Origin of the sequence: Kitasatospora misakiensis, from assembly GCF_042656005.1 — a bacterium.
Classification (GTDB): domain Bacteria; phylum Actinomycetota; class Actinomycetes; order Streptomycetales; family Streptomycetaceae; genus Kitasatospora; species Kitasatospora misakiensis.
In genome coordinates this window covers 57,672-102,357 of record NZ_JBHSOF010000029.1, presented here as the reverse complement: position 1 = coordinate 102,357, position 44,686 = coordinate 57,672, and the positions used below count along the sequence as shown (strand labels likewise).

The window sequence follows — 44,686 nt, the reverse complement described above, 5'->3', positions numbered from 1 at the left end:
GCGACGGACCGGGCGCTCCGCCGGGGCGCCGGCTCGGCCAGGGCCGGCGCGGCCGACGGCGCGGTGGCCGTGGCCGGGGGCGGCGCGACCGGCAGGGCGAGGGTGGGCGCGGACTCCCGGTCCCGCCCAGCGACCACCGGCGTCACCATCGTCGGATCGGCCTCGTCGGTCTGCCGGACCGGTTCAGCTGCCGCCCCTGCCGCCGCGCCGCCCGGTACCGGCATCCTCGGCGCCCTGGCCCGGGCGGAGTCGACCGGCAGGGCCGCCCGGGGGGCGGGCTGCTCGACCACCCGGTCGGCGAGTTCGTGCAGCAGGATGCCGTGGCGGTAGGCGAGTTCACCGATCTCGGTCCGGCCGATGCCGGACACCGCGAGCTCGGCTCCGCCGTCCCGGCGGACCTGCGCGCCCTGGCCGGCCAGCAGATCGGCGAGCCGGGCCATCTGGGGCCCCCGCACCGCGACCTCCGGGCTGAGCCGGGTGCGCCGGAAGTCCGTCACCGACTGGTCCGCCGCCATCCGGCCCTGGTCCAGCGTGACCACCCGGTCGGCGACCCGCGCGGCCTCCTGCGGGGTGCGGGTGGTGACCAGGACCGTGCCGCCGCCGGCGGCGAAGGAGCGCAGGAAGGCGTGGAACCACTCCACGTTGCGCGGCGAGAGGTCCTCGGTCGGCGCGTCCAGGAGCAGTGTGCCGGGGTCCCCGAGCAGTGCGGCCGCGAGGGCGAGCCGCCGGTGCATGCCGGGCGAGAAGGTCCGCAGGCGCTGGTCGGCGACGGCCGCCAGCCGGGTCTGCTCCAGGAGCTCCTCGGCCCGCCGGGTGGGTGCCCCGACAACGGCGGCGAGCATCCTGAGGTGCCCCCGCGCCTTCCGGCCGGGGTGTCCGGCGAGGTCCGGCGCCCCGGGGGTGTCGCCCGGTCCGGACAGCACCACGCCGACCTCGCGCTCCGGTCGGCGCAGCCGGCGATAGGTGCGGCCGTCGAAGAGGGTGACGCCCCGGCCGCGCTCCAGTTCCAGCATCAGCCGCAGCGCGGTCGACTTGCCCGCCCCCTCGGGGCCGAGCAGGGCCGTCACCGCGCCCGGGCGGGCCTCGAAGGTCAGATCCAGCACCGCCGGTGGACCTCCCCCGCGATGGACCTTGGTCAGTCCGGTGATCTGGATCATCGCTGGCTGCTCCCATACCCTCGGCCGACCTGGTCCGCGGGGCGACGGGTCGCGCCCGCACGGTTCCGCGCCAGCACATTAGGTGTCCGCACCGGAGATTCCGGGCATTACGGGAGCGCCACGGGCCCACCGCCCGCACACCTCACCCGATCAGGGGACAATCCGATCCTGCGACCGAGACGCGCGGGCCGAACCGGGCCGCCGGAGGAGAGGGCGAACCGGCGGCTCAGGACTCCCCGACTCAGGACTCCGCGGCTCAGGACTCCGGGCGCAGCATCGGCGGGTTGAGCACGTTGGCGCCGCCGGAGGTGAACAGCTGGGCGGGACGGCCGCCCTGACGGGTCGTCGTGCCGCCGGAGGGCAGCAGGAAGCCCGGGGTGCCGGTCACCTTGCGGTGGAAGTTCCGCGGATCGAGCACCACGCCCCAGACCGCCTCGTAGACGCGGCGCAGCTCGCCGACGGTGAACTCGGTCGCGCAGAACGCCGTCGCCAGCGAGGAGTACTCGATCTTGGACCGGGCGCGCTCCACTCCCTCCGCGAGGATCAGCCCGTGGTCGAAGGCGAGCGGGACGCCGTCGATCTGGCTCGGGCCGAGGAGTTCGGTGACCGGGGCCCAGCGGGCGCCGCTGGCGTCGCCGCCGGCGCGCGGGGTCGGCAGGTCGGGCGCGAGCACCAGGTACGCGACGCTGACCACCCGCATCCGGGGGTCGCGCTGGGGGTGGCCGTAGGTGGCGAGCTGCTCCAGGTGGGCGCCGGCGGCGCCGGGCCCGGCCGCGTCATGGCCGGGGGCGGAGTGGGCCCGCAGGCCGGTCTCCTCGGCCAGCTCCCGCGAGGCCGCCTCGGCGAGCCCCTCGTCGGGGCGGACGAAGCCGCCCGGGAGCGCCCAGTAGCCCTGGTAGGGCGGCTCGCCCCGGCGGACCAGCAGGGCACAGAGCTCGTGCTCGCGCACCGTCAGCACGACCAGGTCGACCGTGACTGCGAACGGGGGGAAGGCCGACGGGTCATAACGCGACATGGCGACGATCATAGTCGTCTCTCTGACGATAAGCACAGGCCCGCGTACGGACCGTGCCGACGCGGTCCCGACCGGCCGGCCGCCGCGCGCGGACCGGTGCGGTCCGGACCGCGCGCGGGCAGCGGAGGCGGCGTCAGCGGGCCACCAACTGGAGCTCGGCGGACGCCTCCTCGACCATCGCCACACCGATCCGGCTGACCCGCACCGAGAAGGGCTCGCCGGCGACCCGCAGACCGGTCAGCTCCAGCTCCCCGAGCGGCGCGGTGCTGGCGGGGCGGACCAGCACCCGCCCGCCGGGGACGTCCGGCCGGACCCCGGCGAGCGCGAACACCGCGTGCGCGGCCCCGGCGGCCGAGACCGCCGCCGGCCGACAGGCCCCCGGGTGCGGGACCGGCGGGCAGCCGGGGGTCCACTGCTCCCCCGCGTACATCTCGGGCAGCCGCCCCTCGAAGTGGGCCGCCGCCGCGAGCAGCCCCTCCAGCAGGGCCCCGGCCTCGTTCTCGTGCCCGGCGTCGGCGAGCCCGGCGATCGCGAGCGCGGTCTCGTGGACGCGCACCGCGCCGCTGCGGTGGCCCAGCGGGTTGAACCGGGGGGACTTGGCGCTGAGTGTGCGCAGCCCCCAGCCGCTGTCCAGTTCGGGCGCGGTCAGCCGCTGGGCGAGCAGCCTGGTCTGCTCACGGTCCAGCAGGGTCTCGTGCCGGCCGCCGTCGGCGGAGAGACCGGGGTCGAGGAGGTGGACCAGCGAGGCGGCCACGGCGGGCAACGGCTGCCCGCCCGGCGCGAGTCCGGCGGCCGGGCGCCCGCCGGACAGGTCGTCCACCCAGAACCGCTCCCGGAACCGGCCGCGCAGGTCCGCCGCCCAGCTCCGCCACTCCTCGGCCCCGGGCCGGCCGAAGGCCGCCAGGAGGTCGGCGCCGTGCAGGGCCGCCCGGTGCGCCTGGGCCTGGACCTCGGCCCTGGCCGGCACCGGATGGGCCGCCCGCTCCTCGACCGGACGGCTCAGATCGGTGACGAAGCCGTCCACCAGGCCGTCGCGCAGCGCGCCGAGCGCGCGCTCGGCGGCCGGGAGGAGCTCGACGACCTCCGCCCGGGGCAGGCCCCACCGCCAGGCCTCGGCCAGCACGGTGACGAACAGCAGGGTCGCCTCGGTGGCGGTGCAGATGGGTGGCAGCTCGGGGCCGCCGTGCCGCAGCGCTCCGGGCAGCAGCCCCTCGGTGCGGCGGCCGCCCGGGCCGGGCCCGGTGGCGGACTGCTGACGGCGGGCCAGGGCGCGCAGCGTGCCGGCGGTGAGCCGGGTGCCGAGCGGCAGGGTCAGCCGGGCCGCCCAGAGCGCGTCGGCCGGGGCGAGGCCGAACCGCCAGGGTGCGCCGGACGCGAGGTAGAGGTCGGTGGGCCGGTCGGGGTCGGCGAACAGCAGGCCGCCGAGGGCGTCCAGCGAGCGGGACACCACCAGCGCGACGCGCGGATCGTCGCAGCGCACCTCGGGCTCGGCCCAGGGCAGCGGGACACCGGTGCCGCGGCCGCCCGGCGGGCGCGGGGCCGGCACCGTGCTCTCCAACTCGGCCCGGAGCTCGACCGACCAGCGCGTGCCCGGCTGGACCTCCAGGTCCCAGCGGAGCACACCGGCCCCGGCCAGGACGGCGTGCGGCGAGGGCTGGGCGCTGACCGTGGCGCTGTGCGTCGGCCCCGCCCAGCGCAGCCCGGCGGACTGCACCTGACCCGGCAGGTCCGGGGGCCGGTGACCGGCGGCGATCTCGCCGACCGGGCCGAGGTCGGTGGCGAGCGCGATCTCCAGTGGCAGCCGGGCCGGGCGGCTGCCGGCGTTGCGGACCGTGACGGTCTCGACGCCGTCGGCGTGGCGCACCCGTTCGACGATGAGCGCCGGATCCGGGTCGAGGTCCCCGGGGAGTCGCACGGCGCCCACGAAGCGGGCCCGGGCCGCCGTGGTCAGGGTGCCCTGGAGCGGGACCGGCTCGATCCCGCCGAGTCGCACCTCCATCCGGGCCACCACCCGGACGCCGGAGCGGTAGAAACCGTGCAGGCCGTGGCCGCGCAGCTGGCCGTCGTGGCCCGAGGCGGCCATCGCCGGCGCGTTCACGCAGAGCACCGCGTGGTGGCCCGCGGCCGGCTGCGGGCGCGGCGGCGCGGACCGGGCCGGACCGCCGGGGCCGACCGGATGGCCCTGTTCCGACCGGCCGGCCGGTCTCGGTGCGCCGACCACACTCTCGGCCGGTGCGGCCTGTGGTGGCCTCATCGCGGTCACCGGACTCTCCTCCCCTCGGCGGTCCGGTGGCCGGTCAGGCCGATGGGCCGCGAGCATGTTCGATCGCGTGCTGGTTCCGGACCGGCGGAAACCCCGCCGGTCTGTGCCGTGTCTGGCCGTACCCGGTGCCGGGCCGTGCCAAGCGGTGCCGGGTACCGAGTCGGTACCCGCCCCGCGCCGTTCGTCCCCCGACGTCGTCGCACCCGGGCGTCGCCGTGCCCTCCGGTGCCCGTTCGGGTCCCGGGGGTCCGACCGCACCGTCCCGTCGCGGCGGGCCCGCGCCCGTCCCCCGCGGGCGGGCGACCGTCGGACGGTGGCCCGTTCCGCGCCCCGTCCGACGGCGCCGTCATCGGTGCCGGGGTCGGGCCCCGGTCCGTCCCGTCCCGTCCCGGGGCGGTGACGCGCGGGCGCAGCGCCCCCGGGGTGAACGCCGGAGACCGGCCACAGGTCACGCCCGCCGAGGTTTCCCACCCGGTGCGTCGCGGCCGCCCGCTGCCGCCGGGGCTGTCGACGACGCTGTCGATCCGTGGTTCCGGGCCGGCCGCACGGGCCGCCAGGGGCGGTCGCGGGTGGCTGCCGCCGGGGCGGCCCCGGGCCGCGGCCAGGATACGGTGCGGGGGTCGCGGCCCCACCACCGGCAACCCCGGCCCGGACCGGCGCGACCGCTGTGACCAGCAGAGACCGAGGAGTTGTATGTCGACCGCCAGCCGGCTGCCCGGGATTGCCTTCACCGACCACGTCTTCCAGGTACCGCTCGACCACGCTGCCCCGGAGGGCGAGCAGATCGAGGTGTACGCCCGCGAGGTGGTGGCCTCGGGCCGCGCCGAGGACACCGACCTGCCGTGGCTGCTGTTCCTGCAGGGCGGCCCCGGTGGCAAGGCCGGCCGGCCGCTCGGCCGGGACGGCTGGCTGGAGCGCGCGCTCGACGACTACCGGGTGCTCCTGCTCGACCAGCGCGGCACCGGGCGGTCCACACCCGCCACCCGGCAGACGCTGGCCCGGCGGGGCGGCGCCAAGGAGCAGGCGGACCACCTGGCGCACTTCCGGGCCGACTCGATCGTGCGGGACGCCGAACTGATCCGCCGCCGGCTGCTCGGCGAGGACCACCGCTGGAGCGTGCTCGGCCAGAGCTTCGGCGGTTTCTGCACCCTCACCTACCTCTCGATCGCTCCCGAGGGACTGGACCGGGCCGTCATCACCGGCGGCCTGGCCGGCCTGCGCAGCTCCGCCGACGACGTCTACCGGGCCGCCTACCCGCGGGTCGTCCGCAAGAACGAGGGCCACTACGCGCGGTTCCCGCAGGACGTCGAGGCGGTGCGCCGGATCGCCGCCCACCTCGTGGAGAGCCCCGCCCCCCTGCCCGACGGCGGGCTGCTCACCGTCGAGGCGTTCCAGGGCCTCGGGATGCTGCTCGGCGGCGGCAGCGGCTCCGGAACCCTCCACTACCTGCTGGAGGAGGCCTGGGTAGAGGGCGTGGCCGGCCCCGAGCTCTCCGACACCTTCCTCGCCGGAGCCCAGGCGCAGCTCTCCTTCGCGTCCGGTCCGCTCTACGCCGTCCTGCACGAGTCGATCTACGGCCAGCGCTCGGTGGACCCCGCCGGCACCGCCTGGTCCGCCGAGCGCGTGCGCGCGGAGTTCCCGGAGTTCGACGCCCGCGCCGCGCTGGACTCGGGCGCGCCCGTGCTTCTCACCGGGGAGATGATCTACCCCTGGCTGTTCGACACCGACCCGGCGCTGCGCCCGCTGAAGGAGACCGCGGAGCTGCTCGCCGCCCGCGCCGACTGGCCGGACCTGTACGACCCGGCGAAACTCGCCGCCAACGAGGTGCCGGTCTTCGCGGCGATCTACCACGACGACATGTACGTCGACACCGCCGATTCGCTGGAGACCGCGCGGGCCGTGCGGGGGCTGCGGACCTGGATCACCAACGAGTGGGAGCACGACGGCCTGCGGGTCAGCGGCGGCAAGGTGCTCGACCGCCTGATCGCGATGGCGCGCGGCGAGGCGTAGCGCGCCCGCGCCCCGGCCCGCCGGGCGGCACCACCCGGGCCGGTACCGCCCCGGCCGCCCCGGCGGGCGGTCGGGGTAACGGCCCGGAGGGCCGACTGCGGGGCGGTGCCGGACGCGCCCGGCGGACCCGGCCGGGCCGGCACGGAGGTCAGCGGGCACGGTGCCGCCCCCGCTCCGCCCCACGCACACCCCGGCACCGGCCCTGGCGGACGCCGGGCGGGGAGACCGCCGTCCGGGGCGCCGGACGGCAGGCCCGCGTCCGGCAGAGGCCGCCCCGTCGCTCCGGGAGGCGACACCCCGCGACGCGCCCGGCGCCCTCCGCCGGACCGGTGCCGCCCCGGGAGGCGGACAGCGCGCACCGTCGCGGCGCCGCTGGGGCCGCTTCACCGCCGGCCTGCCCGGCGGCACCGCGTTCGCCATTGCTCCGCCCGCCACCGTCCCGCTCGGCCGGGGGTCCCTCCGGGGGATCGGGCCGCTCCGCGGTCTCGGACGCGGGCTCCGGCGCGGCCTCCGAGAGCGGCGGACTGTCCGCCGGGCGACCGCGCCGCCGTCGTCCTCGGCGGGCCTTCGCCGGGGCCGGCCCGCCCGCCCCGGCATCGCCGGACCCGGGCTCCGCCGGCCCTCCACCGGCCGGGTCCGGGGCGGGGTCGGGCCCGGGCGCCGGGTCGAGGTCCGGGGGCAGCCCGGGGTCGGGAGCCGGTCCCTCGCCCTGCTCCTCGGCCGTCCCCTCGGCCGTCCCCTCGGCCTCCGCCCGCTCGCGCTCGGTGCGGCTGCTGCGCTCCGCCTCCACGCTCGCCAGCAGCGTCTCCGGCGCGAAGCCGCCGTTCATCGACTCGTAGAGCAGCTGCGCGAGCAGGTAGGAGGGGTTGCGGCGGAGCGTGTGGCCGAGCACCACCCGCGCCGTGGCGGTGTCCCCCGCGACCCACGCGACCCAGGCCAGCAGGGTGAGGGGCGGCGCGGCGCAGCTCTCGTAGGGCGCGACGCAGCGGGTGGCCAGGAAGGTCCAGAGCCGCCGGGTGGGCGCGAGCTCGTCCGGTCGGGCGTACTCGGCGGCGCGGTCCCGGAGGACCCGGTCCTGGAGCGCCAGCAGCAGCCGGGCCGCCCGGTCGTCATCGAGCGAGGTGGCCCCGGCCATGAACTCGGCCACGGCCGCGTCGAGCAGGCGGGTGCTCTCCCCCCGGTCGAGCGACAGCCGCCGCCCCGGGTCGGGGCCGGTCCCGGGGGCGGCCGCGGCCCGGGCGAGTGCGGCTCGCGCGGACTCCGCCCCGGGCGGGCCGACCGGGGCCAGCCCGGCCAGGATCTCCTTGCGGCTGCCGCGCGGCGCCAGACCGGCGACGGTCGCCGCGACCGCCACCGGGCCGGGCCCGGGCACGCGGTTGATCGGGTGCCCGGCCGGATCGCAGCAGCCCTCCCGGGTGCAGAGGAAGGACCACCAGCGGCCCGCCGAGACGCAGAGCGACTCCTTGACCCGCACGCCGCGGCTCTCGAAGGCCTTTCGCAGACGCTCCGCGAGCGGCCGCAACCCCTCCGCCACCGGCGGACCGGGCTCCCGGCCGAGCGCCTCCGCGGCCGGGTCCTGACAGAGGTAGAGCAGGACCTGGACCGGGCGCCGCTCCTGCCGCTCGGAGAGCCGGACGAGCAGCGCGGCCGTCTCCTCTGCGGCGGCCGGCCACTCCTCGGCCGACTCGGGGATGTCCAGCCGGATCACCCCGCCCTGGTGCAGGTCGGGCGGCTGGAGCCCGACGGCGACGATGCTGTCGTCGGGGAAGAAGCCGAGCAGGTAGGGCAGCGCCTCGGCCATGTCGGCCGGGCCCCGCATGGTGATCGGACGGCCCCCGGGGCCCTCGCCGAAGGGAAGCGCGATGCGTTCGTTCGTCATGGCCCGAAGGCTGTACCAATTTTTCGGAGCCCCGGAAAACTTCCTCCGAATCTGTGGATAAACCCGGCCTGTGAATAACTCCTCCCTCGTTCGGCGTAGCGTCGAGTCACTCTCCCGAGGGAAATGTGACGCCCGTTCAGCAGAAGAACGGATGAAATACCTCCGGGCTTCGCCCTCTCCTCACCCACCGCCGTTCGCCCCTTGTCGGTCGCTCGGGGTTACATGGACGCCATGGAGCAGCCGAACACCCACACCACCGCCACCACCGCCGACCGCGCCGAGGTCCGGGCGCGGGCCGAGGCCGTCCTGCGCGAGCTGGCCGGACCCGGCGCGACCCTCCGCGAGGACCAGTGGACGGCCATCGAGGCCCTGGTCGTCGACCACCGCCGGGCCCTGGTGGTGCAGCGCACCGGCTGGGGCAAGTCCGCCGTCTACTTCATCGCCACCGCCCTGCTGCGGGCCCGCGGCGCCGGTCCGACGGTGATCGTCTCGCCGCTGCTCGCCCTGATGCGCAACCAGGTGGACTCGGCTGCCCGGGCCGGCATCCACGCCCGCACCATCAACTCCGCCAACACCGACGAGTGGGACGCCGTCCAGGCCGAGGTCGCGGCCGGGGCCGTGGACGTCCTGCTGGTCAGCCCCGAGCGGCTGAACAACCCGGACTTCCGCGACCACGTGCTCCCCAAGCTCGCCGCCTCCACCGGCCTGCTGGTGGTCGACGAGGCCCACTGCATCTCCGACTGGGGCCACGACTTCCGCCCCGACTACCGCCGGCTGCGCACCATGCTCGCCGACCTCACCCCCGGCGTCCCGGTGCTGGCCACCACCGCCACGGCCAACGCCCGGGTCACCGCCGACGTCGCCGAGCAGCTCGGCACGGGCGCCGGCGACGAGCACGCGCTGGTGCTGCGCGGCCCGCTCGACCGCGAGAGCCTCACCCTCGGCGTGCTCACCCTGCCCGACCCGGCGCACCGGCTGGCCTGGCTCGCCGACCACCTCGACCGGCTGCCCGGCTCCGGCATCGTCTACACCCTCACGGTCGCCGCCGCCGACGAGGTGACGGCCTTCCTGCGCGAGCGCGGCTTCCCGGTGGCCTCCTACTCCGGCCGCACCGAGGACGCCGAGCGCCGCACCGCCGAGGCCGACCTGCTGGCCAACCGGGTCAAGGCGCTGGTCGCCACCTCCGCCCTCGGCATGGGCTTCGACAAGCCCGACCTCGGCTTCGTGGTCCACCTCGGCTCCCCCAGCTCCCCGATCGCCTACTACCAGCAGGTCGGCCGGGCCGGGCGCGGGGTCGACCGGGCGGAGGTGCTGCTGCTGCCCGGCCGCGAGGACGAGGCGATCTGGCGCTACTTCGCCTCGCTCGCCTTCCCGCCCGAGGAGCAGGTGCGCCGGACCATCGACGCGCTCGCCGAGGCCGGCCGGCCGCTCTCCACCGCCGCGCTGGAGCCCCGGGTGGACCTCCGCCGCGCCCGGCTGGAGACCATGCTCAAGGTGCTCGACGTGGACGGCGCCGTCCGCCGGGTCAAGGGCGGCTGGACGGCCACCGGCCAGAGCTGGGAGTACGACGCCGCCCGCTACGCCAAGGTCGCGGCCTCCCGGGAGGCCGAGCAGCGGGCGATGCGCGAGTACGCGGCGGCCACCGGCTGCCGGATGGAGTTCCTGCGCCGCCAGCTGGACGACGAGCAGGCGGTGCCCTGCGGCCGGTGCGACAACTGCGCCGGGCCGCTGCACGGACCGGAGGTCTCGGCGGAGGCCCTGGAGGCGGCCCGGGCCGCCCTCGGCCGGCCCGGCGTCGGCTTCGAACCGCGCCGGCTCTGGCCCACCGGCATGGACGCCCTGGGCGTCCCGCTGAAGGGCCGCATCCCGGCGGGCGAGCAGGCCGAGACGGGCCGGGCGCTCGGCCGCCTCTCCGACATCGGCTGGGGCAACCGCCTGCGGTCCCTGCTCGCCGACCAGGCCCCGGACGGACCGGTCCCCGGCGAGGCGGTGGACGCGCTGGTCACCGTGCTGGCCGACTGGGCACGCGGGCCGGGCGGCTGGGCCGGCCCGGCGGCGGCCGACGGCACCCGGCTGGACCGGCCGGTCGGCGTGGTCACCATGGCCTCCTCGACCAGGCCCCAGCTGGTCGGCAGCCTCGGCGCCCGGATCGCCGAGGTCGGGCGCCTGCCGCTGCTCGGCCGGATCGAGTACGCGACCGGGCAGCCGCCGCACGGGTCGCGCAGCAACAGCGCCCAGCGGCTGAACGCGCTGGCGGGCGCGCTCACCCTGTCGCCGGAGCTGGAGTCGGCGCTGGCCGCCGCCGGCGGACCGGTGCTGCTGGTGGACGACCTGGTCGACTCCGGCTGGACGGTCACCGTGGCCGCCCGGCTGCTGCGCCGGGCCGGGGCGAGCGCGGTGCTGCCGCTCGTACTGGCGGTGCAGGGCTGACGAGGAAGCGAGGCTGACGAAGGAGCGGACCGGCCGAGGGCGCGGGGCCGACGGTGACGAGAAACGGCGTCATCGGGGCCCGCAGCGGCTCCGGGACCGGCGGGATCCGCCGGACGGACCAACGGGAGATCGTCGCGGGAAGGGAGGAACGGAGGTGTCCGAGATGCTTCGGAGCGCCCTGCGGTGCGGCCGGATCATGGGCCGGGGGCGTACGAGCCGGTTTCGCGCGACCGTGGAATATATCCGGCAGAACGTTGGCTTTCGGGCGGCGTTCATCATTTCATCATTGCCGCTTCGCCCCTTCTGCCCTGAGAATTGGACAGTACCCGGAGCCCAGTCCCATGGACCGTGCCTTCGGCGTACGCATGCACCCGCGCGCCCGTGGGTCGGGAAGGAGGATCGTGATCAACGGCATCGACCGAGGTCAGTATCCCCTCGCCCGGAGTTCGTCGCCCAGACGGGTGCTCGATCTGGAGGCCTGGACGGCCTCGGGGATCCCGCTGCTCCGCGATCCTCGCGAGTTCGTGCTGGAGCTGCACCAGCGGCACCTGCCGCAGCCGGGCACGGTCGTGGTCGCCGTCCTGGACCCCGAACATCGGGTGACCGCCTCGGCCTCCTTCACGCCCTGGCCGCACGACACGGACGGCTGGCAGCACCGGAACGCGATCCTCGCCCACCTGCGCCAGGTCACCCCGCACGACCTGCGCCTGCCCAACCCGACCCGGACCGCCGTGCTGGTGCGCTGCCGCGAGGGTGCGGCCGGCTGGACGGAGCAGGACGGCGCGTGGATGTGGGCCCTGCGGGACGCCGCGACGCTGCACGGGCTGCGCTGCGGGGCGTACGTCGCCCTAACCCCGACCGGCTGGCAGATCCTCGGGGACGGACGGAGCGGCCGCAATCCGCACGCGGGTTCGTGGGCGGAGGGGCCGGTCCACACCGTGACGGAGCTGCCTCCGCGCACGGCGCTGGAGAGTGCGCGCGGCCAGCGCTCCCTGCGGCAGGCGCCCGAGCGCCCGCAGCGGTCGCACCAGGGCGAGCGCCCGTGGACGCCCGCCCGCGTCACGGCGATCGAACCGGTCCGGCGCACCGGCACCCGCTGACCCGACGGCCACCCGTCCGCGGTCCGTGACGGCTCGACGCAGGGCCGACGCAGGTCCGACGACGGTCCCGCACGCCCCGCGACCGGTCGACCCGCCGTTGACCGACCGCGCACCCCACCGGCGGCCCTGACACCGGCGCCGACACCGACATGAACGCGGGCACGACGAGGCCCGGCACCCCTTGGGAGTACCGGGCCGGGCGGTCGACGGATCACGGGCCCACGCGGACCCGAGGAGCCCGCGGGTCGCGGGCGGCGTCCACGGGTCTCAGGCGGGCAGCCTGCGCGGGGCCGGTGCGCCTGCGGCGGCGAGCGGCGTGCCGGTGGCGGACGGGTCGGTGCCGCCGCAGACCACCAGCAGCGTCTCCGCGTGCCGCAGCGCCTTGGCGTACGCCGCCGCGGCGCGGTCGGCCGGGCCGCCGTTGACGACCAGCACGACCACCGGCCGGCGGACCGGACGGGTCAGCTCGGCGTCGGCGTAGAAGACGTCGCCGCCCTCGGCGAGCTGCGCCCAGTAGCGCTCCTCGCCGAAGGAGAGTTCGTGCTGCTGCCACGGGTGCGCCGCGCCGACGGTCAGCACCAGGACGGCGCCGGGCTCGCGGCCGGCGTCCAGCAGTTGGTCGACGGTCTCGTCGGCACGGTCCAGCGCCTCCGCCTCGACGGCGGGGACGTGCCGCACCTCGACCGACGCCGGGCGGGGCGCGGGTCGCGGCGGACCGGGCTTGGGGGTCGGGTTCGGCCGCGGCGACGGCCCCGGGCGGTCCGCACGGGCGGTCGTCGAACGCGGCTGCGCCGGGCGCGGCGCGGGGCGGGGGCCCGGCACCTGGACCGGCGCGCTGCCGGCGGCCGACGGTACGGCAGTGGTCGCGCCGCCGGTGGCTGGCGCGCGGCGGGCTTGTGCGTCCGACTCGCGGGGGCTGGGAACGCCGGGGCCCGGGAGGCTCTCGCTGATCTCCGGCTCCTCGGGGAAGACAGGCATACCCGGATATCTATCAAATGCCGGTCGGACGCGCACCAGCGCCCCACCCATCGGACACCACGACCCGCACGGTCCGCGGGCGAAGCTTCCCGACGTATCGTCAGAAACCGAGCGCGAGCTGCTCCCCGGCCGACTCCGCGGCGGCCGTCCCGCCGGGGCCGGGCACCACCCGAATCCGCTTCAGGTGGCGCCACTTGGGCAGCCCGTCCAGATAGGCCCAGGAGAGGCGGTGGTGTTCGGTCGGCCCGAGCTCCTCCAGCGCGGCCCGGTGGACCGGGGAGGGGTAGCCGGCGTTGTCGGCGAAGCCGTACTCGGGGTGCGCCTCGCCGAGTTCGGCCATCATGCCGTCGCGGTGGACCTTGGCGAGCACGGAGGCGGCGGACACGCAGATGCACGACTGGTCGCCCTTGATCACCGTGCGCACCCGCCAAGGCCCGCCCAGGTAGTCGTGCTTGCCGTCGAGGATCACCGCGTCCGGCTCCACCGGCAGCGCCTCCAGCGCGCGGACGGCGGCCAGTCGCAGCGCGGCCGTCATCCCGAGCTCGTCGCACTCCGCGGCGGAGGCGTGACCGAGCGCGTACGCGGTGACCCAGTCGGCGAGCACGGGCGCGAGCGCCTCGCGGCGGAGTTCGGTGAGCAGCTTGGAGTCGGTCAGCCCCTCCGGGGGCCGGCGCAGGCCGGTGACGGCCGCACCGACGGTGACCGGCCCGGCCCAGGCGCCGCGTCCGACCTCGTCGAGGCCGACCACGATCTTGGCGCCGGCCCGGCGGAGCGAGCGCTCGACGGAGTGCGTCGGCGGGACGATGGGCATGTTGGAGATCCGTTCAGCTGGTCGAACTCCAGCCTAAGCCACCCCTCCGCACCCCCGGTCCGGACCGTCGCGCCCTCCAGTCCCGCTCACGTCCGGATCAACGGGATCAGGACCTCGTCGACCAGTTGGTCCACGAAGTCGGGACCGACCTGCCCCCCGCCGACCTTCACCCGGTACAGCAGCATCGCCGGGACGACGTCGGCGACCAGCGGGGTGGCCGCGTCCGGCCGGACGTCGCCGCGCTCGGCGCCCCGGCGGAGGATGTCCAGGATCACGCCCTTGGTCGGCTCGATCATCCGCTGCGCGATGAAGTCCTTGAACAGCTCCGCCTGTTCGTGGTCCAGCTCGGCCATCACCGCGCTCAGGGCGCCGCCCGCCCGGGAGCGGGTGACGGAGGCGAAACTCTCGACGAGGTAGTGGAGTTCCTCACGGGCGGACCCGAAGTCCGGGGTGTCCGTAGGGCGTGGCAGAGTGGAGTCCAGGGCGTCGATGACCAGTTCCACCTTGGACGTCCACCGCCGGTACAGCGCGGCCTTCCCGGTCCGCGCGGCGCCGGCGACCCCTTCCATCGTCAGCCGCGCGAACCCGCCGGAGGTGAGCTGATCGAGCGTCGCTTCGAAGATCGCCGCCTCCAGCTCCCGCCCGCGCCGCCGCGCCGGTCGGGCCAGGGCCTCGGCCACGGTCTGGACGGGGCAGGAGCCCCGCGCGGTCTCGGGCGCCCGTTCCGCCTCCGGCCGGGGGGTCTTCCGGTCGGCGGAGCGGTCCGCCGCCTGGCGCCGCACCAACTGATCCATCGTCACCAATCCTAAGGAACGCTTGCGTTCACTATCTCGTCGACGATATCGTCCACAGTAGTGAACGATACCGTTCCTTCATAGCCCGCGGGACGCCGTCGGGCCACGCCGGACCCAGGGGTCCGCAGCATACGAAGCAGTAGCCAGCAGGGGGCATCAACTTGGCTATCTCCGACACACTCAGCAAGAACTCTCCGACACAGGGCGGGCGCAGCCCGAACAAGGGCATCACCCTCGCCGTCATCGCGGCCACGCAGCTGATGGTGGTGCTCGACGCCACCATCGTGAACATCGCCCTGCCGCAGATCAGGGACGCGCTGGACTTCTCCACCACCAACCTCTCGTGGGTGATCAACGCCTACACGCTGACCTTCGGCGGCCTGCTGCTGCTCGGCGGGCGCGCGGGCGACATCCTCGGCCGGCGCCGGGTCTTCATCGCCGGCACGCTGCTGTTCGGGCTGGCCTCGCTGCTCGGCGGCTTCGCGCAGGACGGCGGCATGCTGCTGGCCGCCCGCGCGCTCCAGGGCATCGGCGGCGCGATCTGCTCGCCGACGGCCTTCGCCCTGATCGCGACCAACTTCGAGGAAGGGCCCGAACGCAACCGGGCCTTCGGCGTGTTCTCCGCGGTGGCCGGTTCGGGCGCCGCGATCGGCCTGCTGGCCGGCGGCGTGCTCACCGAGTACCTCGACTGGCGCTGGGTCTTCTTCGTCAACGTGCCGATCGCCGTCCTGATCGCCTTCGCCGCGCCGCGCTACATCGCCGAGTCGGAGCGCCACCCGGGCAAGTTCGACCTGCCGGGCGCACTCACCTCGACGCTCGGCCTGGTCGGCCTGGTCTACGGCTTCATCCGCGCCGCCTCCGACGGCTGGACCGACGCGGTGACGCTCGGCTCCTTCGCCGTCGGCGTCATCCTGATCGCCGCGTTCGTGGTCATCGAGACCCGCACCGCGCAGCCGATCACCCCGCTGAAGCTGTTCGCGAACCGGAACCGCACCGGCGGTCTGGTGATGATGCTCTGCCTGGCCGCCGCCATGTTCGGCATCTTCTTCTACATCACGCTCTTCGTGCAGGGCCCGCTGGACTACAGCCCGCTCAAGGCCGGCTTCGCCTTCCTGCCGATCAGTGCGTCGATCATCGTGGCCGCCCAGCTGGCCTCCAGCCTGCAGATCAAGTACGGCCCGAAGCCGTTCATGGCGGGCGGCGCGCTGCTCGTCACCATCGGGCTCAGCTGGCTGACCTTCATGAACGCGGACAGCGGCTACGTGGACGGTGTCCTCGGCCCCACGGTGGTCTTCGGTTTCGGCATGGGCCTGGTCTTCGTGCCGGTGATGCTGCTCTCCGTCGCGGGCGTCTCCGGCGAGGAGACCGGCGCCGCCTCCGGCCTGCTGAACTCCATGCAGCAGATCGGCGGTTCGCTCGGCCTGTCGATCCTGACCACGGTGTTCGCGCACTACGCGATCGCCGAGTCCAAGGTCCAGCTGCCCGGCTTCATGGCCACGGCCACGCCGGAGCAGAAGGCCTGGCTGGCGGAGAAGCAGGAGTTCCCCAAGGGCACCGGCGCGGCCAACGAGGTGCTCGCGCAGGGCATCTCGCACGGCTTCATCGTGGGTGCCGTGATGGCGGGCATCGCCTTCGTGATCGGCATCGTCGTCATCAAGGCGAAGGCCTCCGACCTGCCGTCGGACGCCGCCGGTGTCGCCATGCACTGACCCGGTCGACTGCGGCCTGGGGAGACATACCGGAAACGCGTGGGGCCGGTCGGGAGCAGCACGCTCCCGACCGGCCCCGCGCGTTCCTGGCCCACACCCATGGCCGCCCCCGGCCCCCCGGGGGCTCAGCCCTCGAAGGCGTAGTCGCGGCGCATGCCCACCCGGTCGCAGGCCTTCTCCCCGTCCGAGAGATGGCCGGGGACCGGCCGCTCGGCGAGGATCGCGCGGGCCCGCGACTCCGACAGGCTGGTGGCGTACCAGGGCAGGGGGCCGTCCGCCCGGAGGCCGTACGCGACCACGCTCAGCGCGCACGTCCGGTAGTCGCCGGGCAGCCGGTCCAGCGCCGGGACGGCGTCCGCCGAGAGGCCCCGGACGTTGCGCAGGTCGATCTGGCCGGTCCGCTCGAAGCGGGCCACGTTCTGCTCGGCGACCATCGCGTCCGGCCCCATCAGTCCGTAGACCGCGGCGGCGGCCGCCGCGCTGAGCACCGCCGCGCGCGGCAGCCAACCGGCCGACGGGGTCAGGCCCGCCACGATCAGCAGCACGAAGACGACGCCCAACCAGATCTCGACCGCCAGCACCCAGAGCCGGAGGGTGGTCAGGCCGGAGGCGTCCACGTAGAACCACATCCGCCCGAGCGCCGCGGCCACCACCACCAGGGTGAGCAGGCAGAGCGCGCCGAGCAGCAGCCGCGCCAGCCGACGGTCGGCCTCCGTGCCGCGCGGGGCCCAGCGCTTGGCGACCGCGACGACCACCAGGGTCAGCACGGTGACCACGAGCAGCTGCCAGAAGCCCTGCCGGGCGTACTCGGAGCGGCTCATCCCGGTGCGCTCCAGGATCGCCTCGGCGCCGCCGAGCACCACCACCGCCTGGATCACCACGAAGGCGCCGAACATCAGGTTCAGCGCGGCCAGCGGCAGCGCCCACTCCAGCCGGCCCCGGGCGCGCCCCGGCCGGACCGGGGTGCGGTCCCAGCGGCGCGGGCCCGCGGCGATGTGGGCGAAGCCCAGCGCGGTCGCCAGGCCGAGCACGAACAGGGCCGCCCGGGCGGGGATCTCGCCGAGGTCCAGGCTGGGGGCGAGGCTCCCCAGGACGTCGGCCATGGCCGCGTCGGCGCTGGCGAACAGCGCGCCGAAGACGGTCAGCAGCACCGCCGCCACCGCGATTCCCTTGAGCACCGCCACCACCCGGCCGCGGCCCACCCCGCGCCGGCCGCGCAGGCTCCCGCCGGCCCAGACCAGGCCGGGCACGAGCTGCCAGAGCAGGCCCGGCAGCGCGAGCAGCACGCCGCTCCAACGCCGGCCGCCGTGCAGCGCCAGGGAGGCCAGGCCGACGGCCCAGACGATGCTCAGCAGCCCCGGCCAGCCCGCCTCGTACAGGGCCGGAACGGCGAGCAGGGCGAGCGCGAGGGCGCTCCACAGCACGGTCCAGACGCGCGGCCGACGGCCGGCGGCCCGGGCGGCGATCCCGGCGCCGGTGGTGACGACCGCGGCGCAGAGCAGCAGGTTGACGCCGAGTCCGCCGACCAGCAGCCAGGAGCTGAGCAGACCGGCGAGCAGGGCCACCAGCACCGTCCGGCCGGTGGCCGGGGCCTTCCGCACCGGATCGCTGGGCCGCAGCCACTGGAACGGCTGCGGCGCGGGGGTACCGGGGACCCGGTACGGGTCGGGACCGGCGGCACCACCGAAGCCACCGGGGCCACCAAAGCCGCCGGGGCCGCCGGGACCGCCAGGACCAGCGGCACCACCGAAGCCACCGACACCGACACCGGCACCGGCACCGGCACCGGGGGCAACACCGGGCCGGGGCGGCACTCCATCCGCGGCGGGTGTGCTGAATCCGGACATGGGTTCCCCCTCAATGGTCGGGTGGGCGCGCGGACTCCACCCTCCGGGCGGTCCGCCGACGAGCACGCGGAACCACACCGGTGACGGCACCGGGCACCACGGCCGATGCCGACTGTAGACCATTCTGAACAAGTTCAAAAACAGCGGATCCGGCTCTGTCACACCCCTGTGACAGAGCCGGACCCGGGGCCCGGCCACCCCCTTGAACCGAGGTCAACCGCCTTCCGTGCGGGACCGGGGCAGGCACCGGGCGCAGCGCCGTCAGTACGTCCCGTACAGCGAGTACTGGAACGCGTCCTTCACCGCCGGCCCGAAGCTCGCCGGCCACGTCCCGAACGGCACCACCGTGTTGCTGTAGGCGCCCTGCCCGGCGGCGCCCGTCGAGTAGTTCATGTTGTTCACCGTCGCGCTCGGGCCGTTGCTGTTGTAGACGAACCAGTACGACGTACGGGCGCTCAGCGTGAGGTCCACCGGCAGCGAGTTCCACGCGTTGGCGGTCAGCGTGCCCGACCCCGTGGCGGCGACCAGGGTGCCGGGCGAGCCGCCCTCGTCGGTGTAGACGGCCAGCTGGTACTGGTTGTCGGGCGCCGCGGCGACCGGCCCGACGTGCACGCTCAGCGCGGCGAGCGCCACCGGGTCGGCGCCGGTGGTCACCCGGCTGCCGTTCAGGTGGTTGGAGTCGGTGTCGTCGATCAGCGAGCCCACCGCCGTGTTGCCGATCGTCCGCGGCTCCGCTCCCCCGGTGGTGAACGAGAAGGTGTACGGGCCGGCCAGGGCGTTCCCCGAGCGGTCCCGGACGCCCTGGACGGTCGCGGTGTACCCGGTGGTCAGCGCCAGCGGGGCGCCCGGTGTGAACACCACGCCGTTCGCCGCCGCGTCATAGCTCACCGCCCCGGCGACGGCCGTGCCCCCGGCCGTGCCCCCGGCCGTGGCCCCGGCCGTGGCCCGCAGGGTGACGGACCCGCCGGTCACGCTCGCCTGGTCCAGCGGCTCGCCGAAGGAGAACCGCACCGCCGTGCCCGGCACGACCCCGGTCGCGCCGCCGGCCGGGCTGGTGCCGATCACCGTCGGCGCGGTGGTGTCCTGGCCGTAGCTCGCGCTGTACGAGCCGACCGCGCCGTCGAAGAACGCGTAGGCGACGCCCTTGACCGTCTCGACCCGGTACGGCACCGGGCGGCCCCCGGAGGTGATCCCGGTCAGCGTGCCGGCGGCCGCGTCGACCGGCAGCATGGCGCGCAGTCCGTTCGCCCCACCGGTGATGTCGAAGGTCAGCGCGTGCCCGTTCCAGGCCAGCCCGGAGAAGGCCGAGCCGTTGCGCCCGTCCAGCCAGGTGAGCATCTGCCGGCCGGACACCACCGGCACGCCGCGCGCCTTGGCCGCGGCGACGACCGCGTCCGAGGCGGCGGAGGCGGCGAAGTCGGTGTGGATGTTGGCGGTCAGCGCCGCGTAGTAGCCCTTGGCCCCGTACGCGGCGTCGAGCAGCGTGGTGACGGTGCCCGGGTAGGACTGGCCGGACTCGTCGGTGAGCTGGGTGGTGGCCTGGTACTCGTCGATCACGCTGCCGTCGGTGTCGGCGAAGCGCATGATCTGCCCGGTGCCGTTGAAGTAGCCGGGCCGGTCCTGGGTGAAGTTCGACGGGTAGAAGTAGTAGTCGGTGTCCAGCCGGATCCCGTTGGCCAGCTTGGTCTTCGCCTGGGTGGCCCAGTCGTCCCACTCCACGCAGTGCGTGCGGCTGCTCGACGGGTTCGGCAGGCCGGGGTACTTGGCCCGCCACGCCGCCAACTGGTCGCGGTAGTAGCCCTGCAGCGCCGAGGTGCTGCCCCAGGGGCGGCAGTTGGTGGTGACGTGCACGCCGATCTCGAAGCCCTGGTCGCTGTAGGCCTTGGCCTGGGCCGGGGTGAGCGGGTCGTCCGTGTAGATGTACGAGGAGCCGCGGACGCACTCCCAGTTGGCGACCGAGCAGCCGGGCGGGCTCTGCGCGAGGTAGCCGTCCCAGCGGCCGGCCGTACCGCCCACGCCGTGGTCGTCGCCGGTCATCACCACGACGGCCTTGACGTCGCGCGGGAAGTACCAGAACCGCGGCAGCGGCTTGGCGGTGGAGGCGAGCTGGGTGAGCAGGTTGGCGAGCAGGCGCTGCTGCTCGTCGGCGATCGGGATCAGCGCCTTGTCCAGGTCGTTCCAGTCGGGCTGGCCGCCCGTCCCGAAGAACATCTCGCCGGCCTCGTAGCCGTCGACGCCGTCGCGCTGCTGGCCGGCCCAGGCGGCGTTGCCCTGGCGGGTCTGCACCACCGACCGGGCGAGGTCGTAGCTGAAGGCGGCGGCCCGGCCGCTGCCGGCCGTGCGCAGGCTGACCGCCGGGTTGGCGGTCGCGGTCGCGGCGTCGCTGTACAGGGTGGCGACGGCGGTGGCGCCGTTCAGCGTGTAGAGGTCGGCGGGGCCGTGGTAGCCCATGGTGTCGCCGGTGATCCCGGCGCCCGGCGCGGCGCCGGTGTTCACCTTGAGGTAGGCGTCGGCCCGGGTGCCGGCCGCCGGGGTGAGCCCGAACAGCGGCGCGAGCTGCCGGTCCGGGCGCATCGCGACCAGCCGGCCGCCGCCGTTGGTCCAGGTGGTGAACAGGCCCGCCTGGGCGGCGGTGAGCGGCATCTCGCCGAGCAGCACCACGTCGGCGGAGGCGAGCAGCCCGGAGGTCACGGCCGAGATGTCCACCTGGCGGTAGGCGTTCAGGCCCTCCGCCTTGAGGATCTCCGCCAGGTACCGGGTGTACGGATTGGCCTGGCTGGTGACCAGCAGGACAGGGCCCTCCGAGCCCGGCCCGGCACCGGGGGCCGGGGGCGGCGGGGCCGCCTCCGCGGTGTAGGTGGCGTGGATCGAGAAGCTCAGGCCGCTGCTGGTGACCGCGCCCGCGGTGGCCGGCCAACTGCCGAACGGCTGGCCGCCGTTGCCGTACACGCTGGTGCCGCCCGGGCTGTACCGCAGGTTGTTGACCGTGGGGCCGGAGCCGTTGGTGTTGTAGGCCAGCCAGTAGGGCGTGTTGGCCGTCAGGGTGGCCGTCAGCGGCACGGTGTTCCAGCCGGGCCCGGTGAGGGTGGCGGTGGCGCTGTTCGCCAGCAGGGCGCCCGGGCTGCCGCCGTTGTCCCGGTAGATCGCGGTCTGGAACCGGTTGTTGGGCGCGGCGTCCACGCTGTCCACGTACACCGAGACGCTGCTGACCGTGCCGCCGGCCGAACCGGTCACGTAGCGCGAGGCGTTGAGGTGGTGGGAGTCCGCGGTGTCGGCGGCGGTGCCGGCCTCGGTGGGGCCGAGGGTCGCCGTAACGGCCGCCGCCGGGGGCGCGCCCGGGCCGGCGACCAGCGCGGCCGCCGTGGTCAGGGCCGCCAGCAGACCCCCGGCCCGCCGCCACCACCACCCGCCGGAGCCGCGACGCATGTGCCCGCCGGAGCGCCGACCCGTGCCTCGGTCCACGCGCCCGTGCCCGCGTCTGTCCGTACGCCCGCCCAGGCGTGTGCCCGTGCCTGCCATGACCGCCCCCCTGTGTCGTCTCGGCCGACCAGCCCCTAACGGTGTACCGGTAACGCGGCGACGGTGTCCACGAAATCGCCACATTCGCCCTGGAACGGCCGGAACCCTGACCTCCCCCGGGCCGAACGGGGCAGCCGCCGCACGGACCGGGGTCGGGAGACCAAGGCGGCCTACCCCTTGACCGAGCCGGCCAGCAGACCGCGCACGAAGTAGCGCTGGAGGGCGAAGAACACCGCCAGCGGGATCACGATCGACAGGAACGCCCCCGCCGTGAGCAGTTCCCACCGCCCGCCGAAGGAGCCGGACAGCTGCGCCAGCCGGACCGTCATCGGCGCGACCTCCGGCGTCCCGCCGGCGAAGGTGAGCGCCACCAGCAGGTCGTTCCAGACCCAGAGGAACTGGAAGATCGCGAACGAGGCCAGCGCGGGGGTGCAGAGCGGCAGCACGATCGAGCGGAAGATCTTGAAGTGCGAGGCGCCGTCCACCACCGCCGCCTCCATGAGGTCGCGCGGCAGCTGGGCGATGAAGTTGTGCAGCAGGAAGATCGCCAGCGGCAGCGCGAACATCGTGTGCGCCAGCCAGACCGGCGCGTAGGTGCCCTTGAGGTCCAGCGCCGGCAGCAGCGTCAGGGAGCCCAGGTGAGCGCCGCCCGAGAACAGCTGGAGCAGCGGGATCAGCGCCATCTGCAGCGGCACCACCTGGAGCGCGAAGACCACGAAGAACAGGGTGTCGCTGCCCCGGAACCGCACCCAGGCCAGCGCGTAGGCCGCCATCGCCGCCAGCGCCAGCGGGAAGAGCGTGGCCGGCACGCTGATCGCCAGCGAGTTCACCAGGAAGGGCATCAGACCGGTGGAGACGCCGGAACCGCCCTCGAACAGCACCGTGTGGTAGTTGTCCAGGCCGAGGTCCGGATGGAGCAGGGCGTTCCACCAGCCGTCGGCGGTGACGTCCCGTTTGGGACGCAGCGAGGTGACCAGCAGCCCGAGGGTGGGGACGGTCCACAGCACCGTCACCACGATCACGAAGACCGAGGCCAGCGGGGAGGAGAAGGCCTTCCGGACGGCGCCGCCGTCCCGACGTACGCTCATCGGACCGCACGCTCCTTGCGCAGCTGGATGATGTTGTAGGCCACCAGCGGCAGCACCGCGAGGAAGAGGATCACCGCCAGCGCGCTGCCCCGCCCGGTGTTGAACTGGACGAAGGACTGCGAGTACATCTCGTTGGCCAGCACCTGGGTGCCGAAGTTGCCGCCGGTCATGGTGCGGACGATGTCGAAGGCCTTCAGCGTGGTGATCATCACCGTGGTCAGCACCACCACCACCGTGGTGCGGATCATCGGCACGGTGACGTACCAGAACAACCGCACCCCCTGGGCGCCGTCCAGCCGGGCCGCCTCGGTGACCTCGTCCGGGATCGCCTTGATGGCCGCGGAGAGCACGACCATGGCGAAGCCGGTCTGCACCCACACCATGACGGCCATCAGCAGGAAGGTGTTGAGCGGCTGGGAGAGCATCCAGTTCGGCGGATCGTCCCAGCCCACGGCGATCGCCAACTGGCTGAGCAGGCCGATCTGCTGCTGCGAGGGGTCGCGCGACTCGTAGACGAACTTGAAGATGATCGAGGCGCCGACCAGCGAGATCGCCATCGGCATGAAGATCAGCGACTTGTAGACGGCCTGGCCGCGCATCCGGTCCACCAGCAGGGCCAGCACGAGACCCAGCCCGGTGGCCGCCAGCGGCGCGATCACCAGCCAGAGCAGGGTGTTGACCAGCACCTCGCGCACCGAGTCGCTGGTGAACGCCCAGCCGAAGTTCTCGCCGCCGACGAACCGGCTGCTGTCGTCGCTGTAGAGGCTCAGATAGACGGTGCGGACCAGCGGCGCGACCAGGCCGAGCAGCAGCAGGACCAGCGCCGGGCCGAGCAGGACCAGGACGGCCAGCGGGCGGGCGAGCCGGCCGGAGGCGCGGCCGGCGGCCAGGAAGACCAGCAACAGGATGCCGAGGAAGCCGGCGATCGCACCGAGGCCGTTGCCGAACTTGACCATCGCGTCGCCCCAGGCACCGGCGGCGAGGGACATGGCGTGACGTCCTTTCCCTACGGAGGGCGGAACGGGGAACCGGGAGGAGCGGGGTACCGGGAGGAGCGGCGTACCGGGGAAGCGCGCGCGGCGAAGGCGGGACGCCGAGGCGCGGAGGGGTGGGCGGTGCGGGTGGGTGGCCCCGCACCGCCCTGCGACAGGTGGTCCTGCGACGCGCGCCGCTACTGCGGCCAGGCGGCGTCGATGTCCGCGGCGGTCTTCTGGATCGACTGCCCCTCGGCGAACCAGGCGGTGAGCGACTTCCACTCCTGCCCGGCACCGACCGCGGCCGGCATGAGGTCCGAACCGTCGAACCGGAAGGTCGCCGCCGGGTCGGTCAGCGCGTCGGCGGAGATCCGGTCGATCGGATCGGTGTACAGGCTCTTGTCCACGCCCTGGTTGGCCGAAACCCAGCCGGTCGCGGTCTTGACCCGGCTGCTCGCCCAGTCGGCGCTGGACAGGTAGTTCTGCACCGCCTGCACCTCCGGGCGGCTCGCGAACGCGGTGAGGAACTCCCCGCCGCCCTCGACCGGGTTGGGCACCGACGGGTTCACCGCCGGCAGGTGGAAGGCGAAGATGTCGCCATCCGGCCCGATCTTGGTCTCCTTCGGCCACTGCGCCTTGTAGAACGACGCCTGCTGGAGCATCAGGCACTTGCCGGTGAGGATCGGCGCGCCCGCGTCCTGGAAGGTCGTGGTGGCGATCGACTTCACGTCACCGTAGCCGCCGTTGACCCAGGCCGGGTTCTGCATCCACTCGGCGACCGTCTTCATCGCCGCGGCGATCTTCGGGTCGGAGAACTTCACCTGGTGGTTCACCCACTGGTCGTACACCTCGCCGCCGTACGAACCGAGGACCACCTCCTCCAGCCAGTCGGTGGCCGGCCAGCCGGTGGCCGTGCCGGAGGCGATGCCGCCGCACCACGGCTTGGCGCCGCCCGCCTTGGCGATCCGGTCGCTGAGCGCCATGAGGTCGGCCCAGGTCTTCGGCGCCTCGTAGCCGGCCTGCTTGAAGGCCTTGGGCGAGTACCAGACCAGGGACTTCATGTTGGCGCTCATCGGCGCCGCGTAGAAGGTGCCGTTGACCGAGCCGTAGGTCTTCCAGACCGGGCTCCACTTGTCCTGGTTCGCCACGGTCTGCTGCGGAGGCTTGACCACCTTGCCGCTCTTGACCATCTGCGCCAGCAGGCCGGGCTGCGGGACGATCGCGAAGTCCGGGGCGTTGCCGCCGCTCACCCGCACCGGCAGTTGGGACTCGAAGTCGTTGCTGCCCTCGTAGCTGATCCGGATGCCGGTGCAGCGGCTGAAGTCGGCCCAGGACTTCTCCAGGTTGTCCGACTCGGGGCTGAGGATCGAGGCGAAGACCGTCACCGTGGTGCCCCCGTGGCCGGCGTACGGCTGGAAGCGGGCGCAGTCACCGGACAGGGTCTGGTTGCCGCCGCCGTCCGAACCCCCCGATTTGTCGGAGCTGTTGGAGCAGGCCGCGGTCAGGGCCACGGCGGCCAGCAGGGCCACCGCGGCGAACGGGCGGCGCCGGGGACGGCGGGCGGGCGTGGGTGGCGCAGTCGTGGACGGCACGGTCGGGGTGGAAGTCAATGCGGTCCTCCTCGCCAGGGCGTGAACGCTCGGCTTTTCGACAGAACGACATTGCGCTGTACCGGAGTTCGACATTGGACATGGACGCGGCGGCCGGTCGGTCCGACGACGTTAACGCAGTCGACACGTGCCGCCAAGGTCCAGGTACGCCCTTCCTCCTCGCGTGCCCCAGTTGTGACCCGGCCCGCCCGAAACCGCACGACCGGCCCCGCCCCGGAGCCGCACGACGACGGCCCCGCCCGGAGGACCGGACGGGGCCGCTGCCACAGCCGGACGTCAGAACAGCCGGACCGGCAGCTCCTTCAGCGCGTTCACCACCAGCGACCCGCTCGGCCGCAGTTCCTCGTCCGGCACCGCCAGCGCCAGGTCCGGGAAGCGCTCGAACAGCGCCGGCAGCGCGATCCCCGCCTCAAGACGGGCCAGCGGCGAGCCCGGGCAGACGTGCGGACCGTACCCGAAGGACACGTGCCGGATCGGGTCCCTGGTCACGTCGAACACCTCGGCGGTCACCCCGTACTGCGCCGGGTCCCGGCCGATCGCGTTGTACGAGATCAGCACCGGCTCCCCCGCCGGGATCACCGTGTCGCCCACCGCCACGTCCTCGGAGGTGAACCGGAACAGGAAGTTGCTGGTCGGCGGCGTCCAGCGGAGCGACTCCTCCACCACCGCGTCCCAGCCGACCTTGCCGGCCCGCACCAGCGCCAGCTGGTCCGGGTGGGACAGCAGCGCCCGCACCGCGTTGCCGATGAGGTTCACCGTGGTCTCGTGACCCGCCGCGATGATCACCCGCAGGGTGGCCGCCGCCTCCGCGTCGGTCAGCGCGCCGCCCTCGGCGTCGGCCAGCAGCAGCACGCTCGCCAGGTCGTCACCGGGGGCCGAACGGCGCTGCGCCACCAGGCCGTTGACGAAGGCGTTCAGCCCGGCGATGGTCGCCTGGATGCCCTCCGGGTTCGGGCGGGCGCCGAAGAACCGCTCGTAGAGGTCGCGCAGATGGTCGTGCTCCGACTCCGGGACGCCGAGCAGCGAGCAGATCACCGTCATCGGCAGCGGGAAGGCGAAGGCGGACTTCAGGTCCACCACCGGCTCACGGTCCGCCAGGGTCTCCAGGGTGTCCAGCAGCTCCCGGGTGATCACCTCGACCTGCGGGCGCATCAGCTCCACCTGGCGCGGGGTGAACGCGTGCGCCACCAGGGCCCGCAGCCGCCGGTGCTCGGCGCCGTCGGTGGTCACCATGCTCGGACCGGGCACCGCCAGGCCGATCAGCGGCCAGGTCTTCGGCACGTCGCCGCGCTGGAAGGCCGCCCAGTGCCGGGCGTCCTTCACCAGCCGGGCGTCGGTCAGCAGCTCACGGGCGGCCGCGTGCCTGGTCACCGCCCAGGCGGCGACGCCGCCCGGCAGCTCCACCGGCACCACCGGGCCGGCGGCACGCAGCAGCGCGCCCTCGGCGGCGTTGTCGCGGGCCAGCGGATCGAGGACGAACGGGGCGGGGGCGGTGGGGCTCATCGGCTACTGCTCTCTCTCGGTTCCGGTACGGCGGCCCGGCGGTCCCGGGGCCCTGCCATCGGGCGCCCGGGCCGCGCGGGCCGGACAGGCCCTAGGTCGGGTGCGCGGGGCTCAGCCCGCGTACCCCGGGGTGAACGACACCGGCAGCGCCACCAGCCCGCGCACCCAGGCCGACGGCCGCCACACCAGCGCGTGCTCCGCCACCGCCAGCCGCAGGTCCGGCAGCCGGTCCAGCAGCACCTCGACCGCCGTCGTCGCGATCACCTCGGCCGCCTCCTGCGCCGGGAACGGACAGCCGTGCTCGCCGTACGAGTAGCTCAGGTACGCCCGGTTGCCCTCGGCCGGCCGGCCGTCCGCCTGCCGCACCGACGGGTCCGCGTTGGCCCCCGCGTAGCCCAGCAGCAGCATGTCCCCGGCGGCGATCCGCTGCCCGCCGAGCTGGGTGTCCCGGATCGCCCAGCGGCCGGCGAAGATCTGCGTCGGGGTGTCCTCCCAGAGCGCCTCGTTCAGCGCCTGGCTGACGCTGCGCCGCCCGCCCGACAGCGAGGCGGCGAAGCGCTCGTCGGTGAGCATCAGCCGCAGCGCGTTGGAGATCCAGTACGAGGTCGGCTGGTGGCCGGCGATCAGCATCACCCGCAGGTCCCGCATGATCTCGTCGTGGTTCAGCCCGGCCTCGTGCGCCAGCATCCGCGAGGGGACGTCGTCCCCCGGGTACCCGGCCTTCTCCTCGACCACCTCCTGCATCACGGCGAGCAGCCGCTGCGCGCCGGCGGCCGCGTCGGGGCCGCCGTCCAGCATGGTCAGCAGCCCGTCGATGAGCACCGGCGCCTGCTCCTCGCTCACCCCGAGCACCCGGCAGAGCACCAGCAGCGGCAGCCGGTGGGCGTACTCGGCGACCAGGTCGGCCTCGCCGCGCCCGGCGAACTCGTCGATCAGCTGGTCGGCCAGCTCCTCGCAGTGCTTGCGCAGCTCGTACGGGTCGACGGCGGCCAGCGCGTCGGTGACCGCCCGCGAGCGCCGGACGTGCTCCTCGCCCTCGGCGTAGATGATCGACGGCACCGGGGCCATCATCGGCTTCAGCGGCCAGTCCTCGGGGATGGTCGCCCAGCCGGTCCAGCGGGTGGAGTTCCGGCCGAACAGCTGCGGCTGACCGGTCACCAGCTGGAGCTCGCGGTAGCCGATGACCAGCCAGGCCGGCACGCCGCCGGCAAGCTCGACCGGTGCGACCGGGCCGTGCGCCGTCCGCATCTCCCGGTAGACCTGGGAGGGGTCGGTCTGGAAGCGCGGCCCGTACAACGGGGTGGCGCCGGCGTGCGCCGGGCAGCCCGGCGGCGGGGTGGCGGCGGGCTGGGTCACGGGGTGCTCTCCTCAAGGACGGGGGCGGCAGCGACGACGACGGGGGTGCCCGCCGCCTCGGCCTCGACCCGGGCGGTCAGGTGGCGGACCAGCTCGATCAGCACCTGCTTGCTGGACTCCCGGTCCCGGGCGTCACAGTCCACCAGCGGCACCTCGGGCGACAGGTCGAGCGCCTCGCGAACCTGGTCCAGGGTGTGGGTCGGGTCGCCGAAGTTGTTGCGGGCGACGACGAAGGGCGTGCCGTGGTGCTCCAGCCGGTCGATGGCGTACCAGGAGTCCGCGAGCCGCCGGGTGTCCACCAGGACGACGGCCCCGAGGGCGCCGGAGAACAGCCGGTCCCAGAGGAACCAGAACCGCTCCTGCCCCGGCGCGCCGAACAGGTACAGCACCTGGCTGGCGGAGAGGGTGATCCGGCCGAAGTCGAAGGCGACCGTGGTAGAGCGCTTGCCCCAGGCGCCGGTGGGATCGTCGATCCCCTCCCCGGCCCTGGTCATGGTCTCCTCGGTGTTCAGCGGACGGATCTCGCTGACCGCGCCGACCAGGGTGGTCTTGCCCACGCCGAAGCCGCCGACCACGACGACCTTCAGCGCGTTGTCGGCGGTCCGGCGCAGCGGCGTCCACCCGCCCGGACGCGGGTCCTGGCCCTCAGAGCTGTTGGAGTCCATGCAGTACCTGCTTCAGCGTGTCGAGATCGGGCAGCCGGGCCTTGTTCGGTGCGAACCGGGGGTGGCGGGCGGTGATCGACCCGGCCTCCAGCAGGTCGCCGAGGAGGATCTTCACCACCGACACCGGCAGCGCCAGCTCCGCGGCGACCTCGACCACGGCGATCGGCGCCTCGCACATCCGCAGGATGCGCGTGTGCTCCGACTGCATGCCCGGCGCCGGCTCCTGCTCGGCGACGATCAGCGTGACCAGGTCGAACGCGTTCTCCGGGGCCCGGCTGCGGCCCCGGGTGATGGTGTACAGGCGGTCCGGGTCGTCGTCCCGGCCCGCCCCGACCTTCCGTCCGTCGGTGTTCCCCCCGGGCCCGCTCATGCCCGGGCGCTCCCGTCGTCCACCGGGCCTTCCGCCCCGTCGTCGCCCTCGCGGGCCGGGGCGCTGAGGTGGACGCCGATCTGCTCGATCAGCCCGTGCATGTTGTGGCCGACCACGCCCACGTCGGCGTCCTCGTCGGTGACCACCGCGAGGTGGGCGCCCTCGCCGGCCGCCACGATGCAGAGCACGCCGCCGTGGAACTCGGTCATCGACTGCCGCACACCGCCGGTGCCGTCACCGAACTCGATGGACGCGCCGTGCGCCAGGCTCTGCAGGCCGGAGGCGATCGCGGAGAGCTGGTCGGCCTGGTCGTTGCCGAGCCCGGAGGTGTGGCAGAGCTTGAGGCCGTCGGCGGAGAGCACCAGGGCGTGCCGGGTGCCGGGGGTGTTGGTCAGCAGGTTCTCCAACAGCCAGTCGAGGTCGCGGTCGGTGGCACTGCTCATCAGAAGTCCTTCTCGGTGACGGGGGAGGCGTCGGACGCGTGGTCCGTGGCGGACCGGGTTCCCGGGGTGTCGCGGGCCGAAGCGGGGGCACCGGCGGTCGTGGCCGGGGTGTCGATGGCCGGGGTGTCGACAGCCGGTGCGGGGGCACCGGTGGCCGGGGCGGGGGCGTCCGCGGCCGGCAGGGCGGCCCGGCGGAAGGCGCCGAACCGGGCCGCGGCGCTCACCCCGTCGGGACGAGCGGGCCGCTCGGCGGGGGCCGCCGCCGGGGAGGCGGCGGTCAGGGTCTGGCCGCGGCGGCGCTGCGGCAGGCCGCTGTCGGTGTTCCGGGCCGCCTCGGGGACGACGGCGGACGGCACCGGGGTGGCCGGCACCGGGGCGGCGACGGGCGCGGCCGGAGCCGGACGGGACGGGGTCAGCGCGGGCGTCAGCGCGGGGCGCGGGCTCGCGGCGACGGCCCGCTCGACCGGCGCGGGCACCGGGGCGGGCACCGTCGCGGGGTGGCTGACCAGCTGCTGCGGGATCAGCATCACCACGCCGGTGCCGCCGCGCGCCGACGGCCGGAAGGAGACCTGCAACCCGTGCTTGCGGGCCAGCACCCCGACCACCGCGAGGCCGATCCGGGTGCCCGCCGAGAGTGTGGTGAGGTCCAGCGCCTCGGCCGACACGGCCTGCTCGGCCCGGCGCAGCCAGCTGTCGCTCAGGCCCAGGCCGCTGTCCTCGACAGTGATCGCCAGACCGGCCGGCACCTCCTCGACGTAGACGTGCACCTCGGCCGGCGGGGCGGAGAAGGTGGTCGCGTTGTCCAGCAGTTCGGCGAGCGCGTGCATCACGCCCTCGGCGGCGAACCCGGCCACCGCGGCCGTGCTCGCGTTGTGCAGCCGGACGCGCTGGTAGGCCCCAATCCGGCCGAGCGCGCCGCGCAGCACCGACTCCACCGCGATCGGCCTGCCCCAGCGCCGGCCGGAGCGGGCGCCGGTGAGCACCGCGATGCTGTCGGCCATCCGGCCCGCCTGGGCGGTCGAGTGGTCCAGGCGCAGCAGGTCGCCGAGGACCTCCTCGTCGTGCCGGTGCTGCATCTCGCGCAGTTCCGCGTGCATGCTCGTGGCCAGCGCCTGCACCCGGCCGGCGGCGGTCGCGCAGACCGCCAGGGCGGCGGCCCGCAGCCGCTCGCCGCGGCCGACCTCCTCGGCGACGGCGCGCAGCAGCGCGCGCTGGGGGTGGTCGCGGTGGGCGGCCAGCGCGGCGTCCACGGTGGCACCGCTCCGCAACCGCTTCACCACCTCGGGCAGTACCTCGTCAGCGAGCCGGTCCAGGGCGGCCCGCTCGGCGCGCTCGGTCGCGGCCTCCGCCCGGGCCCGGGCCGCCTCGGCGCGGGCGGCCGCGGCCTCCTCCTCGGCCCGGGCCAGCCCGGCCCGGGCCTCGTCCCGTTCGGCCTCCGCGGCGGCGGCCCTGGCCTTGGCGGCCGTCTCGCTCTGCTTGGCCGCGCCGGCGACGATGAGGGCCGCCATCGAGTCGTCGCCCGTCGAGCTCAGCTCCCGCTCCAGCCGGTGGGCCCGTTCGGTGGCGCTGCCGGCCTGCCGGACGGCGATCAGCCAGAGCACGGTGACCGCCGCCACGGCGGCCGCGGTCAGCGGCTGCCCGGCGTCGAAGGCCCGCATCACCCCGACCGGCCCGGCCACCGCCGCCAGCAGGGCGGCGGCGGCCACCAGGGCCTTGGTACGCACGTCGGCTCGACGGCGGAGCCCACTGTCGGGGCTGGAGGTTTCTGTCATCGGTGCGGTGTCCTCGGCAGAAGTCGGGCGAATGCGCGACCGCCCGGCCGACGTCGTGGAACGTCTCCGGGCGGTGATTCGGTTCACGCAGTCGGCCGATCATATCCATTCATACGATGTGCTCAACTGACAGTTTGACGGTCAGTCTCTTCCAGCCACGCTCCGTGTACCAGTCAATCCCCATCCCCTCACCCCGTCGCCACCTCCACCGCCCTGCCGCCCTGCCGCCCTGCCGCCCGCACCCTCGGGGTGTCGACCAGAGCTGACGGAAAGCCGAAAAGGCGGGGCGAGGACATCACCTGTCCTCGCCCCGCCTTCAGCGGTCGCTCACCTCACCCCGAGGTGCGGGCTCCGCTACTGGCGGAGCGTACTTATTCCTGGCCTGCGCTAATCCTGTGCCGCTACGGCCTCCGAGCGCTCGCGTGCTGCCGCCACAGGGCGCTGTCCGCGGCTGCTGGCATGATCAGCCACACGTTCGATCCGGTCCTTCAGCGCCATGCGTCTGCCGGAGGAAATGCCGTGGAGGTCGCGGGGTGCATTGGTGGGAGAACGACCCGGCATACCGGGCAGTGGTACGAGCCTTCGTGGACGGGGATCCGCTGGATCAGGCTGGAGGACCCCTCGACGTCCGTGCAGTAGTGGCCGGTATCCGGCCCGAGGCCAAGGACGGATTCCTGCTGGAGGAGGTGCCATGGGACCGGTTCCCGGACGGCATCCGTGTTCGAGAGAACCTGGAGCGGCTGCGCTCGGGCGAACCTGCCGCCGTCCACGGCGCCCTCGGCATGCTCATCGGCATGTGTGCCAACGACATGAGGGCGGCGGTGGCGCCAGCGGTGCCCTTCCTGATCCGGGTCGGAGCCTCCTCGGAGGCCGGCCACGCCGAGGCTCTGGCCGTGGCGGCCGAAGGGGCGCGCATGCGGCACCAGGGTGTGTGCACGCGTGCTGACATGTTGCGGTTCCGCGGCGATGGCGAATGGTCGTTCGAGGTCACTGGATACCTGCAGAACTGGTCAGTGCAGGCCTCCCGCTACGCGATCGCCGCAGACACGGACCTCCTTCTGCCTCTCCTCGACGATCCCGAGGTCACGGTGCGCATCGCCAGTGCCTACGTACTGGCGGCCGCCTCCGGCCGCGCGCAGGACATCCTCACCGCGTTCCACGCCCGCTTGCTCGCCGAGCACGACCCGGCCGTATGCGCGGGCCTGGTACTGGCAATCGCGGAGTTGGCCCGGGCGCACCGGGAGTCGCAGACGACGGCGTGGATTCAGGCTTGCTGGTCTGACCCCGCACGGCCGCCCGAGGTACGCGTGAGCGCCGCGCTGGGGTGGATGTGCCTCACCGACGAGCCGATCCCGGACGAGCTACGCACTATGCTGGACGACCTCACGACCGACGAGACAGTTCAGCTGATGGCACCGCTGCCGTGGATGCGCGCAGTCGAGAACGGCAGAAGCAGCGGCTTGCACCGCTGCCTACGCGCCATGCTGCACCCCGACACGCCTGACACCGAAGTTGGCTGCGACGACCCGTGGTCCTAACCGCGCCCAACTCGGCCAAATACCTCTGCCCGCAGGCTCCATGGACAGACCTTAGCCTCCCACCTGCGTCGAAGAGTCACGAGAGGCGAGATAGCTGGTCCAGTCACGCTTGACCAGTCTGACCCAGCGGACGGCGGTAGTGATGTGAATACCAAGGAGGTCGGCAAGAACGGCAGCGGGTAGGTCGCTAGCCAGTGCGCACAAGGCGCCGTTGCGGGCCGGGCGTACCCGGATGCCGAGTTGATTGAGCTTGAGTGTGAGTCGTCCGTGGTCCATTCCGCCTCCGGGGCCAGTGCCGGGGAAAAGCAGTTGACTGTCCATGCCCAGTCCGTGCAGGGCGGAGCGGCTGGTGACCGGTTCGGCGGAGAGTCGTTGGAATAGGTCAGCCAGCGGCGTTGGGAGAAGCATGGGGCTCTGCTCAAGGGTCAGGTAGGTGTGCGCTCCCTTCCTGGTGAGCTGCGGACGAGTGATCCTGACGATGTGCTGGGGTACTTGGCCGTAGAGGAGGACGAGGCTCCCGGCAACCCGCAGTTGCAGCGGGATCTCCTCGTTGCTCAGGCATTGCCGTAGCAGTTGCCAGCGGTGGTCGTCGGTGAGAATTTCTTCGGGATCTTCTCGGCTTCCAAGCCAGGGAACAGCGAGTTCGGCGGCGAGCCGCCGGCTGTGAGCCCAAAGGAGGAAGTCCCGAAGGCGGTTATGCGTGGTGGTTCCGCCGTCCAGCCAGGCGTCAACATGTGCTTGGGTTGCTGTCCCCAGAGTGAGGTTGCACCCGTCGAGCCAGGTCAGGAAGTTGATCGCGATGAGGATGCGGGCCCGTGCGTATTTTCGAACGCTCGGGGTGGATTCGTGATGCTGGCTGCGGCTGCGTGCCCGCCTCAGTACGGACCATGAGGCGTAGGGGCGGATGAGCCGGGCGATGTGCGGTGCCTGCTTGGCCAGCATGGCTTCCAGCCAGGAGGGAACACTGTCGAGGTACTCGTCGCGGTCGGGGAGAATCCCGGAGGCCATCAAGGCGCGTCGCAGATAGTGGACGTGTTGTCGGGGCGGAAGGTCGTCGAGGACGGCGTGGGTGATCTCCTCGTGCTCGCGGGCGAGGCGGCCCAGAAGGCTCAGCCACTCGGCGCGATAGAGCAGTAGCAAGACCTGGTAGGCGTCGGACTCAGTGGTCAGGAGAGCGAGGAGGGGTTCGAGCTGGGGCCGGACCTGCCCGTTCTGGTCGGACAGAAGGCTCCGCAGGCGCCGCTCGACAACGCATCGCGGGCACTGTCTGTCGGAGAAAAGGGCGTCGAAGCGGCCGCAGCGCGTGCAGATCCACTCGCGGGCGTCGCCAGCGCACGGACCGCAGACTTTCTGTCCGGAGGCGTCGAGGCCGATGAGCGGGCGGCGTTCCGCGCACTGGGCACAGGCCGCCGGGCGGTGTCGGATCTTGGTGTGGCACGAGCCGCAGACATTGCCGAGAGGAAGGCGGGAATGGATCCGCCGTTCCTTGTTGCACGATGCGCAGAGCTTTCGGGGTCGACCGCGCCCGCGGCAAGACCCACAGCGCGGCTGGCCCGTCGCCAGCCCGTCTCGGCAACGCCGCTGTTGTCCGCAGTCGATGCAGACGAGCACGGGTGGAACCCAACAGCGGCCACACAGCCTGGCACCCGTCGCCCTGTCTCGGCGGACACTCGATTGGATCCGACCGCAGTGTTCACACTCGGCTACACGGGCGAGGTGGTAGCAACGTGAGCACAAGGGTCCGTTGTCAGTGACTGCGTGGACAGGCATATCGCGGCCACACGAGCAGCATGGCCGAGGGCGACGCGGCAAACAGGTTTGGCACATTGGGCTTCCGTCCCGTCGTGCAGCCACTCGTCTTGTCCTGCCGCAGACAGAGCATTCCTCCCAGAAGGAGGTGTCTCGCTGGAGGCACGTCTGGCAGACCGGTTGCCCATCGGTATCTCGCCGGGCGACTTGCCGGAGTTCGCCGCAGCGTGTGCAGGGGCGAAGGTGCTGTTGGCAGTAGCAGTAGGTGCAGAAGCGGCCATCCTCCGCTAGATGCCGGAGGGCCTTCTCCCGGGCACAGGCGACACAGCGGGCGCGTCGGACACTTGAATGGTCAGCGGCCATGGAGTCCAGCAACCGTAGCCGAGAGGCCGGGCCATCCGACTTCCCCGAGATGAGGGCGTCAGGATGCGTCTGGAGGTAGACCAGCAACTCACTGGCGCCTGCGCGACGGACCCGCAATTCGTCCAACCGCGCCGCGAGATAGCCGGTGTCAGCCGCAGGCAGGAGGGTGTGAAGGGTGTCTACAAGGGCGGTCCGGATCTCCGCCGGGATGCTCACAGTCCCTCCGGACGCCGGATGGAGGTTCGACGGATCTCCGGCGCTGCATTGGTCGGCGCGGCGGTGCCCGTCTTCCGCAACTGCTGGTGGACCACGGTGATTTCGATCAAGTCCTGCACCTGGCAGTCCAGGATGTCGCAGAGCGCCGCAAGAGTATCCATGGACATCCGCTGTGGTGCCTGGGTGACCATGCGGAAGACCTGCTCCCGGGAAAGGTGCACACCGCGCTCGGCGAGCAGGGGCACCAGGTCCGTAGTGGCGAACATGCCACGCTCGGCCATGACCTGACGTAGGTGCCAGTGGTAACCCATCTTGCGGATCACGATGCACCCCACAGCTTGCCCTGCCGCTCCAGCGAACGCTTCAGCAGACGGTTTCTGTACTCATCGCCGACCCCGGTGTAGAGCGCAGTCGTAGAGGCATACTCATGGCCTACCTGGTCCTGGACGAACCGCTCGGGGTAGTCGAACTCGATCAAGTGCGTGACGTACGAGTGGCGCAGACAATGCAAGTCCAGTTCTGCTGGAAGGCCAGCGGCGTCTCGCGCATCTACGAACGCCTCATTGACCGACCGGCGTGAGAGGCGATCACAGCGCTCGGTCACCCACAGGGCCGGGAGCTTCCCCGGATTGAACAGTGGGCGGGCCTCGTCTAGCCACTGGTCAAGGACCGGAACAATCCAGTCCATCTCCGGCACTGTCAGCACGGTCCGCCGCTTCGGCTGGCTCCCCCGAGACGACTTGCCCCAGCGCACGAACAAGGCCCCGAAGCGGCCGTACTGAACGGCCTTTGGGTTGTGACGAAGGTCCGTCAGGTCCAGCCCCCATGCCTCACGCCGACGCAGCCCGAACGCATAGACCGTCTTGAGCAGTGCGGCGTCCCGCATCGCAGCGAGAGCGCCTTTTCGGCCACGGTCCCGAATCTCCTGCACTCGCCCGTCCGCAGCATCGAACAGGGCCTGGACCTCGTCGTAGGTCAAGGGGCGCCGACGCGGATCCCCCTCGAACTCCGTGACGTGTGCGACGGAGTTCCACTCGTGCAGGATCTGCGTCGGAACCTGTCCGAACTCGTCCTCACACAAGCGCTGCCACCCATAGCGGGAGTCGGTGACGTACTCCATGAACAGCCGCAGCGTGTTCTGGTAGCCACGCGCCGTCGAAACCACGATCGGGTGCGACTGCGAGCGCAGGTGATCGATGAAGGCTTCCACCTCGGCCGCCTGCCACTGCCATGGGTACTGGTTGGTGTAGGCCGCGAAGCGCTTCACCAGCTCAATGCGGGCCTGGATCGTCGTGGCCTTCAGGAACCGGGTTCGCTGCTGAACCGCCCAGCCCTCAAGCATCGCCCTGAACACCGCCGGCGGCGGGTCGAGGTGCACGACACCCGAGGCCATTACCAGCGACGCCGATCCGGGCAGGTTTGCCGTTCTCGTCACGATGCATTCAACGCAACATCGATGCATCGGTTACGCCCAAGTCAGAGCGCCGCAGGTCAGACACGGCAACGAGGGGACCACCCGGTGGGTGATCCCCTCGTCTACCTGCAGGTCTACGATCTCAGCAGCCGATGCTCAGTGATGCATCAGACGCAATTCCGCCCGTTTTCAGCTGCAGCCGCTGGTGGAGCCGCAGCCCTCGCAGAGGTAGCAGCTGCCGGCCCGGCGCATCTTGGTGCCGCAGGAGAAGCAGAGCGGCGCGTCGGCGTTCAGGCCCAGCTGGATCTCGATCAGCTCGGTCGAGTTGTGGGCCTGCGCCGGGGTGGCCTTCGGTGCCGGGGCGGCGACCGGGGCCGGGGCGGCGGCGGGCTTGGCGGTCACCGGGGCGGACTGGGCGAGCGTCTCGGTGTCCAGCTCCTCCGCCTCCAGCGGCTCGTAGGAGCCGGTCTCCAGGTGGCGCTGGCGCTCCTCGACGGAGTGGATGCCGAGCGCCGAGCGGGTCTCGAACGGCAGGAAGTCCAGCGCCAGGCGGCGGAAGATGTAGTCGACGATCGACTGCGCCATCCGCACGTCCGGGTCGTCGGTCAGACCGGCCGGCTCGAAGCGCATGTTGGTGAACTTCGAGACGTAGGTCTCCAGCGGCACGCCGTACTGGAGGCCGACCGAGACGGCGATCGAGAAGGCGTCCATCATGCCCGCGAGGGTCGAGCCCTGCTTGGACATCTTCAGGAAGACCTCGCCGAGGCCGTCGTCCGGGTAGGAGTTGGCGGTCATGTAGCCCTCGGCGCCACCGACCGTGAAGGAGGTGGTGATGCCCGGGCGGCCCTTGGGCAGGCGCTTGCGGACCGGGCGGTACTCGACGACCTTCTGGACCGCGACGGGAGCCTCGTCGGCCTTCTTCTCCTCGTCCTTCTTCTTGGCGGAGAGCGGCTGGCCGACCTTGCAGTTGTCGCGGTAGATGGCGAGCGCCTTGACGCCCATCTTCCACGCCTCGAAGTAGATCTCCTCGATCTCCTCGACGGTCGCGGACTCCGGCATGTTCACCGTCTTGGAGATGGCGCCGGAGATCCACGGCTGGATCGCGGCCATCATCCGGACGTGACCCATGGCCGAGATGACCCGCTCGCCCATCGCGCAGTCGAAGACCTCGTAGTGCTCGGCCTTCAGACCCGGCGCGTCCACCACGTTGCCGTGCTCGGCGATGTACGCGACGACCGCCTCGATCTGCTCGTCCTGGTAGCCGAGGCGCTTGAGGGCGCGCGGCACGGTGCCGTTGACGATCTGCATCGAGCCGCCGCCGACCAGCTTCTTGAACTTGACCAGCGCGAGGTCCGGCTCGACGCCGGTGGTGTCGCAGTCCATCATCAGGCCGATGGTGCCGGTCGGGGCGAGCACCGAGGCCTGGGCGTTGCGGAAACCGTTCTGCGCGCCGATCCGCAGCACGTCCTGCCAGGTCTCGGTGGCGACGGCCCAGACCGGGGCGTCCAGCTCGTCGACCGCGACGGCGGCGACCGAGGCGTCCGCGTGCTGCTTCATGACCCGCTGGTGCGGGGCGGCGTTGCGGGCGTAGCCGTCGTACGGGCCGACCACGCCGGCGAGTTCGGCGCCGCGGCGGTAGGCGGTGCCGGTCATCAGGGAGGTGATGGCGCCGGCCAGGGCGCGGCCGCCCTCGCTGTCGTAGGCGTGGCCGGTGGCCATCAGCAGGGCGCCGAGGTTGGCGTAGCCGATGCCGAGCTGGCGGTAGGCGCGGGTGGTCTCGCCGATCTTCTCGGTGGGGAAGTCGGCGAAGCAGATGGAGATGTCCATCGCGGTGATGACCAGCTCGACGACCTTGGCGAAGGTGGCGGCGTCGAAAGAGTCGTCGTCGCGCAGGAACTTCATCAGGTTGAGCGAGGCGAGGTTGCAGCTGGAGTTGTCCAGGTGCATGTACTCGGAGCACGGGTTGGACGCGTTGATCCGGCCGGACTCCGGGCAGGTGTGCCAGTGGTTGATGACCGAGTCGTACTGGATTCCGGGGTCGGCGCAGGCCCAGGCGGCCTCGGCCATCTTGCGGAAGAGCTTCTTCGCGTCGACGGTCTCGATGACCTCGCCGGTGAGGCGGGCGCGCAGGCCGAATTCGGTGCCGTTCTCGACGGCCGTCATGAATTCGTCGCTGACCCGGACCGAGTTGTTGGCGTTCTGGTACTGGACGGAGGCGATGTCGTCCCCGCCGAGGTCCATGTCGAAGCCCGCGTCGCGCAGGGCGCGGATCTTCTCCTCCTCCTTCACCTTGGTCTCGATGAAGGCCTCGACGTCCGGGTGGTCGACGTCCAGGACGACCATCTTGGCCGCGCGGCGGGTGGCGCCGCCGGACTTGATGGTGCCGGCGGAGGCGTCGGCGCCGCGCATGAAGGAGACCGGGCCGGAGGCGTTGCCGCCGGAGGTGAGCAGCTCCTTGCTGGAGCGGATCCGGGAGAGGTTGAGGCCGGCGCCGGAGCCGCCCTTGAAGATCATGCCCTCTTCCTTGTACCAGTCGAGGATCGACTCCATGGAGTCGTCGACGGCCAGGATGAAGCAGGCGGAGACCTGCTGGGGCTGCTTGGTCCCGACGTTGAACCAGACCGGCGAGTTGAAGCTGAAGACCTGGTGGAGGAGGGCGTGGGTCAGCTCGTGCTCGAAGACCTCGGCGTCGTCCGCGGTGGCGAAGTAGCCGTTCTTCTCACCGGCGGCGCGGTAGGTGAGCACCACGCGGTCGATGATCTGCTTGAGGCTCCACTCGCGCTGCGGGGTGCCGAGGGCGCCGCGGAAGTACTTGGACGTGACGATGTTGACGGCGTTGACCGACCAGAAGTCGGGGAACTCGACGCCGCGCTGCTCGAAGTTGATCGAACCGTCGCGCCAGTTGGTCATGACGACGTCGCGCCGCTCCCAGCGGACCTCGTCGTACGGGTGCACGCCAGGGGTGGTGTAGATGCGATCGATCCGCAGGCCGCCCTTGGGGGCCTTGCCGGCACCCTTGCCCGCGGTCCGGTCGGACTTGGACCCGCGTGCGGAACCGCTCGTGGTGTCTGTCACTTCTGTTCCTCCTCCTGGTTGGGCAAACGCCCCGTGCGACCCGAAAAGTCCGGGTGCGACCGGTTCGCTCTTCCGATGTGCGGGCAGGCGTGGGTCTCACCCACCACGCACGATTTGTCATGGTCTGTGCGCCGTTTTCGGGCACACGTCGGCCCCGGGGGACCAAGGGGGTGCGCCGACCCCGGGAAGGGGTCGGTGAGGGGGCCGGGCCGGTTAGGGCGCGGCGGCGGCGACGGGCACGCAGGCACCGTCCGCCTCGGGAGCGGGCCGCTCGGCGCGGAGTTCCGCGATGGCGGCCTCGAAGTCTTCCAGTCCGTCGTACGCCTGGTAGACGCTGGCGAAGCGCAGGTAGGCGACGACGTCGAGTTCCTTGAGCGGGCCGAGTATGGCCAGCCCGACGTCATGGGTGGTGAGCTCGGCGTTGCCGGTGGCCCGCACGCACTCCTCGACCCGCTGGCCGAGCTGGGCGAGGGCGTCCTCGGTGACCGGGCGGCCCTGGCAGGCCTTCCGGACGCCGGAGATGACCTTCTCCCGGGAGAACGGCTCGGTGACACCGCTGCGCTTGATGACCATCAGCGCGGCCGTCTCCACGGTGGTGAAACGGCGGCCGCAGTCCGGGCACTGCCGACGACGGCGGATGCAACTGCCGTCCTCGGTGGTCCGGCTGTCGACGACGCGGCTGTCGGAGTGCCGGCAGAAGGGGCAGTGCACCTGAGGATCCCTCCCTGGCAGGACGTGCGGACTGGTCGAGTCTATGCGATCCGGGGGTGCGGGAGGCAACCCGATCTTGAGGCCTCGACCACAAGTACTGGGCCACGGAGAGGACTGTAGCCACTACATGTAGGCCTGGGAGGGATGCGGGGGCCCTGGCGTGTCGACTCGGACTAAACTGCCGGAGTCGAACTCCGATCGAACATTTAATCGATGTACAACAAAGCCTTGATCGAGTCAGCCAACTCCCGAATAATTCACTCGAACGTGTGTTTGGCGCAACCTTTCGATACGAGGTGCGTTGGGCTGGAAAAAGGAGAGGACAGCCGTCGAGAGGGGCAGCCGTGAACGCCGTCGAAAGCAACACCATCCCGGTGCAGGAACACTCCCAGCTCAAGGTGGGGCAGCGCACCACGAATCAGCAGAGTGTGGACGTCACCATGGACCGTAGCGAAGAACATCGTCTCTCCGGCCCGGGCCTTTCCGGAGTCGGGCGCGTTCCGGACCAACCCATCGAACACTCCCCGGCCCTGGACGACGCCCACCCGGCGCCGACCCGGTCCGCGCCCGGCCGACCGCCCGGCATCCGCACCGACGAGGCCGGGCTCACCGAGCGCCAGCGGCGGGTGATCGAGGTCATCCGGGACTCCGTGCAGCGCCGGGGCTACCCGCCGTCCATGCGGGAGATCGGCCAGGCCGTCGGCCTGTCCAGCACCTCCTCGGTGGCCCACCAGCTGATGGCCCTGGAGCGCAAGGGCTTCCTCCGCCGGGACCCGCACCGCCCGCGCGCCTACGAGGTCCGCGGCGTCGAGGTGGCCCGGCCGAACACCGCCGAGACCGCCGGCCGCCCGTCCACCTCGTATGTGCCGCTGGTCGGCCGGATCGCCGCCGGCGGGCCGATCCTGGCCGAGCAGACGGTCGAGGACGTCTTCCCGCTGCCCCGCCAGCTGGTCGGCGAGGGCGAGCTGTTCGCGCTGACCGTGCGCGGCGACTCGATGATCGAGGCGGCCATCTGCGACGGCGACTGGGTCACCGTCCGCCGCCAGCCGGTGGCCGAGAACGGCGACATCGTGGCCGCCATGATCGACGGCGAGGCCACCGTCAAGCGCCTCAAGCGCGAGGACGGCCGGATCTGGCTGATGCCGCACAACCCGGCGTACGAGCCGATCAACGGCGACAACGCGACCATCCTGGGCAAGGTCGTGGCGGTCCTCCGCCGGCTCTGAGCTCCGACCGACCGGCCCCGCGCCCCGGCGCGACCGCCCGCACGCCCGCACTCCGGCACCGACAGGAAGGGGCTCCCCGCACACCGCGCGGAGCCCCTCCGGTCTGTCCGGGGCCGGTCTCAGCCCCGCTTCGGCCCGCTTCAGCCCCGCTTCACCACCGGCCGGACCGGCGCCGCCGCGGCGTCGATCGCCGCCAGCGAGCGGCGCACCTGGTTGCGGTCCGTGGTGTACCAGAACTCCGGCATCGAGGAGCGGAAGAAGCTCCCGTACCGCTTGGTCTCCACCCGCGGGTCGAGCACCGCCACCACGCCCCGGTCCTCCGCCGCGCGCACCAGCCGGCCCGCGCCCTGCGCCATCAGCAGCGCCGCGTGGGTGGCCGCGACCGCCATGAAGCCGTTCCCGCCGCGCTGTTCGACGTCCTTCTGCCGGGCGCTCATCAGCGGGTCGTCCGGCCGCGGGAACGGGATCCGGTCCATCACCACCAGCTGGCAGGCCGAACCGGGCACGTCCACGCCCTGCCAGAGCGACAGCGTGCCGAACAGGCAGGTGGTCGCGTCCGAGGCGAACTCGCGGATCAACTCGCCCAGGGTGTCCTCGCCCTGGAGCAGGATCCGCTGGTCCAGCCGCTCCCGCATCGCCTCGGCGGCCGCCTGGGCGCCGCGCATCGAGGAGAACAGGCCCAGCGTCCGCCCGCCGGCCGCGCCGATCAGGTCGGCCAACTCGTCCAGCATGTCCGGCCGTTCGGGATCACGGCCGGGATCGGTCAGATGCCGGGCGACGTACAGGATGCCCTGCTTGGGGTACTTGAACGGCGAGCCGACGTCGATGCCCCGCCAGGTCGGCACCGGCTCGTCGCCGAGGCCGGCCCCCGCCGCCTCCGGGTTGTCGCCCGGCGTGCGGACGTCCGGCAGCCGGGCGTCCGAGGGCAGGCCCACCGAGGCGGCCACGCCGTTGAAGTCGCCGCCGAGCCTGAGGGTGGCCGAGGTGAGCACCACCGAGCGCTCCTTGTACAGGCCCTCGCGCAGCAGCCCGGAGACACTCAGCGGGGCGACCCGCAGCGAGGCCGTGCCCAGCCCGTAGCGGTCGCTGCGCTCGATCCAGACCACGTCGTACTCGGAGTCCCGGAGCAGCCGGTCGGCGGTCTCGTGCAGGCTCTCGGCGGAGGCCATCGCCTGCTTGCGCACGGCGTCCTCGTCGCTGAGCCCCTTGTCCCTGGTCTCGCCGAGCGAGGTGATCACCTGCCGGGAGGCGTCCCGGATCGCCGTCACCGCGTACCCGAGGTACTCGGGCAGCTCCTCGACCCGGCCGGGCTGGGCGGTCTCCATCAGGCCGTGGTAGTTCTCGGCGGCGGCCTGCAGCGCGTCCACGGCCTTCTCGTTGGCGAGCCGGGCGGCCCGCTTGACCGCGCGGTTCACCGCGCCGACGGTCAGCTCGGCGGTGGCCGCCCCGGTGACCCGGTTGACCAGCTCGTGCGCCTCGTCGATGATCAGCAGCCCGTGCTCGGGCAGCACCGGCGCGCCCTCGATCGCGTCGATCGCGAGCATCGCGTGGTTGGTGACGACGACGTCGGCGAGCTTGGCCCGCTCCCGCGCCTTCTCGGCGAAGCACTCCTGGCCGTACGCGCAGCGGCTGGCGCCCAGGCACTCCTTGGAGGTGACCGAGAGCTGCGCCCAGGCCTTGTCGGAGACGCCCGGGGTCATGTCGTCCCGGTCGCCGGTCTCGGTCTCGTCCGCCCAGTCGCGCAGCCGGAGCACCTCCTGGCCGAGCTTGCCGGCGGGCCCGCCCATCGCCTCGACCGGGTCGAACAGGCCCTCGCCCTCCTCGCTCGGGGTGCCCTCGTTGGCCCGGTGCAGGCACAGGTAGTTGGAGCGGCCCTTGAGCATCGCGAACAGCGGGCGGCGGCGCAGCACCGGGTGCAGCGCCTCCACGGTGCGCGGCAGGTCCCGCTCGACCAGCTGGCGCTGGAGCGCCAGGGTCGCGGTGGCGACCACCACGCGGTCCCCGTGGGCGAGCGCCGGCACCAGGTAGGCGAGGGACTTTCCGGTGCCGGTGCCGGCCTGCACCAGGAGATGCTCGCCGTGGTCGACGGCGTCCGCGACGGCCTCGGCCATCCGGAGCTGGCCGGGGCGCTCGACGCCGCCGACGGACGCAACCGCGGCCTGCAGCAACTCGGGGATACGGGAGCGGGGGACGGCCTCCACCGGGGCGTCCGCGGCGCTCCCGGCCTCGTCGGTGTCCTCGGCGGGGAGCTGGGATTCGGAGTCGTTCGTCATGACCCTCCCACCCTACGGGGCGGGGCTGACAATCCGGTCCCGCTGCGGCGGCAGGTGCGCCGTCCCGCCGGCGGCCAGCGGGTTGGGCACGGTGCCGTGCCGGGCGGCGTGCGGGCGGTGCGGGCGGTCCCCGTAGCCGTCCAGCAGCAGCCGGTTGCGGTTCAGGCAGAGCCGGTCGATCCGCGGCCGGAACAGGTCGAACAGCGCGAACCGGTCGGCGAGTTCCGGGAACCGCCGCTGGTGGCGGAGGATCTCGGCGCGCAGCAGCGCCCAGAACTCCGCCTCGGCCAGACCGGTCCGCGCCTCCAGCAGCGGCGCCAGGTAGCGGAACACGCCGATGAACAGCCCGGAGTGCAGGAACTGGCACAGGCCCTGCGGGTCCTCGCGCAGCAGCACCGCGTCCACCTCGGCGGGCAGCCCGCGCAGCTCCGGCAGGTCCTGGTCGCTGAGGTTGACGTCGTCGACGAAGTCCTTGACCGCCAGCCGGACCGGGACGTCCCGCTCGTCGAAGACCACGATGGCGTTCTCGCCGTGCGGGGAGAAGACCAGCCCGTACCGGTAGAGGAAGTGCAGCAGCGGCGGCAGCATCGCGGCGAACAGCCGGCCGGTCCACTCGGCGGGGGTGAGCCCGGAGCGGGCGATCAGCTCGGCGGCCAGCGGCCGCCCGTCGCGGCCGGTCTGCAGCAGGGCGGCCAGGGTGCGGCCGCGCTCGCCGGGTGCCAGGGCCGGGCCGAGCGGCTCGCGCCAGATCGCGCCGAGCAGTTCCTTGTACTGGTACGGCGCCTCGGGCAGTTCGCGGTAGACCGGGTGGTCGACGGTGACGGAGGC

General features: G+C 73.1%; 31 protein-coding genes (1 of these 31 running past the window's edge). 6 read left to right on the top strand and 25 right to left on the bottom strand.

Annotated features, from left to right (window positions below):
* The 3 genes from ACFP3U_RS21855 to ACFP3U_RS21845 form a co-directional block, all read right to left on the bottom strand.
* Positions 1-1,157 (bottom strand): ATP-binding cassette domain-containing protein (locus ACFP3U_RS21855; protein ID WP_380227275.1); only part of this gene is annotated, 1,157 nt, incomplete at its 3' end.
* Positions 1,158-1,413: 256 nt separating this feature from the next.
* Entirely contained in the window at positions 1,414-2,172 is a 759-nt protein-coding gene (locus tag ACFP3U_RS21850; RefSeq protein ID WP_380227274.1) for an NUDIX hydrolase, read from the bottom strand.
* Between the two features lie 133 nt (positions 2,173-2,305).
* The gene (locus tag ACFP3U_RS21845) at positions 2,306-4,426 is read right to left on the bottom strand and encodes a glycogen debranching N-terminal domain-containing protein (protein ID WP_380227281.1); all 2,121 of its coding nucleotides are present in this window, start codon (positions 4,424-4,426) and stop codon (positions 2,306-2,308) included.
* 702 nt (positions 4,427-5,128) lie between these two features.
* On the opposite strand from ACFP3U_RS21845, the gene ACFP3U_RS21840 reads away from it, so the two are divergent.
* On the top strand, positions 5,129-6,445 hold the full coding sequence (locus ACFP3U_RS21840) for an alpha/beta fold hydrolase (protein ID WP_380227273.1): 1,317 nt from the start codon (positions 5,129-5,131) through the stop codon (positions 6,443-6,445).
* 148 nt (positions 6,446-6,593) lie between these two features.
* On the opposite strand, the gene ACFP3U_RS21835 is transcribed toward ACFP3U_RS21840, so the two are convergent.
* Positions 6,594-8,324 carry a DUF4192 family protein gene (locus ACFP3U_RS21835; RefSeq protein ID WP_380227272.1) on the bottom strand — a complete coding sequence of 577 codons (1,731 nt, stop codon included), beginning with the start codon at positions 8,322-8,324 and terminating at the stop codon, positions 6,594-6,596.
* Positions 8,325-8,555: 231 nt separating this feature from the next.
* Here ACFP3U_RS21835 and ACFP3U_RS21830 point away from each other — a divergent pair, with 231 nt between their 5' ends.
* Together ACFP3U_RS21830 and ACFP3U_RS21825 are read left to right on the top strand one after the other, a co-directional pair.
* On the top strand, positions 8,556-10,754 hold the full coding sequence (locus ACFP3U_RS21830; RefSeq protein WP_380227271.1) for a RecQ family ATP-dependent DNA helicase: 2,199 nt from the start codon (positions 8,556-8,558) through the stop codon (positions 10,752-10,754).
* A 401-nt stretch (positions 10,755-11,155) separates the two neighbouring features.
* Positions 11,156-11,854, top strand: coding sequence for a hypothetical protein (locus ACFP3U_RS21825; protein ID WP_380227270.1), 699 nt, complete (start codon positions 11,156-11,158; stop codon positions 11,852-11,854).
* Between the two features lie 267 nt (positions 11,855-12,121).
* On the opposite strand, the gene ACFP3U_RS21820 is transcribed toward ACFP3U_RS21825, so the two are convergent.
* The 3 genes from ACFP3U_RS21820 to ACFP3U_RS21810 form a co-directional block, all read right to left on the bottom strand.
* Positions 12,122-12,832, bottom strand: coding sequence for a hypothetical protein (locus ACFP3U_RS21820; RefSeq protein ID WP_380227269.1), 711 nt, complete (start codon positions 12,830-12,832; stop codon positions 12,122-12,124).
* A gap of 100 nt (positions 12,833-12,932) precedes the next feature.
* A complete protein-coding gene (locus ACFP3U_RS21815; protein ID WP_380227268.1) occupies positions 12,933-13,643 on the bottom strand; it encodes a ribonuclease HII in 711 nt (236 codons plus the stop codon).
* 86 nt (positions 13,644-13,729) lie between these two features.
* Positions 13,730-14,437 carry a TetR/AcrR family transcriptional regulator gene (locus ACFP3U_RS21810; RefSeq protein WP_380227267.1) on the bottom strand — a complete coding sequence of 236 codons (708 nt, stop codon included), beginning with the start codon at positions 14,435-14,437 and terminating at the stop codon, positions 13,730-13,732.
* A 167-nt stretch (positions 14,438-14,604) separates the two neighbouring features.
* Between ACFP3U_RS21810 and ACFP3U_RS21805 the strand changes: the two genes are divergently transcribed.
* Entirely contained in the window at positions 14,605-16,146 is a 1,542-nt protein-coding gene (locus ACFP3U_RS21805) for an MFS transporter (protein ID WP_380227280.1), read from the top strand.
* A 125-nt stretch (positions 16,147-16,271) separates the two neighbouring features.
* Here ACFP3U_RS21805 and ACFP3U_RS21800 read toward each other — a convergent pair whose 3' ends face one another.
* From ACFP3U_RS21800 to ACFP3U_RS21750, 11 genes are all read right to left on the bottom strand, one after another.
* Positions 16,272-17,747, bottom strand: coding sequence for a DUF4153 domain-containing protein (locus ACFP3U_RS21800; protein WP_380227266.1), 1,476 nt, complete (start codon positions 17,745-17,747; stop codon positions 16,272-16,274).
* A gap of 507 nt (positions 17,748-18,254) precedes the next feature.
* The gene (locus ACFP3U_RS21795; protein WP_380227265.1) at positions 18,255-21,419 is read right to left on the bottom strand and encodes an Ig-like domain-containing protein; all 3,165 of its coding nucleotides are present in this window, start codon (positions 21,417-21,419) and stop codon (positions 18,255-18,257) included.
* Positions 21,420-21,682: 263 nt separating this feature from the next.
* Positions 21,683-22,600 carry a carbohydrate ABC transporter permease gene (locus ACFP3U_RS21790; RefSeq protein WP_045940511.1) on the bottom strand — a complete coding sequence of 306 codons (918 nt, stop codon included), beginning with the start codon at positions 22,598-22,600 and terminating at the stop codon, positions 21,683-21,685.
* Entirely contained in the window at positions 22,597-23,589 is a 993-nt protein-coding gene (locus ACFP3U_RS21785) for a carbohydrate ABC transporter permease (protein WP_380227263.1), read from the bottom strand. The genes ACFP3U_RS21790 and ACFP3U_RS21785 overlap by 4 nt, the downstream gene beginning before the upstream one ends.
* 182 nt (positions 23,590-23,771) lie before the next feature.
* Positions 23,772-25,184, bottom strand: a complete 1,413-nt coding sequence (locus ACFP3U_RS21780; RefSeq protein WP_380227261.1) for an ABC transporter substrate-binding protein — start codon at positions 25,182-25,184, stop codon at positions 23,772-23,774.
* A 276-nt stretch (positions 25,185-25,460) separates the two neighbouring features.
* On the bottom strand, positions 25,461-26,687 hold the full coding sequence (locus tag ACFP3U_RS21775; RefSeq protein WP_380227260.1) for a cytochrome P450 family protein: 1,227 nt from the start codon (positions 26,685-26,687) through the stop codon (positions 25,461-25,463).
* A 111-nt stretch (positions 26,688-26,798) separates the two neighbouring features.
* Positions 26,799-28,043 (bottom strand): cytochrome P450, encoded by a 1,245-nt coding sequence (locus tag ACFP3U_RS21770; RefSeq protein ID WP_380227259.1) that lies wholly within the window; start codon positions 28,041-28,043, stop codon positions 26,799-26,801.
* A complete protein-coding gene (locus ACFP3U_RS21765; RefSeq protein ID WP_380227258.1) occupies positions 28,040-28,708 on the bottom strand; it encodes a GTP-binding protein in 669 nt (222 codons plus the stop codon). Before ACFP3U_RS21765 ends, ACFP3U_RS21770 begins: the two co-directional genes overlap by 4 nt.
* Entirely contained in the window at positions 28,689-29,078 is a 390-nt protein-coding gene (locus ACFP3U_RS21760; RefSeq protein WP_380227257.1) for a DUF742 domain-containing protein, read from the bottom strand. The genes ACFP3U_RS21765 and ACFP3U_RS21760 overlap by 20 nt, the downstream gene beginning before the upstream one ends.
* Positions 29,075-29,521, bottom strand: a complete 447-nt coding sequence (locus ACFP3U_RS21755) for a roadblock/LC7 domain-containing protein (protein WP_380227256.1) — start codon at positions 29,519-29,521, stop codon at positions 29,075-29,077. Before ACFP3U_RS21755 ends, ACFP3U_RS21760 begins: the two co-directional genes overlap by 4 nt.
* A complete protein-coding gene (locus tag ACFP3U_RS21750; protein WP_380227255.1) occupies positions 29,521-31,293 on the bottom strand; it encodes a sensor histidine kinase in 1,773 nt (590 codons plus the stop codon). The genes ACFP3U_RS21755 and ACFP3U_RS21750 overlap by 1 nt, the downstream gene beginning before the upstream one ends.
* A gap of 533 nt (positions 31,294-31,826) precedes the next feature.
* Here ACFP3U_RS21750 and ACFP3U_RS21745 point away from each other — a divergent pair.
* Entirely contained in the window at positions 31,827-32,831 is a 1,005-nt protein-coding gene (locus ACFP3U_RS21745; RefSeq protein ID WP_380227254.1) for a hypothetical protein, read from the top strand.
* 51 nt (positions 32,832-32,882) lie between these two features.
* Here ACFP3U_RS21745 and ACFP3U_RS21740 read toward each other — a convergent pair whose 3' ends face one another.
* From ACFP3U_RS21740 to nrdR, 5 genes are all read right to left on the bottom strand, one after another.
* Complete coding sequence (locus tag ACFP3U_RS21740) at positions 32,883-34,442, bottom strand: hypothetical protein (RefSeq protein ID WP_380227253.1); 1,560 nt, start codon at positions 34,440-34,442, stop codon at positions 32,883-32,885.
* 713 nt (positions 34,443-35,155) lie between these two features.
* Positions 35,156-35,482, bottom strand: a complete 327-nt coding sequence (locus ACFP3U_RS21735) for a helix-turn-helix domain-containing protein (protein ID WP_123563495.1) — start codon at positions 35,480-35,482, stop codon at positions 35,156-35,158.
* Entirely contained in the window at positions 35,479-36,552 is a 1,074-nt protein-coding gene (locus tag ACFP3U_RS21730) for a tyrosine-type recombinase/integrase (RefSeq protein WP_380227279.1), read from the bottom strand. The genes ACFP3U_RS21735 and ACFP3U_RS21730 overlap by 4 nt, the downstream gene beginning before the upstream one ends.
* Before the next feature lie 210 nt (positions 36,553-36,762).
* Positions 36,763-39,648 (bottom strand): vitamin B12-dependent ribonucleotide reductase, encoded by a 2,886-nt coding sequence (locus tag ACFP3U_RS21725; protein ID WP_380227252.1) that lies wholly within the window; start codon positions 39,646-39,648, stop codon positions 36,763-36,765.
* A gap of 213 nt (positions 39,649-39,861) precedes the next feature.
* Positions 39,862-40,359, bottom strand: coding sequence for a transcriptional regulator NrdR (gene nrdR / locus ACFP3U_RS21720; protein ID WP_380227251.1), 498 nt, complete (start codon positions 40,357-40,359; stop codon positions 39,862-39,864).
* Positions 40,360-40,703: 344 nt separating this feature from the next.
* Here nrdR and lexA point away from each other — a divergent pair, with 344 nt between their 5' ends.
* On the top strand, positions 40,704-41,585 hold the full coding sequence (gene lexA / locus ACFP3U_RS21715; RefSeq protein ID WP_380227250.1) for a transcriptional repressor LexA: 882 nt from the start codon (positions 40,704-40,706) through the stop codon (positions 41,583-41,585).
* A gap of 140 nt (positions 41,586-41,725) precedes the next feature.
* On the opposite strand, the gene ACFP3U_RS21710 is transcribed toward lexA, so the two are convergent.
* Both ACFP3U_RS21710 and ACFP3U_RS21705 read right to left on the bottom strand, forming a co-directional pair.
* On the bottom strand, positions 41,726-43,858 hold the full coding sequence (locus ACFP3U_RS21710) for an ATP-dependent DNA helicase (protein WP_380227249.1): 2,133 nt from the start codon (positions 43,856-43,858) through the stop codon (positions 41,726-41,728).
* A 12-nt stretch (positions 43,859-43,870) separates the two neighbouring features.
* Positions 43,871-44,686, bottom strand: partial view of an IucA/IucC family protein gene (locus tag ACFP3U_RS21705; RefSeq protein ID WP_380227248.1) — the 3' end only. 1,011 nt of this gene lie beyond the right edge of the window; 816 of the gene's 1,827 nt are visible here — the last part of the coding sequence; the start codon falls outside the window, past its right edge — the gene reads right to left on this strand; the stop codon is at positions 43,871-43,873.

Coding starts and splice junctions, on each gene's coding strand:
- ACFP3U_RS21820 (WP_380227269.1), bottom strand. CDS start 12,832: ATGCCTGTCTTCCCCGAGGAGCCGGAGATCAGCGAGAGCCTCCCGGGC.
- ACFP3U_RS21815 (WP_380227268.1), bottom strand. CDS start 13,643: ATGCCCATCGTCCCGCCGACGCACTCCGTCGAGCGCTCGCTCCGCCGG.
- ACFP3U_RS21790 (WP_045940511.1), bottom strand. CDS start 22,600: ATGAGCGTACGTCGGGACGGCGGCGCCGTCCGGAAGGCCTTCTCCTCC.
- ACFP3U_RS21755 (WP_380227256.1), bottom strand. CDS start 29,521: ATGAGCAGTGCCACCGACCGCGACCTCGACTGGCTGTTGGAGAACCTG.
- ACFP3U_RS21765 (WP_380227258.1), bottom strand. CDS start 28,708: ATGGACTCCAACAGCTCTGAGGGCCAGGACCCGCGTCCGGGCGGGTGG.
- ACFP3U_RS21850 (WP_380227274.1), bottom strand. CDS start 2,172: ATGTCGCGTTATGACCCGTCGGCCTTCCCCCCGTTCGCAGTCACGGTC.
- ACFP3U_RS21710 (WP_380227249.1), bottom strand. CDS start 43,858: ATGACGAACGACTCCGAATCCCAGCTCCCCGCCGAGGACACCGACGAG.
- ACFP3U_RS21845 (WP_380227281.1), bottom strand. CDS start 4,426: ATGAGGCCACCACAGGCCGCACCGGCCGAGAGTGTGGTCGGCGCACCG.
- ACFP3U_RS21840 (WP_380227273.1), top strand. CDS start 5,129: ATGTCGACCGCCAGCCGGCTGCCCGGGATTGCCTTCACCGACCACGTC.
- ACFP3U_RS21760 (WP_380227257.1), bottom strand. CDS start 29,078: ATGAGCGGGCCCGGGGGGAACACCGACGGACGGAAGGTCGGGGCGGGC.
- ACFP3U_RS21810 (WP_380227267.1), bottom strand. CDS start 14,437: ATGGATCAGTTGGTGCGGCGCCAGGCGGCGGACCGCTCCGCCGACCGG.
- ACFP3U_RS21835 (WP_380227272.1), bottom strand. CDS start 8,324: ATGACGAACGAACGCATCGCGCTTCCCTTCGGCGAGGGCCCCGGGGGC.
- ACFP3U_RS21795 (WP_380227265.1), bottom strand. CDS start 21,419: ATGCGTCGCGGCTCCGGCGGGTGGTGGTGGCGGCGGGCCGGGGGTCTG.
- ACFP3U_RS21750 (WP_380227255.1), bottom strand. CDS start 31,293: ATGACAGAAACCTCCAGCCCCGACAGTGGGCTCCGCCGTCGAGCCGAC.
- ACFP3U_RS21775 (WP_380227260.1), bottom strand. CDS start 26,687: ATGAGCCCCACCGCCCCCGCCCCGTTCGTCCTCGATCCGCTGGCCCGC.
- ACFP3U_RS21730 (WP_380227279.1), bottom strand. CDS start 36,552: ATGGCCTCGGGTGTCGTGCACCTCGACCCGCCGCCGGCGGTGTTCAGG.
- ACFP3U_RS21830 (WP_380227271.1), top strand. CDS start 8,556: ATGGAGCAGCCGAACACCCACACCACCGCCACCACCGCCGACCGCGCC.
- ACFP3U_RS21785 (WP_380227263.1), bottom strand. CDS start 23,589: ATGTCCCTCGCCGCCGGTGCCTGGGGCGACGCGATGGTCAAGTTCGGC.